Consider the following 57,671-nt stretch of genomic DNA (forward strand, 5'->3'; position numbering starts at 1 on the left):
GGAGTAACCATGGAATTTACCCACCTGAACTCTGACGGCGCCGCCTACATGGTCGACGTCACCGAGAAGCAGCCCACGGTGCGCACCGCCACCGCTGAGGGCGAGGTAGCCTGTTCCCCGGAAGTCATGACCGCCTTGCGCGATGGCACCGTGCCCAAGGGCGATGTCCTCGCCGTTGCCCGCATCGCCGGCATTTCGGCCGCCAAGAAGGTCCCCGAGCTACTTCCCTTGGCACACACCATCGGCGTACACGGCTGCGCAGTCGAGCTCACGCTTGCCGACGACCACGTGTCCATCTCCGCCACCGTCCGCACCGCCGACCGCACCGGCGTGGAAATGGAGGCTCTGACGGCCGTGAACGTTTCCGCGCTCGCCATCATCGACATGGTCAAGGGCGTGGACCGCTCCGCGTATATCCGCCGCTGCGGAATCGTGGCGAAATCCGGCGGCCGTTCCGGGGACTGGTCCCGCACCCTCCCGGAGTCCTAATGCTCGGCGCGGTCATCCTCGCCGGCGGCCACGGCAGGCGCATGGGTGGCGCCGATAAGGCCTCCCTTTTTGTCCACGGCACGCGCTTTATCGACCGCCTGCTCGCCCAGCTTCCCTACGGCACCCCGACCGTGGCTGTCTCCCCGCATCGCCTCGGCGTGCCCCAGGTGTGCGAGTCACCGCTCTACGGTGGTCCAGTCGCCGGCATCGCGGCCGGCACCCAGGCGTTAGCCCACTGCTCCGAGCTCGCCCTCTTCGCCGTGGATGCCCCCGATTCGCCGCTACTGCTTCCCCGTCTGCGCTCGACCCTCGCCTCCTCCACGGCCGATGCCGTACTCACCCGCGCCGCCGACGGCTACCTCCAGCCGCTGTGTTCCCTCTGGCGCGCTCCCGCGCTCCAAGCTCAGCTCGAATCTCTTCCTACGGCGCGGAACGTCTCCGTCCGTCGCCTCATCCATGGCGCCAACTTCATCGAGATTCCCGGCACCGGCGCCGAACGCGACTACGACACCCGCGCGGAGCTGCGCGAGCTTCCTGCGTTCACTCCCCACACCGCCCTTCGCGCTCACCGGCAGCCGCTGACCTAACCAACCGCCTCCGCCCGTGAGCGCCAAGGGACGAGCGGCTACCTCCCAACCCTTCGCGCTCACTGAGAGCCGCAGCAAGCGCGAAATCGCCGCCTCCGTGAGCGCGAAGGGTGGACGATCTCGCGTCAATACAGAAACCCGCCCTTCGCGCTCACGGTGGGCACCAAATGTGACCACGAACGGTCGCTGGTGAGCGCAAAGGGCGGGAGGGGCCGAACCGCGGGAGGGCTACTCGGTGACGATGAACTTGCCGTGCTGGCCCTTCTCCGCGTTAGTCATGATGTGATTGACAAAGGAATAAGTACCGGGCTCGTTGAAGGTCATCTCGACGAATCCTCCTTGCGCCGGGAGGAGGTCCAGGGCTTGCGAGCCGGTCGAGTCCTCATTCTTGATGAGGTAGGCGCCTTCCTTGTAGGCGGTATCGAATTGCTCGCCCACAACGTGGAAGCTCAGCGGCTGGTCGGGGCCTAAGTTGGTCAACCACAAGCGGACGGTATCGCCTACCTTGGCTTTGATGGGCTCTGCGTCATATTGGCCAGGGTAGTAATTGAAGGCCATCAGGTCGAAGCGGCCGTCGGCAACGCGCTGGGCGTCGGCGCCGGTGGATTCCTCGCCCAGGAAGACATCGGTAGCCATGAAGTTATACTCCGCGTCAGCGGGCTTGAGGTTCGGCGGATCGATGATGACATTGCCGGCCATGCCGTTGGCGATGTGAAGGGACATGGGCATCGTGGAGCAGTGATACATCCAGATGCCGGAGCGGTTCGCGGTGAACTTGTAGGTCAATTCCTCGCCCGGCTGGATGGATTTCATGGTCTTATCTGGGTTGACCTCGCCGGCGTGGAAGTCAATGGAGTGGGCCATGGAGCCCTCGTTCTTGATGGTGATTTCGAACTTATCGCCCACCTTGCCACGCAGGGTGGGCCCCGGGGCTTGGCCGTTGAAGAGCCAACGCATCTGCTTGATGCCGGGGGCGACCTCCACGACTTCCTCGGTCATCGTCCAGGTCTCTTTGTGCATCTTCGTCTCAGCGGCCGGCTGCAAGGTGGCGTCAAAGGCGGAAAAATCGTCGCGCTGTGCGCCGAGTTCGGCGGCAGTTGGCACGTCTACGTGCGGATTGCTAGCTGAGGACACCGCATGGTCATGTCCCGCAGCGGTGCCGCCTCCCACGTTGACCTGGAAGGTCATGCCCTGCATCTTGTGGCCGGCGATGGTGCAATAGCCTTCCTCGGAGGAGTCGATGACTCCGGCGTCGAGTTGGACGGTCTCGCCGGGGTCAACGCGGCCGGTTTCGGCGTCGCCAATCTTAAGGTCATGGACTTGGTCGCCGGAGTTGGTGAAGTTGACCACCAGGTGGGTGCCGGGCTCGATGTCGATGGACGAGGGGGTAAAGGCCATACCATCCACGCCCACGTCAATGGTCTGCGTTTCGCCAGAGGAGACCGGTGCGGCAGACTCCGAGCCCTTGCCGGTGGAGTTGACCACCGCGAGCGCGATGACCGCCGCCAGCGCGATGCCGATGAGCAGCCACGAGGCCCACGATGAATCCTTCGGCGCAGGTTTTCCCGCAGGTTGTGAGGAAGAAACGCTCAGCATTTAACTCTCCAGTCTTTTCTGTAGGTAGTTGGCTCGGCCGACGGCAAAAACGTTGGCGGCAAGGCCTATCCCCATCATGATAAGCCCGGCGGCGCTAGCGCCCAGCAATGTCAGCAGTCCGCCCAGGTTGATGAGCAGCAGACGGGCGTAGCCGGTGCGCTCGGTAGTATCAGGGCGTGCGCCGGTAAGGATGGGTAGCAAGTGGTGAAGGACACCGGTAACCAACTGCAAAAGGCCGGCACCGAGGAAGGCAGGCAGCAAAACCAGCGTGATGGTGCGCGGGTAGGCGCCCACCGCTGCGGAAATGGCGTCACCGGCACACAGCGCCAACATCCACAGCAGGCCGGCGATAACAGCCACGGTGGCGGTGGTCAGCCGCGGCGAGCGCCCCATGACGGTGGCAAGCACCGGCTGGATGACGAGCACCGCCGCGAGAACCACGAGCAGTTGGGCCACGCCTGCGGCGCGGGTAAGGCCCAGCGCATACAGCGCCATAGCCAAGGACAGGCCAACACAGTGCACGATGAGCGCGCGAGTACACCGCGCGCGGGCGGTGGGCGATATCGCGGTGGCCGATAGCGTGGGGAGCAACGTGACCACCGTGCCGATGACGGTAAGCCACGCGAAGCCCCAGATCATGCCGCGCGAGTGGGCGCTGACGAGGAGGGAATACTCGCCTACCCCATTACCGCTGAGGATGACAAGCACCGCGGAGGCAATCATGAACACGGCCGCCGCGATATAAAAAGGCACGGTCACGGCAAAAGAACCAGACAATGAGCCACGCAGGCGCCGCGCGACGAACCACAGGTGCCAGATGAGGGCGGCGATGATGAGTATAGAGGCGGCGTCGGCAAGCGGGCCCCAGTCATACCCCGCCCTATCAATGAGCAGCAGGATTAGCCCGAGCTGCACTAGGCCCACGCGACTGCCGACGCCCCGGTAGTCCCCACCCGCAGCCCGGGTCAACGCCTCAGTGAAATGGGTGGAAAAGACGATAATTGCCGTGGTCAGCGCACCAATGGTGAAGGGGTGGATGATATCCCACCACACCACAGGAGCACCCAAGGATCCCGCAATGAGCAGGCCGAGGCCAATTAGGATCCACAGGCCAATCATGGCGGCGCTCAAGGTATGCCAGCGGCCGCGCGCGGCTAGGGATACGTCATGAATGCGCACGGCGCGCCTCCTTTCCGGTCAAGGCAATGCCGCAAGCGAGAAAAACTAACACCGCGATTATCGTAACCACCCCGCCGGTGTAGAGGGCAGTGGTGTGCTCGGCGCAATCGGCAAGGATGCGCAGTGCGAGGCCGCCATGTAAGAGCACCACCGGCACATACAGCACCGGGTGGTACGGCAACCGGCGGCGAATAACGGAGGTGATGATGATGGGAGCGTGCGCGAAAATCATGGACATGACAAAGCCCAAGAAGATGGCGTGCACTGAGGCATCATAGGCAAAGCCGGTGGACTGTCCGTGCAGCAGCCAGAGGTAACCGCCGAGGGCGAGCCAGCCGTAGCCGGCCAACATGCACACTGCCGAATAGCGCGGCAGGCCGTGAGAGCGCACCAGATTCTTGGCCACGTCTACCCGCGCGGTGGCCGCAGCGATGGCAATGAGCACCAGGCCCATGGCGCGATAGCCCACCGCTGGGGAAAGCACGTAGATGACGCTGGCCGCTGCAAGCCCCAGAACTAGGAGGGTCAGGTGGTTTTCGGCGCGGGTTCCGGCCATGGTGACGCGGGCTAGTTCCATGCGCTCGCCAATGATGGTGGCCACGGCGTAGAGGACACACAACGGCATCGCCGCGGCGAACCCCGGGCCCATGGCCCACAGGCCGGCGGCTGCTACTCCCCCGATAACGCCAGCTGCCTGCACCAGGATCGCGAGGCTCGCCTGACGGCGATAAATGGTGACGTAAATGAAGCCAAGCACAAGGAAGCCGGCAGCAAAACACACTGCGGGGACCGCACGCGGCAGGCCGGCGAGAATACCCAGCACACCGGCGACGTGGCATACGGGCCCGGCCCATGCCCACGAGGTGCGCACAGCAACGGTGCGCTCCAGTCCGATGGCTCCGCCCACGAAGCCGAAGACCATGAGCGGTCCGTGGTCGGCGGCAAAGGACGCACCAGGGGTGGCGGTCAGCCCCAATAGAGTGGCGCCCGCAGCTAGGCCTACCAGCAGCGATAAGCCTGCGAAGGCGAGGAAGATGAAGCGATGCGCCACGCTATTATTTTGCACGGGTTTTATCGTACTAATATTGGTAGCAGAGCGAAACTTGCCCCCTTAAGAAAGGACCACTCGCAATGCAACTGCCCATTTCCGATGCCAATAAGCCACACTCCATCCCAACTCTGAATGCCTCCGAGATTCCGCACGCCGTTCGCCACGGCGCCATCCACGGCGCGCTGGGCACCCTCAACGTTGGCGAATCCATGATCCTCATCGCGCCGCATAATCCAGTTCCACTGCTCAGGGAGGTCGAGGCTCGCGAGGAGAGCTTCGAGCTGGATTACCTCAAGGAAGAAGAAAACGACTTCCACATCAAGTTCACCCGCGTGAGCTAAACCTTGGCGGGGCGGAGGGCTATCCTGGTTAGGTCACACTCTCCGCTGTAGAAGGAGCCCTCCGCAGATGAAGAAGCGCGCCGCCGCACTCCTCGCCGCCATCGCATTCGCCCTTACATCCTGCGCTCCCCCAACGTCAACGACCTCCGCCCAGGACGCGGATGCTCCTACGCTTAATGTTCTGGCTGCGTCCTCCACCCGCGTCATCAATGAGAAACTCACTCAGCGCGCAGGCCAGCTCGAGCCGCCAATGAATCTGAGCTTTGACAATGGCGGCTCCTCCGATCTCGTGAGCAAGCTGCGCGAGGGCGCCCCAGCAGATCTTCTCCTAACGGCGTCCAAGAAAACCATGGACCAAGCAGTAGAAGACGGCACCGTCACCAAACCTAAGGTGCTTGCCACCAACGTCATGGTCATGGTGGTGTCTAAGGGAAACCCGGCCAATATTCACTCGCTGCAGGATCTTTCCCGCGCCCGCCACTTTGTGCTCTGTGATCCGCAGGTACCCTGCGGCGATATCTCCTCTCAGATCATCGATGACAAGCACCTCGACGTTCACCCCTCCTCCCAAGAGCGCCAGGTAGCGGACGTTTTAGGAAAAGTGTCCGCGGGCGAAGCCGATGCCGGATGGGTGTATTCCACCGATGCCGCCGCAGCTGGCGATGATGTCGAAGTAATTGCCATTCCTGGGGCGGAAAAATTCGCCAACCAGATCGTCGGCGCAGTCACGACCGAAGCCGAACACCCCAAGGAGGCGCAGGAAGTCCTAGATCTTTTGGCCACTGACTTTGCTTCCACCTGGCGCGACCGCGGCTTCACCCCGGCGGAGTAGGCTATGTCCGCACCCCAGCCCCTTCACCCCAAAGCCCCGCTGCTCATCGGCCTTATTGGCCTCATTGCGGTAGCCACCATCATTGTTCCGGTGGCGGCCCTCGGGCTGCGCGTGCCGTGGGATCGCATCGGCGACTACCTCGCGCGCGACGAGATCCGAGACATGCTACTCATCTCAGTGGCAGCCGCCTTCCAATCTATGGTCCTTGCGCTCGTGCTGGGTTTGGGCCTGGCCCTGTGGGTGCAGCAGCTCGGCCGCGGCAGCGCCGTAGTACGCCTCTTGGTCTACCTCCCTCTGGCCATGCCACCGGTGGTGGGCGGCTTGGCACTTACCGCAGCTTTCGGCCGCAAGGGGTATCTGGCCCCGCTTCTCGACGCCCTAGGCATCCGCCTCGCCTTCGCCTTCTCCGGAGTCGTTATGGCACAGACTTTTGTGGCGCTGCCCTTTGTGGTGGTGTCGGTCGATTCGGCGCTGCGCCAGCTAGACCAGGAAATCCTCGCCTCTGCGCGCGGCGTGGGCTTGGGGCGCTGGGAGATACTCGGCAAAATCACCCTGCCTTCTATTGCGCCCGCTCTGGCGACCGGTGCCGGCTTAGCCTTCGCCCGATCCCTAGGCGAATTCGGCACGACCTTGACCTTTGCCGGCTCGCAGCCCGGTGTTACCCGCACCATGCCGCTGGGCATTTATTTAGAGCGCGAGGTCGACGCGGACGGCGCTTATGTACTTTCGGCGCTGCTCATCGGCCTGGCATTACTATGCCTGGCACTGGCAGGCTTGCCTGTCCTGCGGCGGAGGCACTACCAACCGCGGGCGCGGAAGTTGCACACCTTCGACGTCGACAAGCTGCGCGAGCTCACCCGACCCGCTGAGGTTCCGGCCGTCTCCGTGAAGGTCGATGGGGTGCGCACGGATTTTTCTCCGCGTGCCATTACAGCCGTAGTGGGCCCGAATGGTTCCGGCAAGACGACCTTGATGGGGCGCATTGCTGGGCGTCTGAGCGGCGGTGAGGTCTCCCCGGAGGGCGCCGACGTTGTCTTGCTCACCCAGCGGCCGGGGTTGCCGCCGCGCTCGACGGCCGTGGAGGCGGTGGCCATGGTCACCCGCGATAAGGTACGTGCGCAGGAGCTCCTGGCGACAGCGGGATTGCACGAGCTTGCCGACGTCCCCGTTCCCGCCCTCTCCGGCGGCCAAGCCGCCCACGTGGCGCTGGTGCGCGCGCTAGCCGCACGGCCGGCGGTGTTGATTGTGGACGAACCCCTGGCCGCAGTCGATGTGAAATCCGCCGAGAGGTGGCGCCGCTTCTTGCACGCGGCCCGCGCAGACCGCACCACGCTGCTTGTTACCCATGATGCGCTCGATATTGCGCACCTGGCGCAGGACATGTTGGTCATGGAATCCGGCCAGGTCCGGGCCCACGGCGCAACCGCGCGTCTGCTTGAGGCACCGCCGACAGGCTTCGTTGCGGCGCTGGCGGGTCTTAACCGCCTCGAGGGCACCGTAACCGAGATCGGCGCGTCCGCGGTAGAAGTTGTGTGCGGCGATATTGCTGTTTTGGCAACTACCGAACATGCGCCTCTTGCGCCCGGCCAGAAGGTGGCGGTGACCTTTGACCCGCATGCGGCTACAATTGGCGCCGCGCAGGAGACGTGCAATCAGTGGACGGTGCGAGTCCTTGCAGTCGAGGCCACCAGCCTCGCGGCGATGCAGCTGCGCGTTGATCTGGGCGGCCAAGAGGCGTGCGTACCGATAAACCGCGAGTTCGCTTTAGACGTTGGGGTGGGTAACATCGTATCCTTAACAGTGTCTAAAGCAAACGTTTTTGTCCACCCCAACTAATATTTCTGTTTTCGCAGACCCCAAGGCGGATTTTCACCATGCCTGATTCACTTCCTCGGCCCACCACCGAACTCTTTCCGGAGGCCCTCAACCTCTCGCCCAAGCAGCGCGAGGTGCTCACCGCTGTGCAGCGCCACCCCGAAGGCGCCAAGGCCGGCACCGTCGCCGAGGAACTAGGCATGCACGTCAACACCGCCCGCGGACACATCGATGAGCTGGTCAGCGCTGGGGCCGTCAACGTAGTCTCCGCGCCGAGTAAGGGCCGCGGGCGCCCCTCCCTCATCTTCCAAGCCCGCGTACCGGATAATAAAGCGGTGGCAGAGGAATACATCACCTTGGTGGAAGTGCTGACCACGATGCTGGCGGATAAGGAAGAGCTTGATGACGCCGCCTCGACCAAGGCCCTCGAGATCGGGCGACGCTGGGCACGCGCCGCAGGTGCCTACGCCTCCGATGGCGCGCTCGATACGCTCTTTGCCACCCTGCGCGATATGGGCTTTGATCCTGCCACCAAGCCTGATTCAACCGACATCGAGCTCCATGCCTGCCCGTTTGTTTCTTCGGGACTTGAGCCTTCGCCGTTTTTGTGCGCGGTACACGCTGGCTTCCTGCAAGAATCCAGCGATGATGCCACCTCGATTACCTTGGTTCCGCGCCAGCACCCCAACGTGTGCCGTCTAAAAATTAGGCCTGCGTAAGCTCCACGCGAACGGGGCCGGCCACGGTGAGGTCGATGACGCGGAGGTTCTGCTCGCGGGCGTCGGCAAGAATGCCCTCCTCAATATCCTCGGTGTGGAGCACCATGACGGTGGGGCCAGCGCCGGAGAGGTAGGCCGCATAGCCGCGATTGCGCAGGCGGTTGACCCACTCCGCGGTCACGGGAAGCACATCCGCGCGGTATGGCTGGTGCAAGCGATCGCGGGTTCCCTCCCACAGGAGGTCCGGATAGTTCTGCAATGCCGCCACCTGGACCGCGGTGCGCGAGACGTTGAACGCCGCATCCGAATGCGTCACGTGCGAAGGCAGGACGCGGCGCACCGCCTGGGTGGAGGCATGGAAATCAGGCACGAGCGCGGTGGCGCGGATATCTTCGTGCACCTTGATGGACGCGGCGCGGTAATCCGGCAAAGAATGGCCGTCGACGGGGACATTTGTCCACGACACCACGGCGTCACCCAATACAGAGGCGGCCGCATTATCGGGGTGGCCCTCAAAGGCGGAAGAAAGCTGCACCACTTGCTCTTGTGTCAGGGGGTTTCCTGCCAGCGCATTGCCGGCGGCCACGCCCGCCACTGCGGCGGAAGCGGAAGAGCCCAGGCCGCGCGACTGCGGGATATTATTATGCGAGACCACGCGCAGGCCGGGCACGGTGGCGTCGGCCGCCGAGAGTGCGGAGCGAATCGCCTTGACCACCAAGTGGGAGCCATCGCGCGGCAGGTCTTCTGCGCCCTCGCCGAAAATTTCCACCGTAAGGCCCGAGGCGGTGACCTCTACCTCGACGGTGTCATACAGGCTCAGCGCCATGCCCAAGGTGTCATATCCCGGGCCAAGGTTCGCCGTAGAGGCAGGAACGGTCACGATTGCCTTGGTGCCGACTTCAACTTCGATACTCATAGCTGTCCAGTCTATTGCTCCGGGCTAGCTGCCGAGGCGGATTACGGAATGAACAGCCTTGACCTCTTCGAGCTCGCCCAAAGCAGCCACAATGGTATCCAAGGTGGCCTCCTTGGCGGCATGGGTGACCACGATGAGGCGAGCGGTGTCCGCGCCGTCTTCCTGGCGCACGGTGCGCAGGGAAACATCATTGTCGGCAAAGACAGCGGAGATGGCGGCCAGCACACCGGTGCGGTCTTGGACTTCCATATCGATGTGGTAGCGGGTTTCCACCTCACCGAAGTCTGCGATAGGCAGGTTGGCATAGGTATTCTCGCCCGGTGCGCGACCGCCGTGGACGATATTGCGGGCTGCCCCGACGACGTCGCCAAGCACGGCAGACGCCGTAGGATTGCCGCCCGCGCCGTTGCCGTAGAACATCAGGGAACCTGCGGCCTCTGCCTCAACGAAGATGGCATTATAAGACTCGCTCACGGAAGCCAACGGGTGCTCCTTAGGCACCAAGGTGGGGTGCACTCGGGCGTTGACGGCCTCGGAGCCATCGGCACGCTGGAGGCGCTCGCAAATGGCCAGTAGCTTGATGGAATAGCCGGCATCATTTGCCGCGGCGATATCCGCGGCGGTGACCTTGGTGATGCCCTCGCAGTGGACGTCCTCGAACTTCACTCGGGTGTGAAAGCCCAAAGACGCCATGATGGCAGCCTTAGAAGCGGCGTCGTGGCCCTCGACATCCGCGGTGGGATCGGCCTCGGCATAGCCTAGGCGGGTAGCCTCTGCCAGCGCCTCGTCATAGGAAGCGCCCGTGGACTCCATCGCGTCCAGGATAAAGTTGGTGGTGCCATTGACGATGCCAGAGATGCGCTCTACCTGATCACCGGCCAAGGACCGGCGCAACATGCCTACCACTGGGATGGCAGCGGCCACTGCAGCCTCGAAGTAAAGATCTACGCCGGCGCGGTCGGCGGCTTCTGCCAACTCGTCTGCGTGCGCGGCCACTAGGGCCTTGTTGGCGGTCACCACGGACTTTCCCGAATTAAGTGCGGCGAGCACCAGCTCGCGTGGGAAGTCAATACCGCCGATTACCTCAACCACGAGGTCGATATCATCGCGGGCGACAAGCGCCTTGGCGTCATCGGTCAAAAGCTCCTGGGGCACGCCTGGGCGCAGCTTATTCTTATTTTGGATGGCTATGCCGCGAATCTCGGCTGGACCACCGATGCGATGAGCAAAGGCATCAGCATTCTCCCCCAGCAGACGGAAGACCTCAGCACCCACGGTGCCAAAGCCCAGCAGGGCGATGCCAACGGTCTCGCCCTCGCCCTTGCCGGAATGCTTGTGTGCCTGAAGCTCGCTAGTAGATGCAGCCATAATCCGTCTCCATTGTGCGGTTGGGGTAAAGGTGTTGTGCCCGCTAATTGCGGATACAGGACACTATACAGAACAAGCTGTCTACTTTCGCCGTAAATGGGTCTATACATAGAAAATCCCCCGTCACAGGGCCTGAATTAAATTAGGCGCTGTGACGGGGACCGAGTAGCCGGGCTAGTCCACTTCGAGGGAAAGAAGATCCTCGATAGTCTCGCGGCGCAGCATTGGCTTGGTCTCGCCTACGCGCGTGGCGACGACCGCTGGGCGCACCGCACCGTTATAGCGCGAGGACATCATGTACTGGTAGCCGCCAGTCGCCGCAAAGGCGATCAAGTCTCCCGGCTGGATATCATTGGGCAGCTCGCCGTCCTCAAGGAGAATATCGCCGGACTCGCAATGGAAGCCCACCACGCGGGAGGGCACCTCTTCCCCATCGCTAAAGCGGTTGACCACCCGCACGTCATAGGCCGAACCGTAGAGCGCTGGCCGGATATTATCTGACATTCCACCATCGACGGAGATATAGCGACGCAGCGGCAGATCCGACTTGCCAGTTTCTACATCCTTGACGGTACCCACGCGGTAGACGGTCACCGCCGAGCCGGCAACCAAGGAGCGACCGGGCTCAACCAAGAGGAAGGGCGCCTCAATGCCCAACTCCTCTGCGGTGTGCTTGACCGCGCCGAGCATATCGCCGGCCACGCGCTCGGTATCCAGCGCCTCCTCATAAGGCATATAGGGAATACCAAAACCGCCGCCCAGATCGAGCTCTTCCAACGTCACGCCCAGCTCGGTGTAAATCTGGCGGTACAGCCCCATGACGCGCTCCGCGGCAAGTTTGAAGCCCTCCGCATTAAAGACCTGGGATCCCACGTGGCAGTGCAGGCCGCTCAGGTGCAGGTTGTCCGCCTCCAAGCAACGCTTGGCCGCAGCAAAGGCCGCGCCCGTGGCGAGCGAAATGCCGAACTTTTGGTCCTCATGCGCCGTGGCGATGAATTCGTGCGTATGCGCATCAACACCCGGCTTGACGCGGATCATCACCGGCTGGACCTTGCCGGCCTCGCCCGCAATGCGATTGAGTTCTTCCAGCTCGAGCTCGTTGTCAATGACCACGTGACCCACGCCGGCGTCTACGCACAAACGCAGGTATTCATCGTCCTTATTGTTGCCGTGCGTGGTGATGCGCTCGGCCGGAAACTCTGCGGCCAAGGCAATCTTGAGCTCATTGAGCGAGGCCGCGTCCAAGCACAGGCCTTCCTCATTGACCCAGTTCACGATCTTCTTTGAGATGAAGGCCTTGGAGGCATAGTGCACATGCTCGGGTCCACCGAACGCGCGGGCCATGTCCTGGCAGCGGGACCGGAAGTCATCTTCATCGAAGACATAAAGTGGGGTCTGGAATTCCTCCGCCAAATCCGGCAGCGGAACACCAGCAATGGTTACTACGCCGTCTTCCTCGCGCTTTGCATTGCGCGGCCAGACGTGGGCCGGCAGCTCATTGAAATCCGCCACTTACATCTTCTCCGGGGTGCTTACGCCCACCATGGTCAAGGCATTGGCCAAGACCACGCGGGAGGCTTGCGCCAACGCGAGGCGGGCGCCGTGAATAGGAGCTTCATCCTCGCCCGCCTTGGGCAGGACCTGGCAGGAGTCATAGAAACGGTGGAAGACCGCAGCGAGGTCCTCGGCATAGCGGGCGATGCGGTGCGGCTCGCGCAGCTGCGCGGCTTCTTCCACCACGGCCGGGAACTCGCCTAGGGTGCGGATGAGGTCACCCTCGCGATCATGGGTGAGCAAGGAGAGGTCTGCACTTTCCGAATCGACGCCCAGCTCGGCTGCCTTGCGGCCGATGGAGCACAGGCGGGCGTGGCCGTATTGCACGTAGTAGACGGGGTTATCGGAGGACTGGGATTCCCACAGGCCCAAGTCAATATCGATGCTCTGGTCCACAGAAGAGCGCACCAGCGAGTAACGCGCGGCATCTACGCCAATAGCCGAAACAAGGTCTTCCATGGTGATGACTGTGCCCGCCCGCTTCGACATGCGCACCGGCTGGCCATCGCGCAGCAGGTTGACCAGCTGACCGATGAGCACCTCCACCGCATCGGCGTCATAGCCCAGCGCTGCTGCCGCAGCCTTCAGCCGCGGCACGTAGCCGTGATGGTCCGCGCCGAGCATATAGATATTCAAGTCATGACCGCGGTCAAACTTATCGGCCACATAAGCGATATCGCCGGCAATATAGGCCGCATTTCCATCGGACTTCACCACTACGCGGTCCTTGGAGTCGCCATAGTCGGTGGACTTTAGCCACCAGGCATTCTCTGCCTCATACAGATGGCCCTCTGCCTTGAGTTTATCCAAGGCCGTGTCAACGGCACCCGATTCAAAGAGTGAATTCTCGTGGAAGTACACATCGAAATCCACGCCAAACTCGTGCAGGGATTGCTTGATTTGCGCGAACATCATCTCCACGCCATCCGCACGGAAGGCCTCTTGAACCTCATCGGCAGTGCCCTCGAGCGCGGTAGGATTTTTTTCCACCACAGCGGCAGCAATGTCTTGAATATAGGCACCACCATAGCCGTCCTCTGGGGTCGGCTCCCCTTTAGCTGCGGCAACCAAGGATCGGGCAAAACGATCAATCTGGCCGCCGTGGTCGTTGAAGTAATACTCGCGGGTAACCTGCGCGCCGGATGCTTCCAATACGCGGCCGAGAGAATCGCCCACAGCCGCCCAGCGAGTACCGCCCAAGTGAATCGGCCCAGTCGGGTTAGCGGAAACAAACTCCAGGTTGACCTTCTTACCCGCAAAGGAATCGTTAGAGCCGTACTTCGTGCCGGCGCGAAGGATCTGCGCGACGATCTCTCCCTGTGCATCGGCAGCAAGACGAATATTAATAAAGCCTGGGCCGGCAATATCTGCTTCAGAAATGGCCTCATCATCCGCGAGCGCCGCTGCCAGCCAGCCGCCTAGCTCGCGTGGGTGAGCACCGGCCTTCTTAGCTACCTGCAGCGCCACGTTGGTGGCATAGTCACCGTGCTCAGGGTTACGAGGTCGCTCTACAGTGACCGTTTCAGGCAAAACGGAGGAATCAAGGTCGTGGTCCGCCATAACCTTGGTGGCGGTTTCTTTGATTAGTGTGGCCAAATCAGCTGGAGTCATGTCGCACGATTCTAGTTCACTGAAAAGACGAGTGTGAAAAGGGCTATAGCAAAAAGTTCGCCTTTGCAGCGCAAACGGTTGATAGCAGTTTTCTGCAACACTAATATTGCGAAATAATTGCTGGTCAAGCGGGGGACACATTACGCACGTACTGCTTAAAAGGAGTAGAGTTATGGCTACCCCCATGTAAAAAATCAACGAGGAGCACCGTATGCGCATTGCGCTATTTTCCACTTGCATTGGTGACGCCCTTTTCCCGGACGTACAAAAGGCAACGGCACTGGTTCTCTCCCGCTTGGGCCACGAAGTGGTCTTCCCGGAGGAACAGACCTGCTGCGGCCAGATGCACATCAATACCGGCTACCAGAAGGAAACCCTGGGCATGATCCGCTCCTATGCGGATGCCTTCGCAGATCCTTCCATTGACTACGTCGTTGCTGCCTCTGGTTCCTGCGTGGGTGCCGTTCGTGAGCAGCACGAGCGCATCGCCGACCGTTTCGGCAACTCCGCCGACGTCGACGGCGCCCGCAAGACCACCCAGAAGACCCTGGACCTGCCGGAATTCCTGGTAGACGTAGAAGGCGTTACCAACGTGGGGGCATTCTTCCCACACCGCGTGACCTACCACCCTTCCTGCCACGGCCTGCGCTTCTTGAAGCTGGGCGACCGCCCACTGCAGCTACTGCAGGAAGTCGAAGGCATCGAACTGGTCACCCTTCCCAATAAGGAAGAATGCTGTGGCTTCGGCGGCACCTTTGCCATCAAGAACGCAGAGGTATCCCGCGCGATGGTCACCGATAAGACTCGCCACATCAAGGAGACCGAGGCTGAATACGTCACCGGCGGTGACTCTTCCTGCCTGATGAACATCGGTGGTGCCCTGAGCCGCCAGCGTTCCGGTATCCGCGCCGTTCACATGGCTGAGATCTTGGCTTCTACCAAGGAGCACCCATGGACTCCTACCTCCGCCGCCTACTCCAAGGAGACGATGCTCTAATGACCTCTTTCCTCGATACCACCCCACCGCGCGCGCCGGAAGGCTACGGCAACCTGCGCGGCAGCAAGGCCTTTGTTCCCCTGGCACACGTTGGCCTGAATAACGCCACCCAGCGCCACAACCTGCAGCACGCTACCACCACTATTCGGGAGAAGCGCTCCAACGCTGTAGAAGAGCTGGACGATTGGCAGGAGCTGCGCGCTGCAGGTTCCGCCATCAAGGAAGATGTTGCCGCTCGCATGCCCGAACTGCTCGAGCAGTTCGAAGAGGCAGTTAAGGCTCGCGGCGGCGTTGTCCACTGGGCACGCGATGCCAAGGAAGCTAACCAGATCATTGAGGGGCTGATTCGCGCCACCGGCGAGACCGATGTGGTCAAGGTTAAGTCCATGGCCACCCAGGAAATCGGCATGAACGAGCACTTGGAGGCAGCAGGCATCAACGCTCGCGAGACCGACCTCGCAGAGCTCATCGTGCAGTTGGGCGAAGATAAGCCATCCCACATTCTGGTTCCGGCCATTCACCGCAACCGCGCGGAGATCCGCGATATCTTCGTCAACAAGATGCCAAATACCGATGACTCCCTGCAGGCAGAGCCGGCAGAGTTGGCTGAGGCTTCCCGCCAGTTCCTGCGCGAGCAGTTCATGCAGGCCAAGGTCGCGATTTCCGGCGCCAACTTCGGCGTGGCGGAAACCGGCACCATCAACATCGTGGAGTCCGAGGGCAATGGCCGTATGTGCCTAACCCTGCCGGAGACCCTCATTACCGTGATGGGCATTGAAAAGCTGGTTCCTACCTTCCAGGACTTGGAGGTCTTCCTCCAGCTGCTGCCACGTTCTTCCACCGCGGAGCGTATGAACCCGTACACCTCCATGTGGTCCGGCGTTACTGAGGGCGATGGCCCGCAGAACTTCCACGTGGTGCTGCTGGATAACGGCCGTACCGCGGCCCTGTCCTCCCCGATTGGCCACCAGGCCCTTAAGTGCATCCGTTGCTCGGCTTGTCTGAATGTTTGCCCGGTCTACGAGCGCGCCGGCGGCCACGCCTACGGCTCCGTCTACCCTGGCCCGATCGGCATTTCCCTGACGCCGCAGCTGACCGGCATGAAGGACCACAACGATCCTTCCGCCAGCCTGCCTTATGCATGCTCCCTGTGCGGCCGCTGCGACGAGGTGTGCCCGGTGAAGATTCCGCTTTCCGACGTCATTTTGGAAAACCGCCACCAGAAGGTCACCCACGCCACCCCACCAATCGAGCCGAAGCTCTTCAAGACCATTCAGCTGCTGTGGAGCAACCCGAAGCTGTGGAACAAGGCAACCCACATGGTCGCCTTGGGCCGCATCTTGGGTGGCACCAACAAGACCATCGAATCCCTGCCACTGTTTATGTCCGGTTGGTCCGAAGGCCGCGATACCGCGGTTCCGCCTAAGAAGTCCTTCCGCCAGTGGTTCGAGTCCGAAGAAGGCAAGGAGCTTCTTGCCGAGGCCCGTGAGGAGTCCCAAAAGTGAACGCAAAGCAGGAAATTCTAAGCCGCATCCGCTCCGCTCAGAAGCAGGCTGGTTTGCCCGACCACGTTGATGCCCCGCGCGACTACCACCACGAGGGCACCCTGAACGCGGACGAGCTGCGCGATATGCTCATTGACCGACTCGAGGATTACAAGGCCGAGGTGCACGTCACCGAGGAAGGCGAGCTAAAGCAAGCCATCGCCACGATCCTCAATGACCGCAAGTGCAATGACATCCGCTACGCTGAGGGCATGGACGCCAGCCTCTTCGAGGGGTTCGATGCCAAGCCAGACGATAAGTCTGTCGATCCGCGCACGCTGAATGAGACCGACGCTGTGGTCACTTATTCCCACGTCACCTCCGCCCAGACCGGCACCATCGTGCTCCAGTCTGACGAGCGCTGCGGCCGTCGCGCGCTCACCCTGGTTCCGGATCGCCACCTGTGCATCGTCCACCAGGATGAGATCGTCTACGGCATCCCCGAGGTCATCTCCCGTATGAACCCGGAGAAGCCGGCAACGTGGATCTCTGGCCCGTCCGCTACCTCTGATATCGAGCTCGCTCGCGTCGAGGGTGTACACGGTCCGCGTGACCTTATCGTTCTCATCGTCAAGTAGCTCTGCGTAGCCCCTCACCCGCTCCGGCCGATGAGGGCACCCACCTACTGTGAATATGATGCCAAAAGCATCAAAAAAGCATAGGCTAGGTCTACCAATCATTTTTATTCTGGAGACCTAACCTATGCTTTCTTTTTCTTCTAAACTAGCGGCCACGCTCGGTGCTGCTGCGGTCGCCATTGGTGTTACTGCACCGATTGCCACGGCCGCGCCACAAGACACCAAGCCCGCCATTTCCTGGGAAGACTGCCCAGAGCAGGTGGACATCGACAGCGCCGAGTGTGGCCGCATCGAGGTCCCTACGTACTACGACAACCCTGATGCCGGCACCATTAGCGTCGGCTTCGTGCGCGTTCCCGCCGCCAACCCAGGCGCCCGCCGTGGCGCGTTGTTTACCAATCCTGGTGGCCCAGGTGGCGATGCCTATGGATGGACCGGTAATACCGCTGTTCCGTGGCCGCGGGCCGTGCGCGATGAGTGGGACACCATCGGGGTACAACCGCGTGGCCTGCCCGGCTCTACCCCGGTCAAGTGTGATGCCACGGCCACCAGCAATCCGCTCCAAGGAAGCCTCCAGGTAGGAAAGCTCACCCGCGATGCCTGCGAGAAGAATACTCCGGGCTATACCAACTCACTGACCACTGCGAATACCCTGCAGGATTGGGAAATGGTGCGCCGTGCTTTGGGCGAGGAAAAGATTGACATCGCCGGCACCTCTTACGGCACGTATCTCGGCTCCGCCTACGCCACCAAGTATCCAGAGCACACCGGCAAGGTCTTGCTAGATTCGGGTATGAGCCCCAAGCTGGCTTGGAATGGCATCTTTGCTTCCCAACAGCGCGGCTATGAAAAGGGACTGCACGATCTCTTCGGATTCATTGCCAAAAATGATGCGAAATATCACCTTGGCACCACCCCGCTGCAGGTCTATGAAAAGTGGTCGCAGAAGGTAGCGCGTGAAGCAGGTGTACGCCCTACTGTCTTGCCACCTAACGCCAAGATCGGTGACCTACCTCCAGGCCTCGAGTTTGCCGGTCAGCCTGGTGCGGACATTATGACCGCCACCGGCCCACTGCGCGTGCAGGCAGAGTTCCTCACCCAGAAGATTCAGCACCCCAACGCCGTGCAAGTGTTCTCCCCGCTTTTGGTCATGACGCGCGACCTCGTCCCGATTCCTGCGCAGTGGGATGCCTTTGCCAAGCACCTAAACGGCAGCGAGCCCATGGATGCTGAGCAGCCCGACCCGGAGGCGCTGCGCAAACATCAAGAGTCCGTCGCTCAAGCGATGAATATGCAAAACCTCATCGTCTGCAATGAAAACACCGTGCCCGGCAATCCGCTGCTATACCCGAGCTACCTGTGGACCAACTTCGTCAGCGTTGATCCCTTCACCCTCATCAACTCTCTCTACGGCTCCGGCGCGGGCTGCGGTGGCCGCGCGCCGGTCACGGGCCAGGCACCTCTCGACGGCTCTAAGCTGGCCACCAAGCCCCTCCAGATCCAGGCAACGGGCGACCCGCAAACGCCGTACCAGTACCACACCAGCCTCTCCAAGCCGATGCAGTCGCACGTGGTCACCGTCCACGGCCCCGGCCATGGCCACTTTGCTTCTAAGAATAAGGTCGTTGATGACATTGGCGTGCACTACCTACGCACCGGCGAAGTCACTACTGCCGACGCCCCCGGGTTGATTTAGTCCCCCGCTAACCCATGCGCTAAAATCACATCGTTGGGAATTTTCCCAGCGATGTCTCCGTAGCTCAGCGGATTAGAGCATCGGTTTCCGGTACCGAAGGTCGCAGGTTCGATCCCTGTCGGGGACACATTCACCGCTGACCACTTGATCTTTCTGGTGGTCAGCGGCTTATTTATCTTCCGGCCCGCTAATTATTTCCACTCCGGGTTTGCGGTATCCACCCCTTGTGCCTTTGCTGCATGCTCAATCGCGTCTGCCAGCCACCGCGGGTTAAGCGACAAAATGTGTGTCTGCTATCGGCGTGTCGCGGGGTTAGATGTGGCCTTTTTGGATGCCGATTGAGTGTGTGTACTCGGTATCGATACCGTTGTCGTAGAGGGCTGGTTGTCCTGTTTCATAGTCGGCTTGGTTCTCGTTTCGGGTCAGGGTTGTAACTTTGGCGAGTTGGTTCTGGCCCCAGTTGGACTGTCTGGCGATTTCTATTGGATCGCCAGGCAGTTCCGTTTTCAGATACAGCCACCAATCCAGCATTTTGCGTTGGTGCTCACCGCGTCTGCCGCGATGAGTTCTTGCAAGGAGCTTCAGCTGGGCGTTGATGCCGCCTTCAAGACTGTTGGTGGTGGATTTGATCCGGTGCGGCTCGAGCACACCTTTCGGGGGCTTGAGGTAGACAAACAGCAGGTCATTGCGCCACAGGTGGTTGAGACTGTTGTAGGCCTTGCGCACGTTGACATGGGTCCACACGAGTGTGTCTTTTGCTGTTTTCGGGTCTTTGACCTGTGTCTTTTCGTTGAGCCAATCCTTGTAGAGCGTGTGAAACTCTTGCAGTTGTGCACCCCATTGTGCAGCCTCGTCCAGGGTGGTGATGCGGGTGAGTTTCAGCGCGAGTCGGTAGATGGTGCGGCCAGCATCAGTGCGTGGTCGTGAGGTGGTGTAGCGGCGTACTCTGCGTTGGGCGTGCACGAGGCAGCGTTGGATTTTGGTGTTTGGCCAGCACGTTTTAATTGCGCTTGTGGCTCCTCGGCCACCGTCGATCACAGCGATCAACGGTGCTTCGATGCGCTCGAGCAGGCGCTTGTAGTCGTGTGTGGTTTCTTGTTTGCACCAGTGCCAGGCGATGACGTGGTCGAGCGTTGCCGCCACGATCAGACAGCCACCTGCGGTGTAGGTGCCGTCGATGAAGATCTGGTCGTAGACCCTGCCTGTATGGCCGATGGTCGGGTCAGGCACGTCAACCAGCCAAAAGGCATCGAATTTGCGCTGCAGCGTACGTGTCGAGCAGCTCATGTTGCCGGCGATCGCCGCAAGACTGGTCCCGGCGGTCAGGTGCTGGATGAACGCACGAAATAGGGCTGCGTTGGTGATATCGCTGCGCTGCTTGGTCAGTGAAGCACCGCAGATTTTGCACCGCCACCGGGTCGTCCCGTTGCTGGTGGTGCCGTTTCGTTTCATATCGCCGCCACAATGGCAGCGTGGTCGGTTCTTTGGCATTGGGCAACCGAACCACCGCTCCGTAGCACACCATGGCAGCCACACCGGGGATTTTCGCAAGAGAGGGCCAATATATGCTTTTGGAGCATATATTTTCCGCAAACGCGGAGTTCAGAGCATGAAAATCAACGATTCCGGACACACATTTTGTCGCTTAACCCGCCACCGCGCCAACCCCTCCTGCTGCGCCTCATAGTGAGCACGGAAGCGCTCGTCAGCTACGTAGCCGCGCGAGATTAAGAAGTGCTTTGCCGGCGTGACGGGAAAGAAGGCGCTTAATGCTTCGCGGTGCTTTTCGACGATCCCCTGCGCCTCCTCGAATCCGGTGCCTTACCGCTCGCTACAGCTTCGGCAAGTTCTTTTTCCACCTCAGCCACGCCGGCTTGAGCATCGTTCCAGTTCTTCTCCGACCAGCCGGCAGTGCGCTGCTGATACATAGCCCAGTCCTCGCTGGGTCCGTAGGCCTCCTCGGCTTCTTGTTGATGCGCGGCGAAGTTGGCATCGCCGACAATCTGTCCGATTTCTTCGGTGGTGAGCTTTCGGTTATTCATTGCATCCTCCATCAAGGTGTCAATTGCTGCCAGCATGTCTGTAAGGCTGTCGCGCTGCGCGAGCAGGCTCTCCTTTTGCCTCCGCAAATGTTCTAAGTCGGAGGCACCGCCATCTAGCAGCTGTTTAATATCGGTCAATTTCATACCAGTAGCGCGGTAGATCAGAATCTTCTGCACACGGGCGCAGTCCTGTTCGGTATAGAGCCGGTAATTGGACCAGCTGCGCCACGTGGGAGACAGCAAGCCTTGTGCCTCCCAGTGATGCAAGGTGCGCACCGTAATGCGAAAAAGCGCTGCTACCTCGCCAACGGTACAAAGAACTTCATCGATGTCGTCCATGGTTACATTGTCGCGCCTCACGCTGCGTCAGGGTCAAGGCCAGAAAAAATTTGCAGAATCTCTTGCCAGAGTGTTGGGTTTATACAACACTTGGGTGCATGACAGCAAACGACGCCCCAGTTTCAACAACGATCCGCGCCAAACGGTTCCGCCGTCCCGGTCCCACCCGTGGATTAATCGCGTCAATGTATGGCTGCGTAGCTGTATCTGCGATTTTCCTCATCCTCGCATTGGCACTTTCTTCTTATTGGGCACTGTTGGGAATGTCTATAACAATGGTGCTTTCTTGCATTCCATGGACCATTCTGCGGGTATCCATTGATTCCCAAGACCGCAAGCCGCTGTCCTCTCTTGATGAGTACGAGGCCCAGGTCCTCGACCAGTGGCGCCGCAAGGCTTTCCAGCTGTCTACCGCCCTACTTTTTACCGGCGGTCTAGTCACCCTCCTCGTAGGAAATTGGTTCCTAGGCGGAGGCATTACCAGCACTATTGGCACCAAATATTTGCTTGGAGCTGGCTACTACCTGCTCTTTAGTTACTTCATCTCTGCCACCCTGCCCGCTGTCGGCTACGCACTGACCTTCAACCAGAACTCGGAGGACTAAACATGCCCACCTTGACCATCGACCACCTCAATAAGTCCTTCGGGGAGACTCAAGCCCTGCGGGATATGACCTTTAGCGTTAGTGACGGCGAAATCTTCGGTTTCGTCGGATCCAACGGCGCCGGAAAGTCCACCACCATGCGCATTGCGCTTGGTGTGCTGGCGAAAGACTCCGGCGAAGTCTATTTCGATAACGCCCCAATTAATGACGATAATCGCCGCCGCATTGGCTATATGCCGGAAGAGCGCGGCCTCTATGGAAAAGAACCGTTGCTTAGCCAGCTGGTCTTCCTCGGCACCCTGCACGGAATGGATAAACCCGCCGCCAGGCGCGCCGGCACTGAGCTCCTTGAACAGTTAGGGCTGGGCGAGCGCATGAACGATAAGCTCGATGACCTGTCTTTGGGCAACCAGCAGAGGGTGCAGCTGGCGGCCTCCCTTATCCATGATCCTGACATGCTGATTCTGGACGAGCCCTTCTCCGGCCTAGACCCCGTTGCGGTCAACGTCATGTCAGACATGCTGCGCGAGCGCGCCAACCGCGGGGTGCCCGTCATTTTCTCCTCGCACCAGTTGGACCTGGTGCAGCGCTTGTGTGACCGCGTGGGCATTGTGACGAAGGGGCATATGGTGGCTGAAGGGGGCGTCGATAAGCTGCGCAGCCAAGGCCCGCCTCGCTTCGAGGTTGCTACCCCAGCGCGCGGCTGGTATCCGGAAGGTACAGAGCTGGTGGCAGAAACTGCCGATGCCGTAGTGCTCCAAGCCGATCCCGCCGTAGATGATCAGACAATCCTGCAGGTAGCCCTTGCCGCAGGCCCGGTGCATTCCTTCGGCCGCAAGATCCCAGACCTGACCGAGCTTTTCCAGGACGTCGTCACCAACAACCAGAATGAGGAGGCCTAAGCCATGCAGTATTCCGCAATGAAGACCATCGGGGTTGTAGCCAAGCGTGAAATGGCAGTCGCACTGAAGTCGAAGATGGTAGTGGGCACAATGCTGCTACTCATCCTCGGCGCCATTATCGCACCCATTGCTATCAATTTCTTCAGCGGCGATGACGAACCGGATTCCGTAGCCATCGTGGGCATGGAAGCGTCTGCCTTTGATGATTCCGGTATCGATGCCACAGAGGCAAAAGACCGCGCGGAAGCCCAGCAATTGGTGGAAAATGACGAGGCCGATGCCGCCCTAGTACCGGCAGAGAACGACGGCTGGGATCTCCTCAGCAAGGGCGATACGCCTGCCGCGGTAACTACCGCCGTCAACCAAATCGTTGCTTCTCAAGCACAAGTAACGGCGCTGGATAAGCTCAATATTGACCCGCAAGAGTTAGAAAAGGCTACCCCGTCCACCACGGTCAATCAGGTGAACTTAGAAGAAGAGGACGACACGGAGCAAAAGATGGCCGGCGTAGCCACGGTCCTCATTGCCGCAATGGTGGTCGTCTTTTCCGTCATGACCTTCGCCGGCTTAATTGGTGGCCGCGTCACGGAGGAAAAGTCCTCCCGCGTGGTGGAAATTATCTTGTCTTCCGTGCGCCCGGTGGACTTTTTGGCCGGCAAGATTTTGGGCAATACCATCATCGGTTTCTTGGCCACCCTCCTCATCCTGGGCGGCGGTGCAATCTCGCTTGCTGCAACCGGCTTGGCTGGTGACTTCGAGCTGGACTACGGCTTGGTAGCCGTCCTCCTCGTTGGCGAGATTCTAGGCCTGCTCTTCTTTGGCAGCCTCTACGCTGCAGCCGGCTCGATGGTACAGCGCACCGAGGATCTCCAGTCCACGCAGGCACCTATCCTGTTCCTCGTCTTTGCCACCATGTATGTACCAATGTTCGGCTGGATGCACTTGGATGCCACGTGGATGCAAGTCATGACCTGGTTGCCGCCGGTGTCCATGCTGGTCGCTCCGATGCAGGTGGCCGGGGGCAACCTCAGCTGGTTGGGCTTGCTAGCTAGCTATGTGCTCATGGCTGTGGTGACCGCACTGATTATCGTGCTGGTCGGTCGCATCTACCGCCGCGCCATTTTGAACAATGGACGCAAAATGACCTGGCGCCAAGCCTTGGGCAAATAAAAAATCCGGCTCCCCGCCGATTGTGCGGGAGCCGGATTCTTCTATGTGCCGAAGCTACTGAGTAATGAACTCATTGGTGATCGGCTGGGTGATGTCCAAGGTGCCGTGCTCGATGTAGTACATACCGAAGAACATGGCAGCCAACATCACTACGGCTAGCAGCATGGAAGGGATCCACTGAAGGAATACGCGAACCCAGCCATTGCCCTTATCGCGAGCTGCCGCTTCGCGCTGTTCCTGAGCCTCACGCTCGTTCATAATGATAAAACCTTTCGATCCACCGAGGATTAACTACGGATATCTTAACAGTTAAGTGCTTACAAGGCCGCATTCCTCGCACTTTTGATTGACGCCGAAGTCCGAACTCTAGATCCCCGGGTCCTCGTTATTAAGCAGCGCTTCTACGAAAGACTCGCGATCAGCGAGCATGCGCTCGATGTCTTCCTCCGCGCCTACGATCCACAGCTCGGTGTCTTGGTCGTAGGTCAGCGCGGAGTCTGGGTACGCCTCTAGCGCCTCTTCCATGGCGGCGACTTGTTCTGCGCTAGCCGTATCCTCCAAGTGTGCCTCGGGGTCGCCGATTCGCGGGCTAAGCTCCTCCAGCGCGGTGATGCCGTAGGTTTTATATTGCTTTTTTGGGTGCTCAAAGAGCTCTTGGCCCATCATGGAGCTTAATCCTTTCCGTGTAGTAGTGAATCCGGCACATACCCCTCGTAGCCTGGCAAGTTAGTCACCTGCACAACTCCGGTGAAAAAGCGCTTAAGCGCCGGGATATCCTCGGGCTGCAAGTGATCAAAGACCATGCGCCGCACCGATTCCACGTGTTCGGGCGCGGCGCGGCGTAGGTGTTCTAGACCGGCGTGCGTTACGCACACATTGATACCGCGGGCATCGTCCTCGTCCGGTTCCTTAAACAATAGGCCGCGCTTTTCCATTCGGGTTACCTGGTGCGAGGCCCTAGAGCGGTCCCACTCCAGCTGCGTGCACAACTCGCGCAGGCGCAGGCGCTGTTCGGGCGCCTCTGAAAGAGCGACTAGGACGGCAAACTCGGAGGCAGAGACTTCCCCGCCGGCTTTCAGCGTTTCATCCATTCCCCTATCTATTTTGCGCACAGCGGCAAGCAACAGGCGCCATAGCTCCTGTTCTTCGTCGTTTAACCAGCGAGTTTGATAAGGCATGGGACCTAGATTACCCCTTTGAGGGAAGCTATGTTGCGCTCGTCGCGTCCCGGCACCCGGGAGTAGCGCTCTGGTATGCAGGTAAAGACCAATACCTGATTATCCCGGCCGACATGGGAAAAGAGCGTGGCCATAAGTTGCAGACGGTGCGCGTCAGTAGAACCCAGCGCATCGTCGACGATGACCGGTACCGACTCCGCCCCCACTAATTGCGCAATGGCAAAGCGGGTGAGGATGGCCAATTGCTCGCGGGCACCACCAGAAAGGCTAGCCAGACTTACCGTCTCATTGTCCTGAGTGCGAGCGATGACACGTAGATCTTCATCGAGTTCAAAGGTGATTTCGCCACCATAAACAGTGCGCGCCAACTGTGAGAGCGCAGCCACGAAGGGCGCGGCGTAGCGCTGGCGGGCGGCATCGCGGTGCTTGAGCAATATTTCGCGCAGGTAACGGGCTGCTTGGGCGCGCTTGTCGACGCTCTCGTACACCGCCCGAGCCATATCTACCGCCGCGGTGGCCTGCTGTGCGCGATCGGCGGCACCGGAGTGGAAGTTCACCTCGCTAGAAAGCCGGCCGAGGTCCACCTCGCAGCGCTGTATGCGTTCGGTGAGGTAATCCAGATGGGATTGCGCGCCTTCCACCAAGGAGTTGGCGGTCTTAAGGTCCACAGCTTCCATCTGATCCAGTTGCCCACGCAGGTCCGCCACTACGGATTCCAGGCGGATAACCTCGGCACGCAGGTCCCCGTCGGCGGCGCGTTCACGAGCGGCGGAAAGGTCTCGAGTCACGCGCTGCGCATTTTCGCGGGCGGCGTCCAGCTCGGCATCTAGGCGCACCACCTCGTGAGCAAGGCGGCTTTCGCGATACGGCATAAGCTCGCGGTCGAGCGCATCGACCTTTTCGCTAGCTTCTTCCTCTGCGGCTTCAGCGGCAGGAAGGTCTACCTCGGCGGTATCTTCAAGGTCCGCGACTTTTTCAGCCAGCGCGGAATGCTGGGAGCGCAAGCCGGCCAAGTCATCTGGACCCAGCTCGGCACTAAGCGCACGGGTAGCGGCATCGAGGGCATCGTTCTGCGCACGGTGAGTCTCATGAGCTTCCTCGGCCGCAGCCACAGATTCTACGCCGAGGGTATCGAGCAGATCCCGCAGCCGCATGCGCGCCTGTTCCACATCGCGCTGGGTGTCCTCGGCCGAGTAGGAACCGGCCGAGAAACGGGCGGTGATATCGCCGATGGTGATTACGCGGGAATCGACAAGCTCGACGGCGGTGTCCTCCCCCACCTCGATGTCCTCGCCATCGACGCGAATGGTAGAACCCGCCGGCCCAGAAAAATGCACCTTGGCGGCCGCAGCCTCGTGCAGGCGCTCTGCTACCGAAAGGGCCGAGTCCGCCTTATGCAAACCGGTGATATCGGCCGCGGTCACCTCGCGGCCGCGCTGCGCAACGACGGCGCGGGCTTGATCCGCCTCGGCGGCAAGGATGTCAAGCGAGTCTAGCCGGGCACTGAGCTGCTCAAACTTCTGCTTATCTTGCTGGCGGCGCGCTTGCTTAAGCGTACTACGAGCCGCGGCATAGTCCTCTTTGGCCTCCGCTAGTTGCTTCTCTAGCGATTCCTTGGCCGCGGCTTCTTCTTTCGCCTTGTCCTGCGCGGCGGTGAGCTTGTACTGGGCAGCCTCGGTGACCCTGGCAGATTCCTCAGCGGCGGTGACGAGCTCGGCGCGCTCGGTGACTGCGGATTGCGCACGAGCAAGATCCTCTGAAGCACGGGCGAGGGTGGCCTTATGGGAGTCCAGGGTGGCCTGCGCGGTGGCGGCTTCCTCGGCCTGGGCTTGTTTCTCTGCGAGGTCGGCGCGGGCGGCGGGGAGCTCTGCTTCGGCCGCGGCTTGGTCGCGTTCGAGTTGCTCGTAGCGTTCAACCACGGAGTCGAGCTCACGCAGCACGCGGGTGGCCTCAGTGTATTCTTCTTCGGCGCGGGCTAGCACTGCGGCGGACTCCTTGTACTCGCCGGCCGGATTACCCTTCGCCGCGGTGAAGTAGCGCTGATATTCCTTGTCCACGCGGGCAAGCAGCGCGGAATCATCGCCGGAGACCTCTTCTTCGGCAAGACCCGATTCGCGCTCGAGCGCACGGGTCAGACTCGGAATGCCGACGGCAGAGATGGTCTCGCCGGTGTCGTCTTGGCGCATAAAGAGGGCGTCGACAAGCGAGCGATCCAAGTGCTCCGAAAGGATGCGCTCCAGCTCATCATCGGCCTGACTGCCGGTAAATTGCGCCGGCCGTGGGGAAGAAATATTCAGCTCGCACGACTTCTTAGATAGCCAGCGTTTGGCAATGCGGAAGCGGTACTCCCCTACGCTCAGCTCAGCCGTAACTTCCGGGGCAACGTCCTTGCCCACCGGCTGCAGGGCGCGAATGCGCTTGGAGCGGCCGCTATGTTTTTCGGTGAGCACCACGTCGAGCGCCTCCACGATGGTGGACTTGCCTGCCTCGTTCTCGCCATGGATAACCACGACGCCGGTCTCAGGCAGCTCATCGAGGGCCAAGTGCTCAATACCGCGGACATTGGTGAGTTCTAGGCGGTGTATGCGCATTAGGACTGTCCCTCCAGGCGGAATAGCAGGTTGGCGGCATCGCGGGCGACGGGATCCTCACGATTATCCAATAGGTCATGCAGCGCCTCGGCCGCGTAGCCGGAAATATCGAGGCTAGCCAATTCTTCTTCGCTGGGTTCCAGGTAAAGGTCCATGGTGCGCTCGCGGGGGCGCAGGGACGCAAACACAGCCTCGTACTCATCCAATCCGCGCTGCAGGCGGGCATGCGCCTCGACCCCGAGCGTACCGCGCAGGCTATATTTCACGGCCGTGCGCACCTTATCCGGGTACTCGCCCAGCCGCGCGAGGAAGCGCTCCACGTCTTCGGCGGAGTCCACGGCAGCGTCGAGGGCTTCAAAGGTCCAGCGGCCGATGCGGCGCTTCTCGACGTCCACCTCATCCCCCACGCGCACCACCAGCGCATTGCCGGAATCAGATTCACCGCCGCCAGTACTCGTTTCCTTATAGTCCGTGGTCTCCGGGCTACCAGAGAACCACACCCGTCCGGTCGTGCCAAGGCTCGCGGTGGAGTGGGTATCACCGAGCGCGAGGTAGTCGATGACCCCGCGGTCCAAGCAATCCTCGACGAAGGCAAGGTCAATGGTATCGGCGTCATCCTCGCCGGAGCGGGAATCCACCTGGCCGTGGCCGACGGCGATGCGAATGCCCGCGGCCGGCTCCAATGGTTCGAGCGCTTGGCGGACCAAGTCGTGGTTCGCGCGCTTGGAAAGGTACGGCGCGCCAACCAACTCCACGCCGGGTGCGACCTCGATGGGCTCCGAGTCTGCTATGACGTGGACATTGTCCGCGCTGGCCTTATAAAAGACCGAATCCGCCACCAGCGGGTCGTGGTTTCCCGGCAGGACATAGACCGGCACCGGCAGGCGCTTAAACATCTCCGTGGCGCGGGCAAGGATTTCGCGCGAGAGGGCATTATGCTCAAAGACGTCGCCGGCCACGACGATGAACTCCGCGCCCGTGTCCTTGGCCAGCTCGCCCAGCCGCATGATGGCGGCCTCGCGGTCATCATTAAAGCGGCCTTGGGCCTCGCCCTTCAAAAACCACCGGGTCATGCCCAGCTGAAAATCGGAGGTATGGATAAACGTGGTAGCAGTCATTAGTGCGAGAGGTGATAGTAGAGGTCTTCAATATCGGATACCGCGCGCAGGAGATCCAGATTGGTGTGTGAAACCGAGCGCATGGCCTTGCGCAACAGGTCCGGATCGGAGTCATCGATGGCTGGCGCTACCTTGGGCTGCGGCAGCTTCGGCAGCTCGCGGCCGTTCCAGAAGATGTCATTCTTTTCTTCCTCGGACAGGTCGCTCGGGGTAAAGCTTTCGCGGCTGACCGTCTTGGCCTGCTCTAAGACCATGCGCTCGAGACGGGCAAAGTCCAACCCGCGCATATTAAAGATGACGGCCGGGTCCGCATCGGCGCGGGTGGCGAGCTTATCGCCCACCGCCACAATGTGCTTGCACACGTACTCGCCATCTGGGCAGTCGCAGGTCAGGCGGAGGTCTTCGGCCTCGGGGGCAAAGAGGGTGTCCAGGGCGGCGTCGGAAAGCATGCCCTTGCGCGCATTAGCCACGGAATTGGGGGTCCGGGCGAACTCGGTGGCCAGCTGGGCAATATCATCGTTATTGCGGTACGGCAGCTGGATGAGCACCGCAAAGGGCTCGTTCTGGGAGCCAGCCACGCGGCCGTGGATGGCGCCATTGCGCACCTCGAGGCCTACGACGTGTCCGCCCTCGGCATACTGACGGCCGCGGGTAATCCGGCCGCGGTCCGCACCGTGGGAGGTAAAGGCTGCGATACGCGAAGCCGTAGTGGACAGGATGCGCCCGCTGCGGTCCACGTGATTAACCTCGGCCGGGGTGCTTACCCGCTTTCGAGTGCCAAAATTGGCATAGATGACGTTGTCGTCGCCTTTAACGGCCATGGATTACTCCCTCCCCCGGTAGCTCATGAGTGCGGCCAGCTGATCTGGGTCCAGCTCGGTGAGCCAGCCCTCGCCTTCGCCCACCACGGCGCCGGCTAGCTGCGTCTTACCGTCCAAGATATCCTGGATGGATTCCTCCAGCGTACCTGCGGTGATCATCTTATACACCTGCACATTGCGACTCTGGCCAATGCGGAAGGCACGGTCCGTCGCTTGGTTTTCCACCGCCGGATTCCACCAGCGGTCCATGTGCACGACGATAGAGGCGGCCGTCAGGTTCAGGCCGGTGCCGCCGGCTTTGAGCGAAAGGAGCATCGCCGGCGGGCCGTCCTCGGACTGGAAATCTTCCACCATCTGGTCGCGCTTATTCTTGGTTACCCCGCCGTGGAGGAAGGGGATCTCGCGGCCCAGCTGGTCACTCAGATAGGGCTGCAGGATATCGCCAAAGGCCTTGTACTGGGTAAAGACGAGGAGTCGCTCGCCGGATTCGGTGGCCTCGTCCACGATGCGCATGAGCTCTTTGACCTTGCCGGAGCGATGCTTGCCCTTCAGCGTCACCGGCGAGTTATCGCCCAGGTAGTGCGCGGGGTGATTACAAATCTGCTTAATGCGGGTTAGCGAGGCCAGCACCAAACCGCGCTTATTTATTCCCGTAGCCTCCTGCAGGTCCTTCTTTACCTGGTTGACCAGTGCCTTATACAGGGCGGCCTGCTCGGTGGTCATGGATACGGTGAGGATCTGCTCGGACTTTTCCGGCAAGTCATCGATGATATTCGGGTCCGTCTTGACGCGGCGGAGGATAAACGGCGCGGTGAGCTGGCGGAGGCGCTCGGACATCTCCTCGTCATTATTGCGCTCGATGGCCTTGGCAAAGTGATTGCGGAAAAACGAGGCGGTGCCCAGCACTCCGGGATTACAAAAATCCAGGATGGAGCGCATCTCGGAGAGTCGATTTTCCACCGGGGTGCCGGTCAGCGCCACGCGGTGTTCTGAGGGCAGCGAGCGCACGGCCTTGGACGAGCGGGTCGCGGAGTTCTTGATGGCCTGGGCCTCATCGAGGACAACGCGCTGCCAGCCCACCTCGCCCATGTCATTAAAGTCGCGGCCCACGGTGCCATAGGTGGTGATGACGAGGTCGCACTCGCCGGCCTTCTTAATAAAGTCCTCGCCGCGCGGGCGGCTCGAGCCGTGCTGCACCATGACCTTAAAATCTGGAACGAAGCGCTGAACCTCGCGGGCCCAGTTGCCCACCACGGACGTTGGTGCCACCACGAGCGTGGGGCCAGTCTGCTCACCGCGGTCCTTCTCTACCGCGAGAAGGGACAGTAGTTGGAGGGTCTTGCCGAGGCCCATGTCGTCGGCAAGCACGGCACCAATGCCACTGCGCGACATCCAATACAGCCAGTCGACGCCGCGGCGCTGGTACTCGCGCAGCTCCGCATGTACGGATGCGGGAATATCCACGCGTTCCGGGGCGACCTTGTCCACCCCACCGAGCAGCGCCGTGTGCCAGGTGCTGCCGGTGAACTCGATGGGCTCTTGGGTCATGGACTCTAGCGCCAGCTCGCGCAGTTCGGCCACGGTGACCTGCTCGTGCTCCTCGCCGCCCTCGTTGAATTCCAGGCGCCGGCGCTCCACGTCCGCCATCAGGGCTTCCCACCCTGGCTGGTCGAGCTGCTTGGCCATTTCCGCGGAGGCAGCTAGCTGCTCAAGTTCCTTCTTCTTGCGCGCGATGGACTTCTGTTTCAGCGCGTCCATGTAGCCGGAGACTTGGGAAACGACCTGCTTATCGGCCATGACCCACTTGCCGCGCAGCTGGATGAGGCCGGACTTGGAATTGACCAAGTCCTCCATCTCTTCCTCGGTCAGCTCCACATCGCCCACGGACATGCGCCAGTTATAGTCCACCAGCTTATTCATGCCGATGTGCTTCTTCGTGGCGGCCTCGGCCGGATCGCGGGCCTCGTGGGTTTCCAGCTTGGCCTTAGTCTCCATCTGCGCCCACGCCTTGGGCAGCATGACGGTCACGCCGCTGGCCTTGAGCTTATCCACCTCGTGGGTAATAAAATGAGTGAGCTGGTGGGTTTCAAGGTAGACGTCCCAGTCGCCGTCGCCAGGCTGCGGCAGCTGCGCGGTCTCCCCCAGCGTGGGTGCGATGCGCACGGCTTTGCGGTGGGCCTCGCGCAGCTTTTCCACACTCGCCCTATCCAAACTCTGCGCCGACACCGGCCGCGGAGAATCCGTGCCCGAGCGTACCCGCACGCGCACCGGCCACTTGCCTGCATCCGGGTCATCGTCAAGCGGTTCCTCCACGATGTAGACCAGCTGGAGTTCTACCTCGTAAATGGAATTCTTCCACTCATTGAGCCCGCGCAAAAGCTGCGCGCGTCCACGCCGGATCGGCCGCGTATCGAGCAACGCGCGGGCGAATTCGTGCCATGGCATCGGCCGCGGTGCCTCCGCCACGGGCCGCAGCTCGTGGAAGGCAATCCAATGCGTCAGCTCATCGGCCATATCATCCGATAGCGCCCGATTATTCACGTGCAAGATGCCCGGCGCAGCCGCCATCATCTCCGCAAGCCATCCGCGCTCGCCCAGGCCGGAGGCAAGCTGCCACATGGGGAACCATTCATTGGCTTGGTAAGCAAGCCGGAAGGTCACGCGCCCGGCGCGCACGAACTTGCACAGCCCGCTGTAAGCATGGATCAGCCATTGGAGATCCGGCGCGATGGTGGCGGGCGGCTTGTGATTCAGGTGTTCCATTTGAGCAAGCGCCGCCACGGCCTCTTCTGGGCCGAACATTGCCATCGGCACCATCAACGACACATCCTTACCCTTGGGCGTGCGCAGCGATACCCGTGCTCGGTTGCGGAAAGATTTCTTCCCCAAGATGGACTCCACCGCCGGCGGGAAGGTGCCTTCAGGAACGGCATTGGGCATGACAATCTTGTGCCCTTCTACCTGTTCAATCCATAGACTAAGTCCCGTAACGGGGAGCCACAGTCCATGCACGAGGTAAGAAGCCATAACCGCCAGCATAGCAGCCCTTCCCATTTTGTTACATGCTCGTTATGTTCTCCCCTTTTCCCAGTTGAACGATAGAAAATCCATAGGGAGATATGCGCCACACCTGTATTCTCGCTTGGGTTAACCTTGTGACCTCGTTAACGTGGGTATGTCCTACAGATCACTACAAGGAGTAAAACGTGCAAGATTCAACTTGGTACGTCATTGCGATGATCGTGTATCTTCTCGCAATGGCAGCCATTGGCTATTGGAGCTACAAACAAACCGATCAATATGACGATTATGTTTTGGGCGGCCGTGGCCTGCACCCATTCGTAGCGGCTCTTTCTGCTGGCGCATCCGATATGTCCGGCTGGCTACTGATGGGCCTGCCTGGCGCGCTTTTTCTCTCCGGCATGTCCGAGCTGTGGATGGCCATCGGCCTGCTCGTCGGTTGCTGGGCTAACTGGAAGTGGGTCGCACCGCGCCTGCGTTCTTACTCAGAAATCGCGGCCAACTCCATCACCGTGCCGTCCTTCTTTGAAAACCGCCTGCACGATAAGTCCCGCCTGCTGCGCATCATCTCCGCAGCCATCATTATCTTCTTCTTTACCTTCTACGTCTCCTCGGGCATGGTTTCCGGTGGCCGCTACTTCGAGTCCACCTTCGGTGGTGACTACCTCACCGGCATGCTCGTCATCGCTGCGGTGACCATCTTCTACACCTTCGTCGGTGGCTTTTTGGCGGTGTCTTATACGGACGTCGTCCAGGGCGTTCTTATGTTCGTCGCCCTGATGATCGTGCCGATTATGGCCATTGTCTCTCTCAGCGATCCTGCCTCCATCTTCTCTTTCGCCGGCAATAATGCCTACGGCACCGATGGCGTAGTGGAAAATGACAGCTACTTCTCTATGTTCGCGGGCGTTTCCGCTGGCGTCATCATCGGCAACCTGGCTTGGGGCCTGGGATACTTTGGCCAGCCGCACATCGTGGTCCGCTTCATGGCGCTGCGTAAGCCTTCCGACGCCAGCCAAGGCCGCTTCTACGGCGTAACTTGGATGGGACTATCCGTCATCGGTGCTATCTTCGTCGCCCTATCCGGCACCGTTTACTTCACCCAGACCGGCCACAGCATCACCGACCAGGAAAACTTCGAAACCATCTTCCTGGATATGGCGCAGGCCATGATGCACCCACTGCCCGCAGGCTTCGTCCTGACCGCGGTTCTAGCCGCCATTATGTCCACCATGTCGTCCCAGATGCTCGTCGTCTCTACTTCCCTCATCGAGGACCTCTTCCTCATCTTTGCCAAGAAGAAGCCAGGCGAGCAGGTCCTCATCAACCTCTCCCGCACCGCCATCGTAGCTATCGCGGTCATTGCCGCCCTGCTGGCAATCAACCCATCTGACTCCATTTTGGGTCTGGTTGGATTCGCTTGGGCAGGCTTCGGCTCTGCCTTCGGCCCGATCATCTTGCTCTCCCTGTACTGGAAGCGCCTCAACTCCGCCGGTGCCATTGCCGGCATGCTTACCGGTGCCATCGTTGCTATTGGCTGGGGTATGTCTCCGCTTTCCGACGTCCTCTATGAAATCGTCCCAGGCTTCTTCCTGGCCCTCATCGTGGCAGTTATTGTCGCCAAGCTCACCAAAGAGCCTAAGCCAGAGGTTGTGGCCGAATTTGAAGAGTCCACCAAGCTAGCCAAGCTCGTGGAAAATAACTCCAACCTCGACTTCGAGGAAGCAGCAGAGAAGGTCACCGATAAATAGTCGGAACCAACGCGGACTCCGCGCAGTCCAATAGGACATGAAGTCCTATTACCTGGCCGCGCTATCATGCGTCACCGTCCTTATCGGCGCATGGTATGCGTGGCCTTTTCCACGTTTTGACGTCACCACGCTTCCCTCCCGTCCCGAGGCCACCGGCTACGACCGCGAAGAATTCGGCATTTGGCAGCCCCACGGTGCCTGTACCACCCGTGAGGTCATTCTAGAAAGCCAGTCCAGCGATCCCCTCCACGGCTGCCATGCCCGTAGCGGAACTCTCTATGACCCCTACAGTGGCACCACTATTCCTGCTACCTCCCCTATTGAGATCGACCACATTTTTCCCCTCTCCGCAGCCTATGACATGGGTGCTTCCGAGTGGGACCGCGAAACCAAGGTCCGTTTTGGCAACGATCCGCTCAACCTCGTAGCCACCAGCCGTGAGCTCAACCAAGAAAAGTCAGATTCCCTCCCTGCGGAATGGCTTCCCCCGGCCAACCGTTGCGACTACTCGCGCCGCCTCGCCGACATCGCCCGCAAGTACTCCCTTCCTCTACCCTCCAAGGATGTACGCGCGATGCAAAGGCAATGTCGGTTAGCCCTCCTGACTGGAAATTGATTAGGGTTGACGTGGCAACTTTCCGCGATTGAAGGGTTCTTTCAATGACTTCTTTCCTTGTATTCCTCCACGTGGCCGCGGCCATCCTCTTGATTGGCCCGGTGTGTGTATCCACTTCCTCCTACCAGACCCAAATGGCGAAGGCAGCACAAGGTGACCAAGCAGCCCTTGGCTCCGCCCGCGTTCTACACAACATCACCAATACCTACGGCTACATCTCCGCCATCGTGCCTATCCTGGGCCTCGGCGTATTCCTTTCCGATATCGACGCCTACAAGTCCGAAGTGAACTTCCACATCGCCATCTTGGTAGCCATCGTCGCATGGTGCCTGCTCTTCTTCGTCATTCTGCCGAAGCAGAAGAAGGCAATGGCCGCCCTCGAGTCCACTGAATCCTTCGACTACGCGGCAGCAAAGAAGCCGCTGTCCGCATTCGGCGGCGTATTCAACCTCCTGTGGATCATCTGCCTCATCCTGATGTACGTCAACTTCTAAGTGGCCTTTTAGAAAGCCATTTACTCCTCTGGGACAGTGTCTTCACTGTCCCTTTCTTCGTTTTCTAGCTCTTCTTTCAACTGCTGCGCATCTTCGTGCGCATTCTGCCGACGCCGCCGCGTCGCCTGTGCCACAGTCTGCGCCCACCTCCGGTTCTTCGGTGCAAGCGGTCCGCTGGCTTCGTCATAGACCCAAGTGGAATCCTCAAAGAGCCAGACGACATCCCCGCTGATCGGGTCCTTGATATAAAATGCCCGCCCATCAGTCTTGATGTTGTGGTGATGTTGACACAGACAAGTCAAGTTCGCCGCCGAAGTAGGTCCTCCGTCAGCAAAGTCATGCCGATGGTCCATCTGGGAAGCCATCGCCGGTCGCGTACATCCAGGCCACCGGCAGGTTCCATCGAGCCCTTCCACAAAGGCGCGGATATGCGGCGGCGTGACGTAGTTTCCACTTTCGTCTTCTGCAGCCTTCTCCATGTCGCGCACGGTCGTGGCGCGCGCTTGCATGTCATCCGCAACCTCCGGCGAAACCCAACCCAGGTTTTGGACGAAAGCAGGAGCATCCGGCAGGTCGCAGCGGTACATATTGAGCACCACTTTTGCCTTGGCCTCAGCCGCACCAATAAGCAACTCGACCGCCGCTTGCGCCAAAGGAATGTCCTTCTCCGCAGCCACACCGCGAATATTTCGGTCAATGATTTCGGCAGTCTCTAGGCCCACGTCGAGACAAACAGCGGCCCACTCCCCGCCCGTGGGCTCCAGGTGATAAGTCTCTTTGCGCCGCGGGTCGCGTGCGGCGATGGTCGGATCAAGGCGGACAATGAGCTCCCGCAGCTTTCGTCGCAGGTTGCGATGGGACGGTAGTTTTTGGTTGGGGCGTTTGGGGGTGAGGTAGGTGGTTAATTCGGCGTCGATAAGCAGGCATTGTTCGGTGCCAATCTCGCCCAACTTGGACAGCGATTGGTCAATAGTAATTAACCGGTCTAAATCTAAGTGGTAAAGCTCTTCCTGCCGGGCTTTAAGGCGCGGCAGCTCCTGTAATCGCTCAAAGGCGAAAATAATATTTCTAATTCGGGACTGCCGCGTTCCGGTGAGATCCGACAGTGATTGGCTAATTATTTCGATATCGTCATCCGGGTCTGGATGCAGGCGCTTCCATAGGAGGTATTCGGCCTTGCGGATGTCTGTAGCTGCTTGTGAGGTGGAATTTTCTGGATTGGTATTGGCAAAGTAGGGCGCATTCATGGACTTCCCCCGCAGAAGTTTCTCTAGAACATGTTTGCGCTTTCAGTATACAAAACCCCTCCGACACCCTACCCCCGTTTATAGTAAAACCGCAGGTCAAAAGGCACGAAAAAATGGGCCTCCGCAGAGGCCCATTGAGTCGAAATTGCTAATCGCGCCAGCGTCCACCGCGCTTGCGTCCGCCGCCGTGATCACGGCGTGGCGGGCGGCCGGTGTCCTTTTGAATCTTGATCAGCTGGCCGGAAATGCGGGTATCCTTCAGTCGGTCCAGTACTGCCGGGTCAAGGTTCTTTGGCAGGTCAACCAGGGTATGGCCCACCGCGATGGTGATGCGGCCGAAGTCCTTGGCAGACAGGCCACCCTCGTTGGCAATAGCACCCACGATGGCTCCCGGGCGCACATTTTGCCGCTTGCCGACGTCCAGTCGGTACGTCTCAAAGTCTCCGTCTGGCCGCTTAGGACTACGGCCCTTGCCGCCGCCCTTGAAATCGCGCTTGCGATCGTCGCGGCGGTCGCGGTCGCGCTTCGGCTTCGGCAGGGGCTTGTCTTCCATTAGGAAGTTCTTGCCGCCTTGAAGCATGACAGCGAGGGCCGCGGCAATGTCATCCATGGCCGCGTTATTGTCCTCGGAGTACTTGCGCACCAGGGTGCGGAAGAAGTCCGCCTGCTTATTGTCCATGGAGTTGGTAATGGACTGCGCGAACTTTTCCTTGCGCTTTTCATTGACTTCATCGACGGACGGCAGGTCCATCTCTTCCAGACGGGCGTTGGTCACACGCTCGATGGAGCGCAGCATGCGACGCTCGCGCGGGGTGACGAACAGGATGGCTTCGCCGGAGCGGCCCGCGCGGCCGGTGCGGCCGATGCGGTGCACGTAGGACTCGGTATCGTTCGGGATATCGAAGTTGACCACGTGCGTGATGCGCTCGACGTCGAGGCCACGGGCGGCGACGTCGGTAGCCACGAGGATGTCTAGGCGGCCATCCTTGAGCTGATCGACGGTGCGCTCACGCTGCGCCTGCGCAATATCGCCGTTGATGGCGGCGGCGCTGAAACCGCGGTCACGCAGGGTCTGGGCTACCTCTTCGGTCTCGTGCTTGGTGCGGCAAAAGACGATAATGGCGTCGTAATTGATGACCTCAAGGATGCGGGTGAAGGCATCCATCTTCGCGCGGTGCGGAATGAGGAGGAAGCGCTGCGTAATGTTGTCATTGGTGCGGCGCTCGGACTTCACCGTAACCTCGGCGGGGTTATCGAGGTACTGCTTAGAGAGGCGCCGGATAGCGTTCGGCATGGTGGCCGAGAAAAGCGCCACCTGCTTGCGGTCCGGGGTGTCCTCCAAGATGCGCTCGACGTCTTCCTGGAAGCCCATGTTCAGCATCTCATCGGCCTCATCGAGGACGAGGAACTGCAGCTGGGACAGGTCCAGCGAGCCCTTCTCTAGGTGGTCGATGACGCGCCCCGGGGTACCCACGATGACCTGCGCACCGCGGCGCAGACCGGATAGCTGAATGCCATAGGCTTGGCCGCCGTAGATAGGCAGCACCTCGACGCCCTTGAGAGACTCGGCGAAGGATTGGAAGGAGTCCGCCACCTGCAGGGCCAGCTCGCGGGTTGGGGCGAGCACGAGTGCCTGCGGATGGCGGGCCTTGGTGTCAATCTGCGACAGAACCGGCAGCGCGAAGGCTGCGGTTTTGCCGGTACCGGTCTGGGCGAGGCCGACGACGTCGCGGCCTTCCATCAAGATCGGGATGGTTTCTTCCTGAATGGGGGACGGCTTGGTGAAGCCTACTTTCGCAACAGCCTCTAGAACTTTCTCTGGCAGGCCAAGATGCGCGAACCCCTGGGAGTTGTCGTTGGCTGAATCTTGAGACTCAGCGCCGGTGTCCTCAGAAGTATTCGCAGCCCTCGTGTCCTTGGTGACACCTTGCGAGTTGTCCTGAGATTCCGACTTATTAAAATCTTCCGGCTCGTTGACGCCGCCGGTGGCGTTATCGGTAATGCTCATTGCTTCACCAACCCTACGCGATTGCAGCCACAAACTCCATTGCGCAGCTCCTCGGCTTTCCTAGCCCAGCTTTCCTGCAATGTTCGAAGCAGTTCGAAAACACCGAAGCGTGACGTCGCGTCCTTCTTCTAAGGTGCAGTTCATGTCTCATCCACGCCCACGGTTCCTTTACGACCAAGCACGTATCCGTGCCAAGCTAAGTTCGTATCCAGGGTTCAGCACGGAACTGGACCCTCCGGTAGACCTTTATCTGTCCTCGCTGTCTACGGGCCTGATCTACCCCACTAGGTGCAGCCGTCGGCCACAGCATGGCGAGTTTCTACACATTACAGACCGCCGCTTTCACCTAAACCCCGTGTTTCGCATAACTAAGGTGGAGGACAATTTTGAGTTTTATGTGGTGGAGCTAGATCCAGTGCGCTTTCACCGCACTGAATACGCCGCACGTCCAAAACTTCTCAGCCTCGGCAGCGTGGTGGACAACGAGAAAACTACTTACTTTCCGGTGGAGTTTGATTTGGCATCTCGTGGCAAGTTTGTGACTTTTAGTGCTGTCGATAAGCCTAAGGTAGGCCGCCTATACTCCTGCTTTACTTCACGGCCTCGGCACCCTTTATGCCTGCGCATAGAATCCACGGAGGACAAAAATGGGCTGGTGCGCGCCCAGGTGAGCGAGGTCTATAGCGACTTTGAGCGCGGAGAAAGAAAAGGACCGCGAAAGGACTACGGCCCCGATAACCTCCCCTACCGGCCACCGGCTATCACCCGCACGGACGTAGAGATGGAGCTAGGGCGCTTCCGTCGCCTCTACGACCCAGAGTCATGGACTGTTCATGGTGCACAAGACGAAGAAACCCTCTTTATGGTAGAAGATCCGGATGGATCACGGGCGGTCTTTATCGGCAAAAAAGACGCGTGGCTGCATATGACAAAAGAAAAAGGCCGCCGACTATATCAGATAGCGGCGACCTTTCTAGAGGAGCGCTAGGCTCCGGCGATAAAGGTGCGGTAGCTCAGTGGCATGCCTGGGCGGTAGGCCAAGTGCACGGCGCTAGGGGCGTCGAGCACGTGCAGGTCCGCGGCGGCGCCCTCCACGATGGTGCCCTTGGCGGGACGGCCCTGCGGGTCGAGGCCATTGCCAACGTTGTGGCGGCGCAGGGCGGTCGCCCCACCGGTGGTGGCGGCGTGAATGGCCTCATCGACGGAGAGATGTTGCTGCAGGACCGCGGTGGTCACGCAGTAGTTCATCGAGGAGGTATAGGACGTGCCGGGGTTGAGGTTGGAGGCAATGGCGAGGGTGGCGCCGGCGTCGAGAAGCTTGCGGCCTGGGGCGAGCGGCTCGCGAGTCGACAGGTCACAGGCCGGCAGCATGGTGGCTACGGTAGCGGAACTGGCCAGCAGCTCGACATCCTCGTCGCTCAAGTGGTTGACGTGGTCTACCGAGGCGGCGCCCAGTTCGACGGCTAGGGCCACGCCTGGGCCCTCGCCCAGCTGGTTGCCGTGCACGCGCAGGCCCAGGCCCAACTTCTTACCGGCTTTCAGCACGCGGCGGGATTGTTCCTCGTTGAAGGCACCGCGCTCACAGAAGACGTCGATCCACTGCACATAGGGAGCAACGCCTTCGAGCATGGGGCCAACGACCTCATCGAGATACTCCTCCGCGTCCGCTCCTGGCGGGACCAGGTGCGCACCTAAGAAGGTCACGTCATCGACGTGGCGGGAGGCTACCTTGGCGGCCTCCACCTCGGACTCGGTGTTAAGGCCGTAGCCGGTCTTGGTCTCGAAGGTGGTGGTGCCACCGCGGCGGCCGGCGGCTACGCGGTCCGCCACCAGCTTGTCCAGGCGGTCGGTGCCGGCCTGACGGGTGGCGTCCATGGTCACCGCGATGCCGCCTGCCTCATAGGAACCGCCGGAGATGCGGGCCTCGAATTCGGCGGAGCGGTCACCGTCAAAGACCATGTGGGTGTGCGAATCTACCCAGCCAGGCAGGACGGCGCGGCCGCCCAGGTCCACCTTTTCGTCGGCCGCCGGCGCTTCGGAGGCTGGGCCGACCCAGGCGATGGTGCCGGATTGGGCGATAATTGCGGCGTCGTTAAGCGTGCCGCGCTCGCTGACCGTACGGAGTTCTGAAATGCCGGTAAAAAGTGTGCTCATCTAGTCCCTTGCCTTGAATTCCATTGGAATGCGGACGCCGCGCTCATCGGCGACCTCCTTCGCGCGAGTGTAGCCGGAATCGACGTGGCGGATAACGCCCATACCCGGGTCATTGGTGAGCACCGCGCGCAGCTTGGCCGCGGCGAGCTCGGTGCCGTCTGCAACAGTGACCTGGCCTGCGTGGATGGAGCGGCCCATGCCCACGCCACCGCCGTGGTGGAGGGAAACCCAGGTAGCGCCGGAAGATACGGCGGTCATGGCATTGAGCAGCGGCCAGTCAGCCACGGCATCGGTGCCATCGAGCATGGCCTCGGTTTCGCGGTATGGGGATGCCACGGAGCCAGAATCCAGGTGATCGCGGCCGATGACGATCGGCGCCTTGATCTTGCCCTCGCGCACAAGGTCGTTGAAGAGCAGGCCGGCCTTGTGGCGCTCGTTGTAGCCCAGCCAGCAAATGCGTGCCGGCAGGCCCTCGAACTCGACATACTCCTCGGCGGCATCGAGCCAGTTGTGCAGGTGCTCGTTGTCTGGGAAAAGCTCCTTGAGCGCCTGGTCGGTGACCTTGATGTCCTCTGGGTCGCCGGAGAGCGCGGCCCAGCGGAAGGGGCCTAGGCCCTCGCAGAAGAGCGGGCGGATATAGGCCGGAACGAAGCCAGGGAACTCGAAGGCACGCTGGTAGCCGGCCTTGCGAGCCTCATCGCGGATGGAGTTGCCGTAGTCAAAGACCTCGGCGCCCTCATCCTGGAACTCGACCATAGCCTGGACCTGAGCGGCCATGGATTCGCGGGCCTTCTTGGTAAAGGTGGTTGGGTCTGCCTTGGCCTCGTTATGCCAGTCCTCCACGGTGATTTCAGAAGGCAGGTAGGACAGCGGGTCGTGTGCGGAGGTCTGGTCCGTGACGATGTCGACGGTAAATTCCCCGGCGCGCTGGCGGCGCAGGACCTCTGGGAAGACCTCGGCGGCGTTGCCTACCAGGCCGACGGACAGGGCCTTCTTGTTTTCCTTGGCATCCAGGACCAGCTTGAGGGCCTCATCGAGGTCGGTGACCACCTCATCGAGGTAGCGCTTATGCTGGCGGCGCTTGAGACGAGTCTCGTCCACGTCCGCGATGAGGCAGGCGCCGCCGTTGAGGGTGACAGACAGCGGCTGTGCGCCGCCCATGCCACCGCAGCCACCGGTCAGGGTGAAAGTACCGGCCAGGCTGCCGCCAAAGCGCTTCTTAGCCACGGCCGCGAAGGTCTCGAAGGTGCCCTGCAGGATGCCCTGGGTGGCGATGTAGATCCAAGAGCCGGCCGTCATCTGGCCGTACATCATCAGGCCCTCGTCCTCGAGCTTTCGGAAGTGCTCCCAGTTAGCCCAGTCTCCTACCAGGTTGGAGTTAGCAATAAGTACACGCGGTGCCCACTCATTGGTCTTCCAGATGCCCACCGGCTTGCCGGACTGCACCAGCAGGGTTTCATCAGATTCCAGGTCCTTAAGGGATTCTACGATGGCATCAAAAGCTTCCCAGCTGCGCGCTGCACGGCCGGTGCCGCCGTAGACCACGAGGTCCTCGGGGCGCTCTGCAACCTCGGGGTCGAGGTTATTCATGAGCATGCGCAAGGGCGCTTCGGTCTGCCAAGACTTGGCGGAAAATTCGGTTCCGCGCGGCGCGCGTACTTCGCGTGGTTGAGACATGGCTTCCTTTCGTCGTGCTTTTCGACACCCTCCCAAGCCCCCTAGGCCGGTTTCCCGGGGCTGTCCCCGAGGACTTGCTCGGCGTCACATGTCATAAGGTACTGTGACGCAGCTCTGTGTACCATGACACATAAGCCCTAACTGTCTCGTATATGAGACACCCGCGGAATGATCTACGATGGCCTGCATGCGCCGGTTCATCCCCCTCCTTTCCGCGGCCCTCCTCGCCGCTTGTTCCACCCCTGCCGAGGAACCGCAGCCACCCCACTATGTAGCGCTGGGAGATTCCTATGCGGCCATGGGATCGACCACGCTGCCGCTCGATCCGCCCAATACCTGCGTACGCGCACAAGATTCCTACCCCGAGCTCGCAGCCAAGGAGATAGGCGCAGAACTCACCAATGTCACCTGCCAGGGCGCTAGCACCCTCGACGTACTCTCCTCGGCCGGCGAGCACCCCGCCCAGGTGGACGCCCTACGCGAGGACACCGACCTGGTCAGCCTATCCATCGGCGGCAATGACGCCAGCTTCGTGCGGCTTACCCAGTGCGCCACGGACGATATCTGCCAGGCGGAATCAGGCGCGCAGATTGACTTAGAAATCCGCGATCTGCCCCGCCGGCTCGACAAGGTCTACGAGGAGATTCACCGCCGCTCCCCTAATGTGAAGGTCCTTGCCACCGGCTACCTCCCCCTTATCAAGCACGGGGAGACCTGCCCCTACATAGAAAAAATCCCGGCCAGTGACCGGGATTGGTTGGCAGAGTCCATCGAGCGCATCAACCAGGCGGTGCGCGAGGCCGCCGAGCGCAACGGGGCTAGCTACGTGCTTGCCGACGCCGCCCTAGACCACACCGCCTGTTCCCCCTCGCCGTGGGTGGATTTCACAGGCCAGGAGACTGATTCCTTTCCCATGCATCCCACCCACGCGGGCCAGGTGGCAATGGCCCAGGCTCTACGCGCTGCCCTCTAGTCCGGCGCGTGCGGCGTCATCGGAACCAGGCACGCGCATCTCGAATTTTTCTGTGACCACGGTGTAGTCAAAGTAGCCCATGCGCGCGATGGGCTTAATCTTGAGGATGTCCAGCTTGCCTTCCTCATCGATGACAGATTCATCGATATGGATAGTGTTGACATCCGCCACCACGAGATCGATGCTGCCCACCTTGGAATTGCCAGGCACGCGCAGCGTGGTCTTGTACTGGCACTCGAACTTCACCGGCGATTCTTTCACCATGGGAATGCGGTAATTGTCCGCATATTCCTTGGTAACGGACAGGCGGTCCCATTCGCTATCGCCATAATCTAGTACCTGGGCAGATTTATTGACTTCCTCGCGTAGGTCATAGGTAGCCATATTCCACACGAACCAGCCGGTTTCCACGGCATTGAGGACCGTGTCCTTGCGACGACCGTCCGGGTACTGGTTGGCCGAAAACATCACCATGGGCGGATCGCAGGTGAGGTTTTGCCACTGGCTATAGGGAGCGATATTTTCACGGCCTTGGCCGTCGACGCTAGAGAGCCAACCAATAGGTCGTGGCACCGTGCTCGCCTTAAAGGGCGAAAATGGCAAGGGCTTAGGCTCGGTCTGCGGATGCCAGGAAATGGTCGACATATTAATCACGCAGCTTTCCAGTAGCGTCCTCGACGACGTCGATAAGAGCGCCTTCCTTGACTAGGCGTACAGTCTCCTCGATTTCCGGAGACAGGTAGCGGTCCACGCCGGGGCCGTCCACAGTCTGGCGCAGCTTCTCAATCACCGCGCCGGTTCCCTTGGCCGGGGTGCCCTCGCGCATGTCGATGGCGCGGGCGGCGGTGAGGATCTCTACAGCGAGCACGCGCTGTAGGCCATCCACGGCCTTGCGCAGCTTGCGGGCGGCGGACCATCCCATAGACACATGGTCTTCCTGCATGGCCGAAGAAGGAATGGAATCGGCCGAAGATGGGTTGGCCAGGCGCTTCATCTCACTGACGATGCCGGCCTGGGCGTACTGGGCAATCATGTGGCCGGAGTCAACACCGGGGTCGTCGGCAAGAAAGGCATTCAGCCCGCGGTTGCGCGCCGGGTCCAGAAAGCGGTCGGTGCGGCGCTCAGAAATGGAAGCCAAGTCCGCGGTGACAATAGCCAGGAAATCGAGCGCATAGGCAACTGGCGCGCCGTGGAAGTTGCCATTGGAGACCACGCGACCATCCTTGGTTACCACCGGGTTATCCACCGCGGCGGCGAGCTCGCGCTCGGCCACCTGGGTGGTATGCGCCAAGGTATCGCGGAAGCCTCCGGCTACCTGCGGGGCGCACCGCACGGAGTAGGCATCTTGTACCTGATTCTTTTTGAACTCCTCGAGCGCGGCCTCCAAGATTTCAGAGCCTTCGGCCACTTGGAGAATATTCGCCGCGGCATCGGCCTGGCCTGGGTGCGGGCGCAGCTGCTGCAGGTCATCGGCAAAGACCACGAGGGTGCCGAGCAGTCCTTCCACAGTCATGGCGGTGGCAATATCGGCGGTCTTTGCGGCCGCGCGCAGGTCAGTAATGGCCAAGCAGAGCTGGCCGAGCATGCCATCGGTGCCGTTAATAAGCGCTAGGCCTTCCTTCTCGCGCAGCTGCAGCGGTTCGATGCCGGCCGCGGCCAAGGCTGCGCCCGCATCCTGCAGCTCGCCGTTTACGCGCACCTCGCCCTCGCCCAGCAGGGCGAGCGCACAGTGAGCAAGCGGCGCCAAATCGCCGGAGCAGCCCAGTGAGCCATACTCTCGCACCACCGGCACAATGCCGGCGTTAAGGACCTTGGCATAGGTTTCCACCACCACGGGGCGCACGCCGGTGCGGCCGGTGCACAGGGTGGACAGGCGCAGCAGCATCAGTGCGCGAATAACTTCTTCTTCTACCTCTGGGCCGGTGCCCGCAGCGTGCGAACGCACCAGGGAAAGCTGCAGCTGTGCACGCATCTCTTCTGGGATATGGCGACGAGCGAGCGCGCCAAAGCCGGTGGAAATGCCATAGACCGGGGTGGGATCCTGCGCGAGTTCTTCTACGCGCTCGCGGGTGGCGGCCACCTCTTCTAAGGCCTCGGGCGCAATCTCCACCGTCGCCCCATAGCGGGCAACGGCAACGACATCCTCGATGCTCAGTGCGCCGACTTTTACAGTCACGGTGGTTGGGTAGGCGCTAGGCATGGCAAATCTCCTTTAAATAAGGGATCAATAACTTCGATGTGTCGCGCGACAGCCTAACGCGATGAACGTATGCTACCTCACTTTTTCTGGTTGCGGTACATTTTGGCAGCTACCTTGTCCGAGACCTCCAGCAAAGCTCGAATGGCGGCGTCTACCTTCGCATCCGACGTCCCTACCGGATACGTCACCGCTACCGCCGCTGCTGGACGGTCCAAATGATCCAGGATGGGTACCGCCACAGAGGCCTGACCGCGAGTAATTTCTTCAATCTCCTGGTCCCACCCGCGTGCAGCTACCAAACTCAAGCGTTCTTTCAACGCGGTAAAGCCGCTACCCCCCGCAATATCAAAGGCGGCGCGCACCTCCGCATCAGGCAGATGCGCCAGCATCACACGCCCGGACGCCGTCTTATGTGCCTGCAGACGCACACCCACCTCGGTCACCAAGGAGGTGGCCCCCGCCGCACGCACCTCCTGCAGATACAAAATTTCAGATCCAGCCATACGTGACAGATGCCCCGATCCACCCACCAGTGCCGCACACTGTTCCAAGTCTCGAGTAGCCATGCGCACCAACGGTTGCTGCGTCACGTAGGCCGAGGCCATGGAATACGCGGCCAGACCCAGGCCATAGGTTTTATGCTCCGGCAAATGGGCTACAAAACCAGCATCAACCATCTCCGCCAGCAGGTGGTATGTAGATGAACGCGGCAGGTTGAGCTCACCTTGGATGCGGGCAGCAGAAATAGGGACGTCGATGGTGGATAAAAGCTTGAGGATATCCATCGCGTGACGCGCCGCGGGGACTCTGTTGGTACTCACGCTTAGTGATTGTAGGCAGAGTCTCCTGCCACACGCCGCGGTTTTACCTAACATCGATAACCATGAACACCGAAAAAGCTGAACTTTTCACTCCCGCCCCCGAATGGTCTGGCCGCTCCGATGGCCCAGGCCCAGAGCATGCCCGCTGGCATAGCGTTATCAATCAGTCCACCGACTCCCCTGCCCCAGTAACCCTCCTAGGCTTTGCGTCTGATGAAGGCGTGCTGCGCAACGGCGGCCGCCAGGGTGCAGCAGCAGGCCCGGCCGCGCTGCGTTCCGCGCTTGGCTCCTTGGCAGTCCACCATGGGCATGCGCTTGCCGACGCCGGCACGATCACCACCCAAGCCGACGACCTCGACGGCGCCCACAACGCGCTTTCTAACAAGGTGCAGGAACTCGTCGAGGCCGGCACCCTCCCCATCATTCTGGGCGGCGGTCACGAGACCGCCTTTGGCTCCCACCGCGGCCTCTACCGCGCGGTGGGCGCCACCAAGATCATCAATCTGGACGCCCACTTCGATCTGCGCCAGGCGGACCAAGCCACCTCCGGCACCCCGTTCAAGCAGATGTCGGAGCTCACCGACGACTTCGATTACACCGTGTTGGGTATCTCCCGCCCCAATAACACCAAGGTGCTTTTCGACGAAGCCGAGTCCCTCGGCGTGGCCATCACCCTAGACGAAGAGCTGGTCAACCTAACCCCAGCCGAGTGCGGCGAACTTGCCGCCCGCGCCACCGAGGGCAAGGACAAGGTTCACTTGTCCATCGACCTCGATGTCCTGCCGGCTTCTACCGCGCCGGGCGTATCCGCCCCGGCGTCTCTGGGCGTGAGCTATGAGCGTATCCGCGCCATGGCCGTAGCTATTGCGCGGACGGGCAAACTAGCCCTGGTGGACGTCGTCGAGCTCAATCCCACCTTTGACATAGATAACCGCACCGCCAAGGCAGCGGCGCGGCTTATCGACGACATCGTCACGGCCCACCTCACTAGCTAAACGCCAACGGCGTTGGGGTTTACCCGGGCCGTGCAGTTTATCGGGTAGCTTTCTTACTCATCCAGCGTTGGACTCCCCACCACATAGCGGGAGTAAAGGCAACGGCGATGAGCCAGTAGACAAGCCAGAAGCTACCCGCTAAGCCAGTCACCGCAATGCCTATGAGCAGCAAAAGCGCTGCGCCAACACTTGCGAGGACACATTGTGTGAAACTGCGCTGGTCATCTTTGGGCCCTGTGCGAGTGCTGCCGCCAGAAACTTTCTGGTCAACGAATCCAATAATGTCTTTGCCGAAGACAACCGAGAAAGCAATATAAAAGGCCGCGAAGCCGTGCATGAACTCGGCCGTACCGCCTTGGCTCAGGCTCACATAGAAAAATACTAAGAGCAGCAGGTCGATAATTGGGGTCGCGGCCATAAGTATCAAGCCAAGTTTGCGCAGATTAAACACGTAGCGCAAGAGGCAGCCAGCCACTAAGCAAAGCCAAAAAGCTACCTCAGCTGCAATAGTGGCTATAAGCATCATTGCCCTCCAGCGATATCGATCCGCTTACCCGTCTTGGGTTCAACTTATCAAAACAGCAGGTGGGCGATCGGCGTGGCGATAAGAATGGTCAACGCCACGCGCTCAAACCAGATGATGACCAGGTGGGTCAGCTTCACCGGGATCTTGGTGGCCAGAATGCACGGCACCAGCGCGGAGAAGAAAATAATGGCAGAGACTGCCACCACGCCGATAACGAACTTGAGGACCATGCTGTCGCTGCCTGCCACTGCGGTGGCGGGCAGGAACATCTCCGCAATACCCATGGCCGCGCCCTTTCCAGCCTGGACCGGCTCCGGCAGCTGCACTACCCACGCGAACGGATAAAACAGGTAGCCAATCCACTCGAAGATGGGCGTAAAGCGCGCAAGCAGTAGGCCGATAAGGCCCACCGACATAATGGAAGGCACGATGGCCGCCGCCATGCGCACGCCATCGCGCAAATTCTCCCAGATGGACTCCCACAAGGACGGCGCGCGCTGCAGTGCCAGCATTGCTTCGCGCCACGCGTTCTTGATGCGCGAGCCCTCCACCGGCTTTTCCGGGTCTGGGTGCGCGTCTGCAAAGTACTCATCCGGAATGGTGCGCAGCGGCGGAATGCGCACGGTAATGGCCGTCACTACAAAGGTCACGATGAGCGTGACAATAAAATAGGTGCCCCAGATCTTCATCAGGTCAAGCTGCTTGGCCACGATGACCATGAAGGCCGCAGAGACCGTCGAAAAGCCGGTGGCAATGATGGCCGCCTCGCGCCCGGTATAGCCGCCCTTTTGGTAGACGCGGTCCGTCACCAAAATGCCCAGCGAATACGAGCCCACGAACGAGGCCACCGCGTCAATGGCGGAGCGCCCCGGCGTCTTCCACAGCGGCCGCATGATGGGCTGCATGAGCACACCGACAAATTCCAGCAGGCCAAAGCCAATGAGAAACGCCAGGAATGCCCCACCGATAGGCACAATGAGGCCAACCGGAATCGCGATGGAGTTCCACAGGAACGGCACTAGGTCTTCATCGCCTAGCACCCACGGCAGCGCATCGATGACCATAAGGAAGGAGACCACCGCACCCACAATGTTGAGCACCGCAAAGACCGCCTGCAGCGCGCTTTCCTTAAACGCCCCAGTGGTAAAGCTGCGCACCGTGCCGTAGACAGCAAGGGCAAAGATAATCCACGGCACCGCTGCCGGAATCCCTTCGCGCACCATGGTGACCATGTGGTCCAAAGGAATGGAGCGCTTATCCTGATACGTCACCGGCAGGAAGAATACGAACGCGCCAATGGCGCTATATAAAAAGAGTTTCCACCGTCCGCCAGGCTGCGGGATTTCCCCGTCATGGCTCTGGATGGAGGAGTAAACCGATTCGGTAGAAGTCACAGTAAAACCGTCCCCTCAAGCTTGCATACAAAAATCAAGCCCGCGTGACAGCCTTACGCGAACATTGGGGATATGTTAGCTAAGTAACAGCTCACTGTCTAGACGTTTTCGAGATCCAAGGCACAATAAAGTCATGTCTAAACCCATCCGCGTCGTCGGCGCCGTCTTCCATGATGGCCAGCGTTTCCTCGCCTGCCGAAAGAAACCGGGCAAACCACTAGAAGGCCACTGGGAATTTCCAGGTGGAAAGATTGAGCCTGGTGAAACTCCTGAGCAAGCTCTAGCGCGAGAAATTCGCGAGGAACTCAACCTCATCGCCGAGGTGGGCCAGAAAGTGACGACAACAACCTACGAGTACGATTTTGCGACGATTGAGCTAACCACTTTCTACTGCACGCTTGTCGACGGCGACCTACGCCTGACCGACCATGACGATACAAAATGGGTTACCTCCACAGAGGCTGCGCACCTGACGTGGGCTCCCGCAGATATCCCGGCAGTAGAAGCTATTGCTGCTAGTCACAGCTAAGGAAAGAAAGATTCTTCCTTTCGTATTTGCCTTCTGCCAGCATGCGGCGGATATCCTCCGCCAAACGCAATACCAATTGCGGATCGGATTCCGCCAACGCTGCGATTTCCTTCGTTGCCTTTCCTCCGTTTGTAGTTTGTCCTTGATAGGAGGGTCGCGCCGAGTAGAGATCAAAGTATTTTCGGCTCACGCCATTGACATTCCTAAATTTAGGACCTGGCTGGAACTCGTCTCCATACACAACTCCCATAGCTAGAAGGTTGGATACCCGAGATATTTCCTCCCTAGGTCCTGTAGCCGGCCATCCTAAACGGATTCCAATTTCAGCCACCAAAAGAATCTCATCGCGTAGTCATTTTGGCCTTCTCAATTCATCTCCAATCGAAAGGGATAAAAATTTAGACTGTCGATTTGGGGTAGTTGGTACCGCGAGTCTGCGTAGTTGGTACCGGTGTTCCACGTACCCGGTACTGCAAGGGGTTTTCTTTCATAGTTGATGTTGGCGACACCACAATCCGCTGGTGTTGCGTCAACTTCTACTTGGAAGGAGCCGGTCCTTGTGGCCAACTTCAAACAGATCATCGCGATGTGCCTCGATGGTGCTAGCTACGCGCAGATCACACATGCATTGGGATGTTCACGACGAGAAGTATCCCGAGCAAAGAAAGTCATCAACGATGAGGAACTAACTCCAGAGCGCTTCCGTCAGCTCCCACCGGGATGGTTCGATGATCGATTCAGTGATGGCCGGAGTAAGCGGACGATGTCCTACGACCAGCCTGATTTTCATGCTCTTGCACGCAAGCTGAAAAGTACGAAGCATGTGACCAGGCATAAGCTGTGGATGGACTACGTGTCGCAGCCTTGTCCGACGGATAAGACCAAGTACCAGTACTCCCAGTTCTGCAGTGGGCTCAATGAATTTCTGCGTGCCAACGATCTCGTCGAAGTTATCACCCATGAGCCAGGCCAAGAGCTTTACGTTGACTGGGCCGGGGACAAAGTGCCAGTGACGGATCAGGCCAGTGGTGACACCGTGTTCAAGGCGTCATTGTTTGTCGCGGTCAGCCCGTACTCAGGGCTGATGTACGTTACTGCTGCTGCGAATGAGAAGATGCCGGCGTGGATTGAGTGCCATGTTAAGGCGTTGAATTATCTTGGCAAAGTACCAGCGGTCATCGTGCCAGATAATGCTTCTACGGCGACTTATCGGCCGAAGAAGACCTCTACATACCGGATAGTCACTGACCGCTACGCAGCGTTTGCAGACTATTACGGCGTCACGATCGTGCCGACTAGGCCCGGCAGGCCACGCGACAAGGCAGCGGTAGAGCGTGCCGTGAAAATCGCCTACACCAAAATCCTGGGTTACTTCAGCAACGAAGTCTTCTATAGCCTTGATGAGCTTAATGAGGCGATCGCGGAGCGTCTTGTCGATATCAACGGCGCAATGACGCGGCCTGATGGCTCAACACGGCAGATGCGCTTTGATAAAGAAGAGGCACCAATGATGCGAGACCTTCCGCCGACGCCGTTTACGGAAGTGTCTTATAAGCGGCTTAAAGTCGATCGCAACTGGCACATCACCTGTGACTACCAGTACTATTCAGTGCCATTTCAGCTGGTAGAAGAATCGGTAACAGTCAGGCTCACCCCGCAACTGGTGAGCGTCTTCAACGGGGAGCAGCTTGTTGCTGAACACACGCGCCTTCACGGATTCAAATACCGGTATTCCACAAACCCTCAGCATGGGCCGCGTGGCGATGATGAAGGCCACAAGGCGCTTACCCGTGATGAGCTTTTGGCCTGGGCATCGTCGTTTGGGGCAGCAACGCACGCAGTCATAGCGATGATCCTCGACCGCAATAGTGCCGCCGTACCCCGCGGACTCATCCAGGCACGCAACGTGCTGGCCAACCTGGGCAAAAAGCACAACAAAGCCACCCTCGAACCGGCATGCCAGCAGGTCGTGGACAAGAAACTGGCCCCAACAATGGCAGTGATCAAACGCATCCAGACTGACATTGCCCACGCCCAACAACATCCCTGGGCACCAGGGCCCAAAACACAGCCTGTGTCCAAGCGCCAACCACGCCCAAGTACCCCGCTTACCGGCGACGTGGCCGATGCCGTCTTTATCCGGCCTGCTGACCACTACGAAAACTAGAAGGAGTGTGAAAAATCATGAGCAGCATCGACGACGAGATTGTGCGGGCGAAAATGCGCAAGCTTCGCGTATCAACCTTCGCTGACATCTTCTACGAGGTTGTCAACGACGAGGCCTATGCGGATGCGCTACCAGAAGACATCTTCCTCGCCGCAGTCGAAGAAGCCTACACACAACGCCAACAGCGCAATATCGCCAAGGCCATCACCCAGGCACAATTCCGATACCCGGATGCAAGCCTGGCTGAAATCACCCGGGCAGAACAACGCGGTATCAACATGCGCCAGCTGAAACGAATCGCAGCAACCAACTGGCGGGAAAACCCGACCAATATTCACATCCTCGCACCGACCGGAACAGGCAAGACATACATTGCCTGCGCCATCGGCATCGCCGCATGCAAAGCCGGATATTCCGTGGCGTACTACCGGCTGGATCAACTTGTAGACATGCTGGCGGTCTTCTCACCGACTGACCAAAACTACCTCGATAAAATGCGGAAACTGATCAACGTCGATGTCCTTATCATCGACGACTTTATGACCATCAGCATCAACCAGCGCGGGCAAGAAGACCTAACCAAGATCATATTCGACCGCGACGGAAGGCTCCCAACACTGATCTCCTCCCAATCAGCCGCCGCCTACTGGGTTGAAACACTGCCAGACAGAGTCGGAGCCGATTCACTCGTAAGCCGCCTCAACAACGGCCACCGAATCCATATCGGAGACTTCGACATGCGCAAAGCCACCGCACCCACCACCCCAGACAACTAAGACTAACGGTCCGGGCCGACGCACCCCTCGGCCCGGTACCAACTACCCGGAACACGACAGTACCGAGTCCCCAGAACACCGGTACCAAAAACTCGCATCTGACATTTAGACCGCTGGGATTGCTCTTCTTAATCGAGTTCAAAGTCTTTGGGGAATACAAACAATGAAGATCGCTGAAGGGCACCCCGTTTGGAGAAAATTTACTTCGCCAATCCATAAATCAGCCAATTTGAATTCCGAAGCCTTTAGAATTTGCTCATTATGAGCACTAATCCTGACTCTTCCCTACCTTTTGGCGTTTACGAGACCCCTATTACCACGCGAATTCGTGAACGCATGAACGAAACGTTAAGCAAACATCCTGCAGCAGGATTCGGTATTGGAAGAAGCTCCGATGAAGAGGCTCACGGCCGCTACACCTCGGCGGTTTCACAACACATTGGTTCACTTCTAGAGCGACGGCTATACGGTTTGAAGTCCCCCGAAGACCGGGTTGCCCTAATCAATAACATCGCGCTGTTACTGGGTGAAGATGAGGGAATCGATTCCGAAGAACTCCTCTACGCCGTATACAGCTCCGGGTTGGCGGACCCTCCCTTGCTTCCAGATGTTTCACTTACCAAGAGTGCGTTATTCACCAACGCCCAGGGTGAATCTAGTTTAACCAGCGAAATCGAGAGAGAAATTAAAACTGCTGATTCGGTAGATTTGCTTTGTGCGTTTATCAAGAACTCCGGCATTAGCGTTCTTGATAGGCAACTCGAGTACCTTCGCGATAACAAGATCCCATTCCGTCTACTTACCTCTACCTACTGTGGTGCGTCCGACGCAGCCGCCCTCAAGCGATTGGTTGAGAAGTATCAGGCCGACGTAAAGATTTGCTACGAGCATAAATCCACTCGACTTCATGCCAAAGCTTGGCTTTTCCGCAGAAAATCCGGATTCGATACTGCCTTTATTGGTAGTTCCAACCTTTCACGATCTGCCCTCGTCGATGGTTGGGAGTGGAATGTCCGCGGGTCTAACACTGCGACTCCGGAAGTAATAGATAAGTTCATCAAGACTTTCAACAGCTACTGGCACGACAGCCACTTCAAGACCTTCGATCCCATTCGCGACATGGAGAGACTCGAGCAGTCTCTCCGCGTTGCCAAGGGTGGTGAAGCCTCCGGAACACTTCGCCAGCTGGAGTTATCTGGCCTAGAGGTAACGCCTTACCCCTACCAAGAAGAAATGCTCGAGGCGCTACGCTCGGAGCGAGAAGTAAAAGATCGGCATCGAAACCTCCTGATCGCTGCAACAGGAACAGGCAAAACAGTAGTTGCCGCACTGGATTACCGAAACCTTTGCGAACACTGGAAGCGACGTCCTCGGTTGCTTTTCGTTGCACACCGGAAGGAAATTCTTCAACAAGCCCGTCGTACATTCCAGGAAGTGCTCAAAGACGCGGACTTTGGTGAGCTGTTAGTTGACGGCGTTGAGCCTCGCCGCTGGGACTATGTATTCGCCAGTGTGCAATCTCTCAGTGCTTCTCGTTTACAAAAACTGAATACAGCTCATTTTGATGTCGTAGTAATCGACGAGTTCCATCACGCACAAGCCCCCACCTATAGAGCACTTTTGGACCACTTTCAGCCACTAGAGCTCTTAGGTTTAACAGCAACACCAGAACGTGGAGATGGCGAAAACGTTCAGAAGTACTTCGACTATCGCGTAGCCCATGAACTGCGCTTATGGGATGCTTTGCGTCTACAGCTCTTAGTCCCCATGCATTACTACGGGATTGCCGATGGAACGGACCTATCCTCATTGACATGGAGCCGAGGCAGGAAAGACTATAACTCCAGAGAGCTCTCTGAGTTCTACATCAAAGCAGGAGAAAAGCGCACCCGCTTCATTATTAACGAGCTTAACCGACGCGTTTTCGATCTCTCAGAGATGAAAGCTATCGGGTTTTGCGTCACTATTGCTCACGCAAAATATATGGCAACGCAGTTCCAACAATTTGGAATCCCAGCGCGAGCGGTAACAAGCGATCTCACAGCCACCGAGCGTGCTCAGGCCATCAAAGATCTGGAAACTGGCAAGCTCAAAGTACTGTTCACTGTAGATATATTTAATGAAGGCGTTGATATTCCTGCTGTAAACACCCTTCTTTTGCTCCGCCCGACACAAAGCCCAGTGGTCTTTCTACAACAACTGGGTCGCGGTCTCCGTTTGTCTCCAGGCAAAGACTCATGCGTCATTTTCGATTTCATTGGCCAACAGCATGTCGATTTTGATTTTGAGAGAAAGTTCCATGCCTTGACCCGAAAACGCGGCAAGCGCTTGGTTGAAGAAATCGAACAAGGCTTTCCCACCGCCCCACCGGGTTCGCATATTCAATTCGATCAATCGACGACCGAGCAGGTTCTCCGCAACGTCAAGAAGATCTCACGAAATTCCTTACGAAAAGTTCGTGCATTGCTCTCTGAAATTCGTACCACAAATCTCAAAGAGTTCCTTGAGAACTCCAACCTGCAACTAGAGGATATCTACCGCCCTTCGAAGTATTCGTGGACGCGGCTCCTTCGTGAAGAAGGCCTACTAGAGCAAAACGCCGATGAGACCGAATCATTTCTCCTTAATAGAATTCGAGTCTTCCTTCACGTCAACGATTCACACCGAGTCGATGCGTATCTGCGCATTCTTTCCACCCCAAATCTTCACTACGCCGACATGGAGCCATCCGACCAGGCCTTCACCCGAATGCTCGTACTCGGATTTTGGGCGAACTCAAATTCTCCGCACCCTGGTTCCTATGACGCGGCCTTGACGATTTTGCGCCAGCATCCACAAGTTGCTTGGGAGTTAGAGCAGGTTATGCAACTTAGCAGTGACTCCTCGCGCATCGTTCCACAGCATAGCGATAGTTCGGTTTTGGAAACACATGCGGATTACTCGTTGGCCGAGCTTATTGGCGCTTTAGAGTCGGGAAGCCTTCAACAGCTTGCAAACCTACCACGCGAGGGTGTGAAATATTTCCCCGATATCAACACCGACCTTTTCTTGGTGACATTTCAAAAGGACGAACAAGTCAGTGCCTCCACGAATTACCGAGACTATCCAATTTCACCTGATCTGTTGCACTGGGAATCTCAATCAACAACGACACTGAAGTCGAAGGCGGCTAAACGCTACATCGGCCATCAGAACCGTGATGGCAAGATTCTCATAGCCTCGCGTTTTAACAAGAAGAACGAAGTCGGTACAGCGAGCGCTTATACCTATTTAGGCGCTGTGGATTATGTGTCACATCATGGAGAAAAGCCGATCCAATTCGAATGGAAGCTCCAGCGAGCAATGCCCAAGGCTCTCTACGCTGCGGGAAGAACGGTGGCCTAGACGGCCGATCGAAAAATTGAAATCCTCGTTTTCCTGATAGAAAAGCACCACCCTCCCTATAGTGATTAGAAACACAATCAATCGAGAGGGTGCCATGAGTCAGACCAGCGAATCGAGTTCTGCACGGCCTGCAGGTAGCAGACACAACGTAGACACTACCAACCAAGCTAGAGTGAAATGGACCTTAGTCGGTCCAGGACTAGTTGCCGCAGCGACAGGCGTTGGTGCGGCCGACCTAGTGGCCACCATGATTGCCGGTCAACGTTATGGCTACGCTCTCCTGTGGGCGGTCATTATCGGAACGATTATGAAAATCGTCCTAGTCGAAGGTGTCGGTCGGTATAGTCTTGCTACCGGAAACACTATGTTCCATGGCTGGCGCGAGTTGGGACGGTGGACCTCCTGGTATTTTGCCCCATATATCGTTATTTGGGGTCTCGTCTACGGCGCTGCATCGATGTCCGGCGCTGGCCTCGCTCTTAGCGCCCTTTTCCCAGGTACCAGTCTCGAAATGTGGGCAATTATTGCTGGAATATCCTGCTTCACTCTAACTTGGCTTGGGCGATATCAGCTTTTCGAGAAGCTATCAGCCATCTTAGTCGGAATCATGTTTGTCACCGTGGTGGGCATCGCCGCCATTACAGCTCCGAACCTTCCCGAAGTCATCGGTGGTTTGGTACCACAGATTCCAGATGGCTCCTTCGTCTATGTGTTGTCCATCGCTGGCGGAGTGGGCGGCACAATCACGCTTGCCGCTTACGGCTACTGGCTGAGAGAAAAGGAATGGTACACACCAAAATGGATGCAAGTTATGCGCATGGACAATGCAGTGGCATACGCAGTTACCGGTATTTTTGTCTTAGCCACACTCGCGCTGGGCGCTGAACTCCTCTACAGCGCCAATGTCGCGGTCTCTGATAATGACCAGGGTCTCGTTGATATGGCAGACGTTCTCGAGGACCGCTACGGAGCCTTCATGTCCAAATTGTTCATCGTCGGGTTCTTCTCTGCCGCATTCTCTTCCTGCCTCGGTGTTTGGAACGGTGTGTCTCTGATGTTTGCCGACTACATCGGCCACCTCAAAAAGATCCCGCAAGGCGATCCCCGAACCAGTACTGGTGGAAAGTACTACCGCGCTTACCTCATCTGGCTGACCTTCCCACCAATGCTGCTTTTGCTCCTTGGAAAGCCAACCGGACTCATCATCGCCTACGGCGTTCTGGGCGCTTTGTTTATGCCGTTCTTAGGCCTTACGCTTTTGGTCCTGCTGAATACCAAACACACCCCAAAGCAATGGAG

The 57,671-nt window shown here is 59.4% G+C and carries 49 protein-coding genes, 1 tRNA gene and 1 pseudogene (1 of these 51 cut by a window edge); 25 read left to right on the top strand and 26 right to left on the bottom strand.

All coding sequences use genetic code 11. The features are described 5' to 3' along the window. Window positions 1-9 precede the first annotated feature (9 nt). Together moaC and LG376_RS10690 are read left to right on the top strand one after the other, a co-directional pair. A complete protein-coding gene (gene moaC / locus LG376_RS10685) occupies window positions 10-489 on the top strand; it encodes a cyclic pyranopterin monophosphate synthase MoaC (protein WP_198492889.1) in 480 nt (159 codons plus the stop codon). Continuing rightward, complete coding sequence (locus LG376_RS10690) at window positions 489-1,076, top strand: molybdenum cofactor guanylyltransferase (RefSeq protein WP_225747100.1); 588 nt, start codon at window positions 489-491, stop codon at window positions 1,074-1,076. Before moaC ends, LG376_RS10690 begins: the two co-directional genes overlap by 1 nt. A 228-nt stretch (window positions 1,077-1,304) precedes the next feature. Here the strand turns inward: LG376_RS10690 and LG376_RS10695 are convergent, their stop codons facing one another. From LG376_RS10695 to LG376_RS10705, 3 genes are read right to left on the bottom strand one after another with little or no spacing between them, the layout of a single operon-like run. Further along, the gene (locus tag LG376_RS10695) at window positions 1,305-2,672 is read right to left on the bottom strand and encodes a multicopper oxidase domain-containing protein (protein ID WP_225747101.1); all 1,368 of its coding nucleotides are present in this window, start codon (window positions 2,670-2,672) and stop codon (window positions 1,305-1,307) included. Then, window positions 2,673-3,851, bottom strand: coding sequence for a beta-carotene 15,15'-monooxygenase (locus LG376_RS10700; protein ID WP_225747102.1), 1,179 nt, complete (start codon window positions 3,849-3,851; stop codon window positions 2,673-2,675). It abuts the gene before it with no gap. Beyond that, complete coding sequence (locus LG376_RS10705; RefSeq protein ID WP_225747103.1) at window positions 3,838-4,917, bottom strand: hypothetical protein; 1,080 nt, start codon at window positions 4,915-4,917, stop codon at window positions 3,838-3,840. Before LG376_RS10705 ends, LG376_RS10700 begins: the two co-directional genes overlap by 14 nt. Window positions 4,918-4,982: 65 nt before the next feature. Between LG376_RS10705 and LG376_RS10710 the strand changes: the two genes are divergently transcribed. The 4 genes from LG376_RS10710 (at window position 4,983) to LG376_RS10725 (ending at window position 8,609) form a co-directional block, all read left to right on the top strand. Beyond that, complete coding sequence (locus LG376_RS10710) at window positions 4,983-5,243, top strand: DUF2249 domain-containing protein (protein WP_225747104.1); 261 nt, start codon at window positions 4,983-4,985, stop codon at window positions 5,241-5,243. Window positions 5,244-5,310: 67 nt separating this feature from the next. Further along, window positions 5,311-6,075 carry a molybdate ABC transporter substrate-binding protein gene (gene modA / locus LG376_RS10715; RefSeq protein WP_225747105.1) on the top strand — a complete coding sequence of 255 codons (765 nt, stop codon included), beginning with the start codon at window positions 5,311-5,313 and terminating at the stop codon, window positions 6,073-6,075. A gap of 3 nt (window positions 6,076-6,078) precedes the next feature. Further along, window positions 6,079-7,911 (top strand): ATP-binding cassette domain-containing protein, encoded by a 1,833-nt coding sequence (locus LG376_RS10720; RefSeq protein ID WP_225747106.1) that lies wholly within the window; start codon window positions 6,079-6,081, stop codon window positions 7,909-7,911. 38 nt (window positions 7,912-7,949) lie between these two features. Beyond that, window positions 7,950-8,609, top strand: a complete 660-nt coding sequence (locus tag LG376_RS10725; RefSeq protein ID WP_225747107.1) for a metalloregulator ArsR/SmtB family transcription factor — start codon at window positions 7,950-7,952, stop codon at window positions 8,607-8,609. Here the strand turns inward: LG376_RS10725 and thrB are convergent. The 4 genes from thrB to argS form a co-directional block, all read right to left on the bottom strand. Then, a complete protein-coding gene (gene thrB, locus LG376_RS10730) occupies window positions 8,596-9,525 on the bottom strand; it encodes a homoserine kinase (RefSeq protein ID WP_225747108.1) in 930 nt (309 codons plus the stop codon). The genes LG376_RS10725 and thrB overlap by 14 nt on opposite strands. Before the next feature lie 24 nt (window positions 9,526-9,549). Further along, complete coding sequence (locus tag LG376_RS10735) at window positions 9,550-10,893, bottom strand: homoserine dehydrogenase (RefSeq protein WP_225747109.1); 1,344 nt, start codon at window positions 10,891-10,893, stop codon at window positions 9,550-9,552. A gap of 174 nt (window positions 10,894-11,067) precedes the next feature. Further along, window positions 11,068-12,405 (bottom strand): diaminopimelate decarboxylase, encoded by a 1,338-nt coding sequence (gene lysA, locus LG376_RS10740; RefSeq protein WP_225747110.1) that lies wholly within the window; start codon window positions 12,403-12,405, stop codon window positions 11,068-11,070. Continuing rightward, entirely contained in the window at window positions 12,406-14,058 is a 1,653-nt protein-coding gene (gene argS / locus LG376_RS10745) for an arginine--tRNA ligase (RefSeq protein ID WP_225747111.1), read from the bottom strand. A gap of 211 nt (window positions 14,059-14,269) precedes the next feature. Between argS and LG376_RS10750 the strand changes: the two genes are divergently transcribed. The 5 genes from LG376_RS10750 (at window position 14,270) to LG376_RS10770 (ending at window position 19,000) form a co-directional block, all read left to right on the top strand. Continuing rightward, entirely contained in the window at window positions 14,270-15,055 is a 786-nt protein-coding gene (locus LG376_RS10750; protein WP_225747112.1) for a (Fe-S)-binding protein, read from the top strand. After that, the gene (locus LG376_RS10755) at window positions 15,055-16,560 is read left to right on the top strand and encodes a lactate utilization protein B (RefSeq protein WP_225747390.1); all 1,506 of its coding nucleotides are present in this window, start codon (window positions 15,055-15,057) and stop codon (window positions 16,558-16,560) included. The genes LG376_RS10750 and LG376_RS10755 overlap by 1 nt, the downstream gene beginning before the upstream one ends. After that, window positions 16,557-17,177, top strand: a complete 621-nt coding sequence (locus tag LG376_RS10760) for an LUD domain-containing protein (protein WP_225747113.1) — start codon at window positions 16,557-16,559, stop codon at window positions 17,175-17,177. The genes LG376_RS10755 and LG376_RS10760 overlap by 4 nt, the downstream gene beginning before the upstream one ends. A 124-nt stretch (window positions 17,178-17,301) precedes the next feature. Next, window positions 17,302-18,873 carry an alpha/beta fold hydrolase gene (locus tag LG376_RS10765; RefSeq protein WP_225747114.1) on the top strand — a complete coding sequence of 524 codons (1,572 nt, stop codon included), beginning with the start codon at window positions 17,302-17,304 and terminating at the stop codon, window positions 18,871-18,873. A 53-nt stretch (window positions 18,874-18,926) separates the two neighbouring features. After that, a tRNA-Arg gene (locus tag LG376_RS10770) sits at window positions 18,927-19,000 on the top strand. Between the two features lie 185 nt (window positions 19,001-19,185). Here the strand turns inward: LG376_RS10770 and LG376_RS10775 are convergent. Beyond that, complete coding sequence (locus LG376_RS10775) at window positions 19,186-20,364, bottom strand: IS256-like element ISCre1 family transposase (RefSeq protein ID WP_013887464.1); 1,179 nt, start codon at window positions 20,362-20,364, stop codon at window positions 19,186-19,188. 111 nt (window positions 20,365-20,475) lie between these two features. Further along, window positions 20,476-21,254, bottom strand: a pseudogene (locus LG376_RS10780) (MerR family transcriptional regulator). Between the two features lie 98 nt (window positions 21,255-21,352). On the opposite strand from LG376_RS10780, the gene LG376_RS10785 reads away from it, so the two are divergent. Genes LG376_RS10785 through LG376_RS10795 form a run of 3 tightly spaced genes read left to right on the top strand, consistent with a single transcriptional unit; the run spans window position 21,353 to window position 23,931 of the window. Beyond that, window positions 21,353-21,859, top strand: coding sequence for a hypothetical protein (locus LG376_RS10785; protein ID WP_225747115.1), 507 nt, complete (start codon window positions 21,353-21,355; stop codon window positions 21,857-21,859). A gap of 2 nt (window positions 21,860-21,861) precedes the next feature. After that, window positions 21,862-22,761 carry an ABC transporter ATP-binding protein gene (locus LG376_RS10790; protein ID WP_225747116.1) on the top strand — a complete coding sequence of 300 codons (900 nt, stop codon included), beginning with the start codon at window positions 21,862-21,864 and terminating at the stop codon, window positions 22,759-22,761. Between the two features lie 3 nt (window positions 22,762-22,764). Further along, window positions 22,765-23,931 (top strand): ABC transporter permease, encoded by a 1,167-nt coding sequence (locus LG376_RS10795; RefSeq protein ID WP_198492873.1) that lies wholly within the window; start codon window positions 22,765-22,767, stop codon window positions 23,929-23,931. A gap of 54 nt (window positions 23,932-23,985) precedes the next feature. Here LG376_RS10795 and LG376_RS10800 read toward each other — a convergent pair whose 3' ends face one another. The 7 genes from LG376_RS10800 to LG376_RS10830 form a co-directional block, all read right to left on the bottom strand. Then, window positions 23,986-24,189: a hypothetical protein gene (locus tag LG376_RS10800; protein WP_049378351.1), complete on the bottom strand. Its 204-nt coding sequence runs from the start codon at window positions 24,187-24,189 to the stop codon at window positions 23,986-23,988. A gap of 108 nt (window positions 24,190-24,297) precedes the next feature. Further along, complete coding sequence (locus tag LG376_RS10805) at window positions 24,298-24,597, bottom strand: hypothetical protein (RefSeq protein WP_005327602.1); 300 nt, start codon at window positions 24,595-24,597, stop codon at window positions 24,298-24,300. A 5-nt stretch (window positions 24,598-24,602) separates the two neighbouring features. Next, window positions 24,603-25,109, bottom strand: coding sequence for a MarR family winged helix-turn-helix transcriptional regulator (locus LG376_RS10810; protein ID WP_049378350.1), 507 nt, complete (start codon window positions 25,107-25,109; stop codon window positions 24,603-24,605). Window positions 25,110-25,114: 5 nt separating this feature from the next. Then, the gene (locus LG376_RS10815; RefSeq protein ID WP_225747117.1) at window positions 25,115-27,700 is read right to left on the bottom strand and encodes an AAA family ATPase; all 2,586 of its coding nucleotides are present in this window, start codon (window positions 27,698-27,700) and stop codon (window positions 25,115-25,117) included. Further along, entirely contained in the window at window positions 27,700-28,818 is a 1,119-nt protein-coding gene (locus tag LG376_RS10820; RefSeq protein WP_225747118.1) for an exonuclease SbcCD subunit D, read from the bottom strand. The genes LG376_RS10815 and LG376_RS10820 overlap by 1 nt, the downstream gene beginning before the upstream one ends. Continuing rightward, window positions 28,818-29,639: an SWIM zinc finger family protein gene (locus LG376_RS10825; protein WP_225747119.1), complete on the bottom strand. Its 822-nt coding sequence runs from the start codon at window positions 29,637-29,639 to the stop codon at window positions 28,818-28,820. The genes LG376_RS10820 and LG376_RS10825 overlap by 1 nt, the downstream gene beginning before the upstream one ends. A 3-nt stretch (window positions 29,640-29,642) precedes the next feature. After that, complete coding sequence (locus LG376_RS10830) at window positions 29,643-32,678, bottom strand: DEAD/DEAH box helicase (RefSeq protein ID WP_225747391.1); 3,036 nt, start codon at window positions 32,676-32,678, stop codon at window positions 29,643-29,645. A 167-nt stretch (window positions 32,679-32,845) separates the two neighbouring features. Here LG376_RS10830 and putP point away from each other — a divergent pair, with 167 nt between their 5' ends. The 3 genes from putP to LG376_RS10845 are packed head-to-tail and all read left to right on the top strand — an operon-like array spanning window position 32,846 to window position 35,521. Further along, a complete protein-coding gene (gene putP, locus LG376_RS10835) occupies window positions 32,846-34,411 on the top strand; it encodes a sodium/proline symporter PutP (protein WP_049378346.1) in 1,566 nt (521 codons plus the stop codon). A gap of 37 nt (window positions 34,412-34,448) precedes the next feature. Next, window positions 34,449-35,027 carry an HNH endonuclease family protein gene (locus tag LG376_RS10840; protein ID WP_225747120.1) on the top strand — a complete coding sequence of 193 codons (579 nt, stop codon included), beginning with the start codon at window positions 34,449-34,451 and terminating at the stop codon, window positions 35,025-35,027. Window positions 35,028-35,071: 44 nt separating this feature from the next. Next, complete coding sequence (locus tag LG376_RS10845) at window positions 35,072-35,521, top strand: DUF2269 domain-containing protein (RefSeq protein ID WP_198492865.1); 450 nt, start codon at window positions 35,072-35,074, stop codon at window positions 35,519-35,521. Window positions 35,522-35,541: 20 nt separating this feature from the next. Here LG376_RS10845 and LG376_RS10850 read toward each other — a convergent pair whose 3' ends face one another. Together LG376_RS10850 and LG376_RS10855 are read right to left on the bottom strand one after the other, a co-directional pair. Beyond that, on the bottom strand, window positions 35,542-36,768 hold the full coding sequence (locus tag LG376_RS10850; protein ID WP_225747121.1) for an HNH endonuclease signature motif containing protein: 1,227 nt from the start codon (window positions 36,766-36,768) through the stop codon (window positions 35,542-35,544). Window positions 36,769-36,916: 148 nt separating this feature from the next. Further along, window positions 36,917-38,776, bottom strand: a complete 1,860-nt coding sequence (locus tag LG376_RS10855) for a DEAD/DEAH box helicase (protein ID WP_225747122.1) — start codon at window positions 38,774-38,776, stop codon at window positions 36,917-36,919. 355 nt (window positions 38,777-39,131) lie between these two features. Here LG376_RS10855 and LG376_RS10860 point away from each other — a divergent pair, with 355 nt between their 5' ends. Next, on the top strand, window positions 39,132-39,764 hold the full coding sequence (locus LG376_RS10860; RefSeq protein WP_225747123.1) for a hypothetical protein: 633 nt from the start codon (window positions 39,132-39,134) through the stop codon (window positions 39,762-39,764). On the opposite strand, the gene hutI is transcribed toward LG376_RS10860, so the two are convergent. Together hutI and LG376_RS10870 are read right to left on the bottom strand one after the other, a co-directional pair. Next, the gene (gene hutI, locus LG376_RS10865; RefSeq protein ID WP_225747124.1) at window positions 39,761-40,930 is read right to left on the bottom strand and encodes an imidazolonepropionase; all 1,170 of its coding nucleotides are present in this window, start codon (window positions 40,928-40,930) and stop codon (window positions 39,761-39,763) included. The two genes, LG376_RS10860 and hutI, sit on opposite strands and share 4 nt — an antisense overlap. Continuing rightward, window positions 40,931-42,607, bottom strand: a complete 1,677-nt coding sequence (locus LG376_RS10870) for a urocanate hydratase (protein WP_225747125.1) — start codon at window positions 42,605-42,607, stop codon at window positions 40,931-40,933. Window positions 42,608-42,794: 187 nt separating this feature from the next. Here LG376_RS10870 and LG376_RS10875 point away from each other — a divergent pair, with 187 nt between their 5' ends. Beyond that, window positions 42,795-43,580, top strand: coding sequence for an SGNH/GDSL hydrolase family protein (locus tag LG376_RS10875; protein WP_225747126.1), 786 nt, complete (start codon window positions 42,795-42,797; stop codon window positions 43,578-43,580). Here the strand turns inward: LG376_RS10875 and LG376_RS10880 are convergent. The 3 genes from LG376_RS10880 to LG376_RS10890 all read right to left on the bottom strand — a co-directional run bounded on the left by LG376_RS10880 (window position 43,563) and on the right by LG376_RS10890 (window position 46,565). After that, window positions 43,563-44,153 carry a flavin reductase family protein gene (locus tag LG376_RS10880; RefSeq protein ID WP_255632147.1) on the bottom strand — a complete coding sequence of 197 codons (591 nt, stop codon included), beginning with the start codon at window positions 44,151-44,153 and terminating at the stop codon, window positions 43,563-43,565. The two genes, LG376_RS10875 and LG376_RS10880, sit on opposite strands and share 18 nt — an antisense overlap. Before the next feature lie 73 nt (window positions 44,154-44,226). Beyond that, window positions 44,227-45,780 (bottom strand): histidine ammonia-lyase, encoded by a 1,554-nt coding sequence (gene hutH, locus LG376_RS10885; RefSeq protein ID WP_225747128.1) that lies wholly within the window; start codon window positions 45,778-45,780, stop codon window positions 44,227-44,229. 77 nt (window positions 45,781-45,857) lie between these two features. After that, window positions 45,858-46,565, bottom strand: a complete 708-nt coding sequence (locus LG376_RS10890) for an IclR family transcriptional regulator (protein ID WP_225747392.1) — start codon at window positions 46,563-46,565, stop codon at window positions 45,858-45,860. A 98-nt stretch (window positions 46,566-46,663) separates the two neighbouring features. Between LG376_RS10890 and hutG the strand changes: the two genes are divergently transcribed. After that, a complete protein-coding gene (hutG, locus tag LG376_RS10895) occupies window positions 46,664-47,596 on the top strand; it encodes a formimidoylglutamase (RefSeq protein WP_225747129.1) in 933 nt (310 codons plus the stop codon). Window positions 47,597-47,633: 37 nt separating this feature from the next. Here the strand turns inward: hutG and LG376_RS10900 are convergent, their stop codons facing one another. Both LG376_RS10900 and LG376_RS10905 read right to left on the bottom strand, forming a co-directional pair. Then, window positions 47,634-48,014: a hypothetical protein gene (locus LG376_RS10900; RefSeq protein ID WP_225747130.1), complete on the bottom strand. Its 381-nt coding sequence runs from the start codon at window positions 48,012-48,014 to the stop codon at window positions 47,634-47,636. Window positions 48,015-48,169: 155 nt separating this feature from the next. Then, entirely contained in the window at window positions 48,170-49,516 is a 1,347-nt protein-coding gene (locus LG376_RS10905) for a YjiH family protein (RefSeq protein ID WP_225747131.1), read from the bottom strand. A gap of 133 nt (window positions 49,517-49,649) precedes the next feature. Here LG376_RS10905 and LG376_RS10910 point away from each other — a divergent pair, with 133 nt between their 5' ends. Further along, on the top strand, window positions 49,650-50,045 hold the full coding sequence (locus LG376_RS10910) for a (deoxy)nucleoside triphosphate pyrophosphohydrolase (RefSeq protein WP_225747132.1): 396 nt from the start codon (window positions 49,650-49,652) through the stop codon (window positions 50,043-50,045). Here the strand turns inward: LG376_RS10910 and LG376_RS10915 are convergent. Then, window positions 50,032-50,235, bottom strand: coding sequence for a hypothetical protein (locus tag LG376_RS10915; protein ID WP_225747133.1), 204 nt, complete (start codon window positions 50,233-50,235; stop codon window positions 50,032-50,034). The two genes, LG376_RS10910 and LG376_RS10915, sit on opposite strands and share 14 nt — an antisense overlap. A gap of 369 nt (window positions 50,236-50,604) precedes the next feature. Here LG376_RS10915 and istA point away from each other — a divergent pair, with 369 nt between their 5' ends. The 4 genes from istA to LG376_RS10935 form a co-directional block, all read left to right on the top strand. Beyond that, window positions 50,605-52,212: an IS21 family transposase gene (gene istA, locus LG376_RS10920; protein ID WP_198492028.1), complete on the top strand. Its 1,608-nt coding sequence runs from the start codon at window positions 50,605-50,607 to the stop codon at window positions 52,210-52,212. 17 nt (window positions 52,213-52,229) lie between these two features. Further along, complete coding sequence (locus LG376_RS10925) at window positions 52,230-52,988, top strand: ATP-binding protein (protein WP_049377799.1); 759 nt, start codon at window positions 52,230-52,232, stop codon at window positions 52,986-52,988. A 261-nt stretch (window positions 52,989-53,249) separates the two neighbouring features. Next, complete coding sequence (locus tag LG376_RS10930) at window positions 53,250-56,372, top strand: DUF3427 domain-containing protein (protein WP_225747134.1); 3,123 nt, start codon at window positions 53,250-53,252, stop codon at window positions 56,370-56,372. A gap of 172 nt (window positions 56,373-56,544) precedes the next feature. Further along, window positions 56,545-57,671: the 5' portion of an Nramp family divalent metal transporter gene (locus LG376_RS10935; RefSeq protein WP_370633389.1), read on the top strand. The gene runs 88 nt beyond the window's last position; 1,127 of the gene's 1,215 nt are visible here — the first part of the coding sequence; the start codon lies at window positions 56,545-56,547; its stop codon lies off the right edge, out of view.

The organism is Corynebacterium sp. Marseille-P4611 (assembly GCF_916618765.1).
GTDB classification, from domain to species: Bacteria; Actinomycetota; Actinomycetes; order Mycobacteriales; family Mycobacteriaceae; genus Corynebacterium; species Corynebacterium marquesiae.

Bases quoted from the DNA above. Each gene is read 5' to 3' on its own strand.
- moaC (WP_198492889.1), top strand. From the start codon at position 10: ATGGAATTTACCCACCTGAACTCTGACGGCGCCGCCTACATGGTCGAC.
- LG376_RS10690 (WP_225747100.1), top strand. From the start codon at position 489: ATGCTCGGCGCGGTCATCCTCGCCGGCGGCCACGGCAGGCGCATGGGT.
- LG376_RS10695 (WP_225747101.1), bottom strand. From the start codon at position 2,672: ATGCTGAGCGTTTCTTCCTCACAACCTGCGGGAAAACCTGCGCCGAAG.
- LG376_RS10710 (WP_225747104.1), top strand. From the start codon at position 4,983: ATGCAACTGCCCATTTCCGATGCCAATAAGCCACACTCCATCCCAACT.
- modA (WP_225747105.1), top strand. From the start codon at position 5,311: ATGAAGAAGCGCGCCGCCGCACTCCTCGCCGCCATCGCATTCGCCCTT.
- LG376_RS10720 (WP_225747106.1), top strand. From the start codon at position 6,079: ATGTCCGCACCCCAGCCCCTTCACCCCAAAGCCCCGCTGCTCATCGGC.
- LG376_RS10725 (WP_225747107.1), top strand. From the start codon at position 7,950: ATGCCTGATTCACTTCCTCGGCCCACCACCGAACTCTTTCCGGAGGCC.
- thrB (WP_225747108.1), bottom strand. From the start codon at position 9,525: ATGAGTATCGAAGTTGAAGTCGGCACCAAGGCAATCGTGACCGTTCCT.
- LG376_RS10735 (WP_225747109.1), bottom strand. From the start codon at position 10,893: ATGGCTGCATCTACTAGCGAGCTTCAGGCACACAAGCATTCCGGCAAG.
- argS (WP_225747111.1), bottom strand. From the start codon at position 14,058: ATGACTCCAGCTGATTTGGCCACACTAATCAAAGAAACCGCCACCAAG.
- LG376_RS10750 (WP_225747112.1), top strand. From the start codon at position 14,270: ATGCGCATTGCGCTATTTTCCACTTGCATTGGTGACGCCCTTTTCCCG.
- LG376_RS10755 (WP_225747390.1), top strand. From the start codon at position 15,055: ATGACCTCTTTCCTCGATACCACCCCACCGCGCGCGCCGGAAGGCTAC.
- LG376_RS10765 (WP_225747114.1), top strand. From the start codon at position 17,302: ATGCTTTCTTTTTCTTCTAAACTAGCGGCCACGCTCGGTGCTGCTGCG.
- LG376_RS10775 (WP_013887464.1), bottom strand. From the start codon at position 20,364: ATGCCAAAGAACCGACCACGCTGCCATTGTGGCGGCGATATGAAACGA.
- LG376_RS10785 (WP_225747115.1), top strand. From the start codon at position 21,353: ATGACAGCAAACGACGCCCCAGTTTCAACAACGATCCGCGCCAAACGG.
- LG376_RS10790 (WP_225747116.1), top strand. From the start codon at position 21,862: ATGCCCACCTTGACCATCGACCACCTCAATAAGTCCTTCGGGGAGACT.
- LG376_RS10795 (WP_198492873.1), top strand. From the start codon at position 22,765: ATGCAGTATTCCGCAATGAAGACCATCGGGGTTGTAGCCAAGCGTGAA.
- LG376_RS10800 (WP_049378351.1), bottom strand. From the start codon at position 24,189: ATGAACGAGCGTGAGGCTCAGGAACAGCGCGAAGCGGCAGCTCGCGAT.
- LG376_RS10805 (WP_005327602.1), bottom strand. From the start codon at position 24,597: ATGATGGGCCAAGAGCTCTTTGAGCACCCAAAAAAGCAATATAAAACC.
- LG376_RS10810 (WP_049378350.1), bottom strand. From the start codon at position 25,109: ATGCCTTATCAAACTCGCTGGTTAAACGACGAAGAACAGGAGCTATGG.
- LG376_RS10815 (WP_225747117.1), bottom strand. From the start codon at position 27,700: ATGCGCATACACCGCCTAGAACTCACCAATGTCCGCGGTATTGAGCAC.
- LG376_RS10820 (WP_225747118.1), bottom strand. From the start codon at position 28,818: ATGACTGCTACCACGTTTATCCATACCTCCGATTTTCAGCTGGGCATG.
- LG376_RS10825 (WP_225747119.1), bottom strand. From the start codon at position 29,639: ATGGCCGTTAAAGGCGACGACAACGTCATCTATGCCAATTTTGGCACT.
- LG376_RS10830 (WP_225747391.1), bottom strand. From the start codon at position 32,678: ATGCTGGCGGTTATGGCTTCTTACCTCGTGCATGGACTGTGGCTCCCC.
- LG376_RS10840 (WP_225747120.1), top strand. From the start codon at position 34,449: ATGAAGTCCTATTACCTGGCCGCGCTATCATGCGTCACCGTCCTTATC.
- LG376_RS10845 (WP_198492865.1), top strand. From the start codon at position 35,072: ATGACTTCTTTCCTTGTATTCCTCCACGTGGCCGCGGCCATCCTCTTG.
- LG376_RS10850 (WP_225747121.1), bottom strand. From the start codon at position 36,768: ATGAATGCGCCCTACTTTGCCAATACCAATCCAGAAAATTCCACCTCA.
- LG376_RS10855 (WP_225747122.1), bottom strand. From the start codon at position 38,776: ATGAGCATTACCGATAACGCCACCGGCGGCGTCAACGAGCCGGAAGAT.
- hutI (WP_225747124.1), bottom strand. From the start codon at position 40,930: ATGAGCACACTTTTTACCGGCATTTCAGAACTCCGTACGGTCAGCGAG.
- LG376_RS10870 (WP_225747125.1), bottom strand. From the start codon at position 42,607: ATGTCTCAACCACGCGAAGTACGCGCGCCGCGCGGAACCGAATTTTCC.
- LG376_RS10875 (WP_225747126.1), top strand. From the start codon at position 42,795: ATGCGCCGGTTCATCCCCCTCCTTTCCGCGGCCCTCCTCGCCGCTTGT.
- hutH (WP_225747128.1), bottom strand. From the start codon at position 45,780: ATGCCTAGCGCCTACCCAACCACCGTGACTGTAAAAGTCGGCGCACTG.
- LG376_RS10890 (WP_225747392.1), bottom strand. From the start codon at position 46,565: ATGGATATCCTCAAGCTTTTATCCACCATCGACGTCCCTATTTCTGCT.
- hutG (WP_225747129.1), top strand. From the start codon at position 46,664: ATGAACACCGAAAAAGCTGAACTTTTCACTCCCGCCCCCGAATGGTCT.
- LG376_RS10900 (WP_225747130.1), bottom strand. From the start codon at position 48,014: ATGGCCGCGACCCCAATTATCGACCTGCTGCTCTTAGTATTTTTCTAT.
- LG376_RS10910 (WP_225747132.1), top strand. From the start codon at position 49,650: ATGTCTAAACCCATCCGCGTCGTCGGCGCCGTCTTCCATGATGGCCAG.
- LG376_RS10925 (WP_049377799.1), top strand. From the start codon at position 52,230: ATGAGCAGCATCGACGACGAGATTGTGCGGGCGAAAATGCGCAAGCTT.
- LG376_RS10930 (WP_225747134.1), top strand. From the start codon at position 53,250: ATGAGCACTAATCCTGACTCTTCCCTACCTTTTGGCGTTTACGAGACC.